This is a genomic window from Marinobacter maritimus, assembly GCF_007671675.1.
Classification (GTDB): Bacteria; Pseudomonadota; Gammaproteobacteria; order Pseudomonadales; family Oleiphilaceae; genus Marinobacter; species Marinobacter maritimus.
The window spans coordinates 746,264-803,934 of sequence record NZ_VCGW01000001.1 but is presented as its reverse complement, the minus strand read 5'-3'; the positions used below and the strand labels follow the sequence as shown (position 1 = coordinate 803,934).

51 protein-coding genes (2 of these 51 running past the window's edge) are annotated in these 57,671 nt (G+C 55.5%); 27 read left to right on the top strand and 24 right to left on the bottom strand.

Annotation, left to right across the window (positions count from 1 at the left end; translation table 11 throughout):
• Window positions 1-215 carry the final stretch of a cytochrome c gene (locus tag FFI90_RS03650; protein WP_144776556.1) on the top strand. 343 nt of this gene lie to the left of the window's left edge, so the window shows 215 of its 558 coding nt (coding positions 344-558); the start codon falls outside the window, past its left edge; it ends in the stop codon at window positions 213-215.
• Between the two features lie 28 nt (window positions 216-243).
• Here the strand turns inward: FFI90_RS03650 and FFI90_RS03645 are convergent, their stop codons facing one another.
• From FFI90_RS03645 to FFI90_RS03620, 6 genes are read right to left on the bottom strand one after another with little or no spacing between them, the layout of a single operon-like run.
• Window positions 244-1,368, bottom strand: coding sequence for an ABC transporter permease (locus FFI90_RS03645; protein ID WP_144776555.1), 1,125 nt, complete (start codon window positions 1,366-1,368; stop codon window positions 244-246).
• Window positions 1,369-1,370: 2 nt separating this feature from the next.
• Window positions 1,371-4,160 carry a ribosome-associated ATPase/putative transporter RbbA gene (rbbA, locus tag FFI90_RS03640; RefSeq protein WP_144776554.1) on the bottom strand — a complete coding sequence of 930 codons (2,790 nt, stop codon included), beginning with the start codon at window positions 4,158-4,160 and terminating at the stop codon, window positions 1,371-1,373.
• Window positions 4,157-5,218 (bottom strand): HlyD family secretion protein, encoded by a 1,062-nt coding sequence (locus tag FFI90_RS03635; protein WP_144776553.1) that lies wholly within the window; start codon window positions 5,216-5,218, stop codon window positions 4,157-4,159. The genes rbbA and FFI90_RS03635 overlap by 4 nt, the downstream gene beginning before the upstream one ends.
• Before the next feature lie 2 nt (window positions 5,219-5,220).
• Entirely contained in the window at window positions 5,221-5,850 is a 630-nt protein-coding gene (locus FFI90_RS03630) for a TetR/AcrR family transcriptional regulator (protein ID WP_144776552.1), read from the bottom strand.
• Between the two features lie 25 nt (window positions 5,851-5,875).
• Window positions 5,876-8,977 (bottom strand): efflux RND transporter permease subunit, encoded by a 3,102-nt coding sequence (locus FFI90_RS03625; RefSeq protein ID WP_144776551.1) that lies wholly within the window; start codon window positions 8,975-8,977, stop codon window positions 5,876-5,878.
• Complete coding sequence (locus FFI90_RS03620) at window positions 8,974-10,341, bottom strand: efflux RND transporter periplasmic adaptor subunit (RefSeq protein WP_144776550.1); 1,368 nt, start codon at window positions 10,339-10,341, stop codon at window positions 8,974-8,976. Before FFI90_RS03620 ends, FFI90_RS03625 begins: the two co-directional genes overlap by 4 nt.
• A 209-nt stretch (window positions 10,342-10,550) precedes the next feature.
• Between FFI90_RS03620 and FFI90_RS03615 the strand changes: the two genes are divergently transcribed.
• Window positions 10,551-11,582, top strand: coding sequence for a zinc-dependent alcohol dehydrogenase family protein (locus FFI90_RS03615; RefSeq protein WP_144776549.1), 1,032 nt, complete (start codon window positions 10,551-10,553; stop codon window positions 11,580-11,582).
• Between the two features lie 111 nt (window positions 11,583-11,693).
• Here FFI90_RS03615 and FFI90_RS03610 read toward each other — a convergent pair whose 3' ends face one another.
• The 3 genes from FFI90_RS03610 to guaB form a co-directional block, all read right to left on the bottom strand.
• Window positions 11,694-13,274 carry a phospholipase D family protein gene (locus tag FFI90_RS03610; protein ID WP_246123313.1) on the bottom strand — a complete coding sequence of 527 codons (1,581 nt, stop codon included), beginning with the start codon at window positions 13,272-13,274 and terminating at the stop codon, window positions 11,694-11,696.
• 44 nt (window positions 13,275-13,318) lie between these two features.
• Complete coding sequence (gene guaA, locus FFI90_RS03605) at window positions 13,319-14,896, bottom strand: glutamine-hydrolyzing GMP synthase (protein ID WP_144776548.1); 1,578 nt, start codon at window positions 14,894-14,896, stop codon at window positions 13,319-13,321.
• 61 nt (window positions 14,897-14,957) lie between these two features.
• The gene (gene guaB / locus FFI90_RS03600) at window positions 14,958-16,421 is read right to left on the bottom strand and encodes an IMP dehydrogenase (protein ID WP_144776547.1); all 1,464 of its coding nucleotides are present in this window, start codon (window positions 16,419-16,421) and stop codon (window positions 14,958-14,960) included.
• 221 nt (window positions 16,422-16,642) lie between these two features.
• Between guaB and xseA the strand changes: the two genes are divergently transcribed.
• The 3 genes from xseA to FFI90_RS03585 all read left to right on the top strand — a co-directional run bounded on the left by xseA (window position 16,643) and on the right by FFI90_RS03585 (window position 20,397).
• Window positions 16,643-18,022: an exodeoxyribonuclease VII large subunit gene (gene xseA / locus FFI90_RS03595; protein ID WP_425463076.1), complete on the top strand. Its 1,380-nt coding sequence runs from the start codon at window positions 16,643-16,645 to the stop codon at window positions 18,020-18,022.
• A 90-nt stretch (window positions 18,023-18,112) separates the two neighbouring features.
• A complete protein-coding gene (locus FFI90_RS03590; protein WP_144776545.1) occupies window positions 18,113-19,987 on the top strand; it encodes an acetate--CoA ligase in 1,875 nt (624 codons plus the stop codon).
• 200 nt (window positions 19,988-20,187) lie between these two features.
• Window positions 20,188-20,397, top strand: coding sequence for a cold-shock protein (locus FFI90_RS03585; RefSeq protein ID WP_144776544.1), 210 nt, complete (start codon window positions 20,188-20,190; stop codon window positions 20,395-20,397).
• Window positions 20,398-20,478: 81 nt separating this feature from the next.
• Here the strand turns inward: FFI90_RS03585 and FFI90_RS03580 are convergent, their stop codons facing one another.
• On the bottom strand, window positions 20,479-22,185 hold the full coding sequence (locus FFI90_RS03580) for a 2-isopropylmalate synthase (protein WP_144776543.1): 1,707 nt from the start codon (window positions 22,183-22,185) through the stop codon (window positions 20,479-20,481).
• Window positions 22,186-22,331: 146 nt separating this feature from the next.
• Between FFI90_RS03580 and FFI90_RS03575 the strand changes: the two genes are divergently transcribed.
• On the top strand, window positions 22,332-22,829 hold the full coding sequence (locus FFI90_RS03575; protein WP_144776542.1) for an Lrp/AsnC family transcriptional regulator: 498 nt from the start codon (window positions 22,332-22,334) through the stop codon (window positions 22,827-22,829).
• A 120-nt stretch (window positions 22,830-22,949) separates the two neighbouring features.
• Window positions 22,950-24,680 carry a proline--tRNA ligase gene (locus FFI90_RS03570; RefSeq protein ID WP_144776541.1) on the top strand — a complete coding sequence of 577 codons (1,731 nt, stop codon included), beginning with the start codon at window positions 22,950-22,952 and terminating at the stop codon, window positions 24,678-24,680.
• 114 nt (window positions 24,681-24,794) lie between these two features.
• Here the strand turns inward: FFI90_RS03570 and murB are convergent, their stop codons facing one another.
• The 9 genes from murB to FFI90_RS03525 all read right to left on the bottom strand — a co-directional run bounded on the left by murB (window position 24,795) and on the right by FFI90_RS03525 (window position 33,720).
• Window positions 24,795-25,823 (bottom strand): UDP-N-acetylmuramate dehydrogenase, encoded by a 1,029-nt coding sequence (murB, locus tag FFI90_RS03565; RefSeq protein ID WP_144776540.1) that lies wholly within the window; start codon window positions 25,821-25,823, stop codon window positions 24,795-24,797.
• The gene (locus FFI90_RS03560) at window positions 25,820-26,299 is read right to left on the bottom strand and encodes a low molecular weight protein-tyrosine-phosphatase (RefSeq protein WP_144776539.1); all 480 of its coding nucleotides are present in this window, start codon (window positions 26,297-26,299) and stop codon (window positions 25,820-25,822) included. Before FFI90_RS03560 ends, murB begins: the two co-directional genes overlap by 4 nt.
• Window positions 26,296-27,111 carry a 3-deoxy-manno-octulosonate cytidylyltransferase gene (kdsB, locus tag FFI90_RS03555; protein WP_144776538.1) on the bottom strand — a complete coding sequence of 272 codons (816 nt, stop codon included), beginning with the start codon at window positions 27,109-27,111 and terminating at the stop codon, window positions 26,296-26,298. Before kdsB ends, FFI90_RS03560 begins: the two co-directional genes overlap by 4 nt.
• Before the next feature lie 26 nt (window positions 27,112-27,137).
• The gene (locus tag FFI90_RS03550; protein ID WP_144776537.1) at window positions 27,138-27,326 is read right to left on the bottom strand and encodes a Trm112 family protein; all 189 of its coding nucleotides are present in this window, start codon (window positions 27,324-27,326) and stop codon (window positions 27,138-27,140) included.
• A gap of 19 nt (window positions 27,327-27,345) precedes the next feature.
• The gene (gene lpxK, locus FFI90_RS03545; protein WP_144776536.1) at window positions 27,346-28,383 is read right to left on the bottom strand and encodes a tetraacyldisaccharide 4'-kinase; all 1,038 of its coding nucleotides are present in this window, start codon (window positions 28,381-28,383) and stop codon (window positions 27,346-27,348) included.
• Window positions 28,380-30,158, bottom strand: coding sequence for a lipid A export permease/ATP-binding protein MsbA (msbA, locus tag FFI90_RS03540; protein ID WP_144776535.1), 1,779 nt, complete (start codon window positions 30,156-30,158; stop codon window positions 28,380-28,382). The genes lpxK and msbA overlap by 4 nt, the downstream gene beginning before the upstream one ends.
• Window positions 30,155-30,580, bottom strand: a complete 426-nt coding sequence (locus tag FFI90_RS03535; protein ID WP_144776534.1) for an ExbD/TolR family protein — start codon at window positions 30,578-30,580, stop codon at window positions 30,155-30,157. The genes msbA and FFI90_RS03535 overlap by 4 nt, the downstream gene beginning before the upstream one ends.
• A gap of 5 nt (window positions 30,581-30,585) precedes the next feature.
• Window positions 30,586-31,212 (bottom strand): MotA/TolQ/ExbB proton channel family protein, encoded by a 627-nt coding sequence (locus FFI90_RS03530; protein WP_144776533.1) that lies wholly within the window; start codon window positions 31,210-31,212, stop codon window positions 30,586-30,588.
• 72 nt (window positions 31,213-31,284) lie between these two features.
• A complete protein-coding gene (locus tag FFI90_RS03525) occupies window positions 31,285-33,720 on the bottom strand; it encodes a DNA internalization-related competence protein ComEC/Rec2 (RefSeq protein ID WP_246123311.1) in 2,436 nt (811 codons plus the stop codon).
• Between the two features lie 80 nt (window positions 33,721-33,800).
• On the opposite strand from FFI90_RS03525, the gene FFI90_RS03520 reads away from it, so the two are divergent.
• A complete protein-coding gene (locus FFI90_RS03520) occupies window positions 33,801-34,349 on the top strand; it encodes a DUF2062 domain-containing protein (RefSeq protein WP_144776531.1) in 549 nt (182 codons plus the stop codon).
• On the opposite strand, the gene FFI90_RS03515 is transcribed toward FFI90_RS03520, so the two are convergent.
• On the bottom strand, window positions 34,337-35,026 hold the full coding sequence (locus FFI90_RS03515) for an ABC transporter ATP-binding protein (RefSeq protein ID WP_144777206.1): 690 nt from the start codon (window positions 35,024-35,026) through the stop codon (window positions 34,337-34,339). The two genes, FFI90_RS03520 and FFI90_RS03515, sit on opposite strands and share 13 nt — an antisense overlap.
• Window positions 35,027-35,039: 13 nt before the next feature.
• Window positions 35,040-36,281 carry a lipoprotein-releasing ABC transporter permease subunit gene (locus tag FFI90_RS03510; RefSeq protein WP_144776530.1) on the bottom strand — a complete coding sequence of 414 codons (1,242 nt, stop codon included), beginning with the start codon at window positions 36,279-36,281 and terminating at the stop codon, window positions 35,040-35,042.
• 121 nt (window positions 36,282-36,402) lie between these two features.
• Here FFI90_RS03510 and FFI90_RS03505 point away from each other — a divergent pair, with 121 nt between their 5' ends.
• The 9 genes from FFI90_RS03505 to infA all read left to right on the top strand — a co-directional run bounded on the left by FFI90_RS03505 (window position 36,403) and on the right by infA (window position 43,481).
• Complete coding sequence (locus tag FFI90_RS03505; protein WP_144776529.1) at window positions 36,403-36,990, top strand: PilZ domain-containing protein; 588 nt, start codon at window positions 36,403-36,405, stop codon at window positions 36,988-36,990.
• A 104-nt stretch (window positions 36,991-37,094) separates the two neighbouring features.
• Window positions 37,095-37,397 (top strand): hypothetical protein, encoded by a 303-nt coding sequence (locus FFI90_RS03500; RefSeq protein ID WP_144776528.1) that lies wholly within the window; start codon window positions 37,095-37,097, stop codon window positions 37,395-37,397.
• A 110-nt stretch (window positions 37,398-37,507) separates the two neighbouring features.
• A complete protein-coding gene (locus FFI90_RS03495) occupies window positions 37,508-38,560 on the top strand; it encodes an agmatine deiminase family protein (RefSeq protein WP_144776527.1) in 1,053 nt (350 codons plus the stop codon).
• Window positions 38,557-39,492, top strand: coding sequence for a carbon-nitrogen hydrolase (locus tag FFI90_RS03490; RefSeq protein ID WP_144776526.1), 936 nt, complete (start codon window positions 38,557-38,559; stop codon window positions 39,490-39,492). Before FFI90_RS03495 ends, FFI90_RS03490 begins: the two co-directional genes overlap by 4 nt.
• A 7-nt stretch (window positions 39,493-39,499) precedes the next feature.
• On the top strand, window positions 39,500-40,411 hold the full coding sequence (locus FFI90_RS03485) for an AAA family ATPase (RefSeq protein WP_144776525.1): 912 nt from the start codon (window positions 39,500-39,502) through the stop codon (window positions 40,409-40,411).
• Between the two features lie 132 nt (window positions 40,412-40,543).
• Window positions 40,544-41,497, top strand: a complete 954-nt coding sequence (gene trxB / locus FFI90_RS03480; RefSeq protein ID WP_144776524.1) for a thioredoxin-disulfide reductase — start codon at window positions 40,544-40,546, stop codon at window positions 41,495-41,497.
• Between the two features lie 184 nt (window positions 41,498-41,681).
• A complete protein-coding gene (gene aat / locus FFI90_RS03475) occupies window positions 41,682-42,395 on the top strand; it encodes a leucyl/phenylalanyl-tRNA--protein transferase (protein WP_144776523.1) in 714 nt (237 codons plus the stop codon).
• Window positions 42,396-43,109 carry an arginyltransferase gene (locus FFI90_RS03470; protein ID WP_144776522.1) on the top strand — a complete coding sequence of 238 codons (714 nt, stop codon included), beginning with the start codon at window positions 42,396-42,398 and terminating at the stop codon, window positions 43,107-43,109.
• Between the two features lie 153 nt (window positions 43,110-43,262).
• Entirely contained in the window at window positions 43,263-43,481 is a 219-nt protein-coding gene (gene infA, locus FFI90_RS03465; protein ID WP_071263575.1) for a translation initiation factor IF-1, read from the top strand.
• Between the two features lie 91 nt (window positions 43,482-43,572).
• Here the strand turns inward: infA and clpA are convergent, their stop codons facing one another.
• Both clpA and clpS read right to left on the bottom strand, forming a co-directional pair.
• Window positions 43,573-45,843 carry an ATP-dependent Clp protease ATP-binding subunit ClpA gene (gene clpA / locus FFI90_RS03460; protein ID WP_144776521.1) on the bottom strand — a complete coding sequence of 757 codons (2,271 nt, stop codon included), beginning with the start codon at window positions 45,841-45,843 and terminating at the stop codon, window positions 43,573-43,575.
• 18 nt (window positions 45,844-45,861) lie between these two features.
• Entirely contained in the window at window positions 45,862-46,221 is a 360-nt protein-coding gene (clpS, locus tag FFI90_RS03455) for an ATP-dependent Clp protease adapter ClpS (protein WP_144777205.1), read from the bottom strand.
• 337 nt (window positions 46,222-46,558) lie between these two features.
• On the opposite strand from clpS, the gene FFI90_RS20390 reads away from it, so the two are divergent.
• The 8 genes from FFI90_RS20390 (at window position 46,559) to FFI90_RS03415 (ending at window position 53,608) form a co-directional block, all read left to right on the top strand.
• Complete coding sequence (locus tag FFI90_RS20390; RefSeq protein WP_281288085.1) at window positions 46,559-46,876, top strand: cold shock domain-containing protein; 318 nt, start codon at window positions 46,559-46,561, stop codon at window positions 46,874-46,876.
• A gap of 175 nt (window positions 46,877-47,051) precedes the next feature.
• Window positions 47,052-47,690 (top strand): pseudouridine synthase, encoded by a 639-nt coding sequence (locus FFI90_RS03445; protein ID WP_144776520.1) that lies wholly within the window; start codon window positions 47,052-47,054, stop codon window positions 47,688-47,690.
• Window positions 47,687-48,136 carry an NUDIX hydrolase gene (locus FFI90_RS03440; protein WP_144776519.1) on the top strand — a complete coding sequence of 150 codons (450 nt, stop codon included), beginning with the start codon at window positions 47,687-47,689 and terminating at the stop codon, window positions 48,134-48,136. The genes FFI90_RS03445 and FFI90_RS03440 overlap by 4 nt, the downstream gene beginning before the upstream one ends.
• 51 nt (window positions 48,137-48,187) lie before the next feature.
• The gene (mnmA, locus tag FFI90_RS03435; RefSeq protein WP_144776518.1) at window positions 48,188-49,369 is read left to right on the top strand and encodes a tRNA 2-thiouridine(34) synthase MnmA; all 1,182 of its coding nucleotides are present in this window, start codon (window positions 48,188-48,190) and stop codon (window positions 49,367-49,369) included.
• Window positions 49,366-50,010 carry a high frequency lysogenization protein HflD gene (gene hflD / locus FFI90_RS03430; RefSeq protein ID WP_144776517.1) on the top strand — a complete coding sequence of 215 codons (645 nt, stop codon included), beginning with the start codon at window positions 49,366-49,368 and terminating at the stop codon, window positions 50,008-50,010. Before mnmA ends, hflD begins: the two co-directional genes overlap by 4 nt.
• A 90-nt stretch (window positions 50,011-50,100) precedes the next feature.
• A complete protein-coding gene (purB, locus tag FFI90_RS03425; protein ID WP_144776516.1) occupies window positions 50,101-51,468 on the top strand; it encodes an adenylosuccinate lyase in 1,368 nt (455 codons plus the stop codon).
• Between the two features lie 15 nt (window positions 51,469-51,483).
• The gene (locus tag FFI90_RS03420) at window positions 51,484-52,635 is read left to right on the top strand and encodes a ribosomal protein uL16 3-hydroxylase (RefSeq protein ID WP_144776515.1); all 1,152 of its coding nucleotides are present in this window, start codon (window positions 51,484-51,486) and stop codon (window positions 52,633-52,635) included.
• Between the two features lie 4 nt (window positions 52,636-52,639).
• A complete protein-coding gene (locus FFI90_RS03415) occupies window positions 52,640-53,608 on the top strand; it encodes a GNAT family N-acetyltransferase (RefSeq protein WP_144776514.1) in 969 nt (322 codons plus the stop codon).
• Here FFI90_RS03415 and FFI90_RS03410 read toward each other — a convergent pair.
• Window positions 53,597-54,607: a LysR family transcriptional regulator gene (locus FFI90_RS03410; protein ID WP_144776513.1), complete on the bottom strand. Its 1,011-nt coding sequence runs from the start codon at window positions 54,605-54,607 to the stop codon at window positions 53,597-53,599. The two genes, FFI90_RS03415 and FFI90_RS03410, sit on opposite strands and share 12 nt — an antisense overlap.
• Window positions 54,608-54,852: 245 nt before the next feature.
• Here FFI90_RS03410 and FFI90_RS03405 point away from each other — a divergent pair, with 245 nt between their 5' ends.
• Together FFI90_RS03405 and FFI90_RS03400 are read left to right on the top strand one after the other, a co-directional pair.
• Window positions 54,853-55,626: a hypothetical protein gene (locus FFI90_RS03405; RefSeq protein ID WP_144776512.1), complete on the top strand. Its 774-nt coding sequence runs from the start codon at window positions 54,853-54,855 to the stop codon at window positions 55,624-55,626.
• Between the two features lie 50 nt (window positions 55,627-55,676).
• A protein-coding gene (locus FFI90_RS03400; protein ID WP_186317902.1) for an ATP-binding protein crosses the window boundary here: on the top strand, window positions 55,677-57,671 show its 5' portion. Its footprint extends 81 nt past the window's final position; only the first 1,995 of its 2,076 coding nucleotides appear in the window; its start codon is at window positions 55,677-55,679; the stop codon falls past the right edge of the window.

The window sequence follows — 57,671 nt, the reverse complement described above, 5'->3', positions numbered from 1 at the left end:
TGCCCGAGGAATTCCTGAAGATGGACAAGTACTTCCACCAGCTGGCAGCGGAGCTGGCTGAGGCGGGGAAGCAACAGGATACCCAGGCCCAGGCCGAAACCTTCAACCGTATGACCGAATCCTGCGTAGCTTGCCACAGCCGTTATGTGACGGATCGATTCAACGGACTGGAAGAGCAGTCGATTCCCCAGGGGTGGGGTCACACCACTGAATAGTTTTCCTGGACGCCGGGCGAGGCTCCAGCTAGCCAGAAAGACTCATGGACCTGCGGAACAGCGCCAGACTCGCTGCGAAAAATCCGATGCCCAACCCGGCCATCATCGACAGCTCGAACCATACGTTGTCGGGGCCAGCACCGCGGAACACCACGGCCTTGGCAAACGCGAGAAAGTGTCGCGAAGGCAGCGCCAGCGTTAAACGCTGGACAATATCAGGCTGGCTTTCGATCGCCCCCATACCACCGGAAAGCATGATGATGGGGATGATCACCATGATCACCAACAGTGCAAACTGAGCCATGCTGCGCGCCATGGTGCCAAGGAACATCCCGATGGCCGCGGCGGCAGCCAGATACACCATCGTACCTGCCAACAACAACGGCACAGATCCGGCCACAGGCACTTGCAGAATCTCTTGTACGACGAAAACAAGCGACAAGGTGAATGCTCCCAGCACCACAACAACGTTGGCCAGAACTTTGGAAAGTGCAATTTCGAGCGGCGTGAGTGGCATGACCATCAGATGCTCGATGGTGCCCTGCTCGCGCTCGCGTAGCATCGCCGCGCCTGTCAATGCGATGGTGAGGAGCGACAATTGATTGAGCAACGAAGACACTGCCTTGAACCAGACAGGGTTTCCATTGGGATTGAAAGCCCGGCGCAACTCAAGCTGCAGTGCAGGCTCAGGAGCCTCAGGAGTACCCGACAGAAATGCACGGCTTTCGGAAATCAGAATATTGGAAATGTAATCCGTGCCGAGCTGTGCCTGTGACACGGCCGTTGCGTCCACCTCAAGCTGCGCGGCGGGCGCCAGGCCAGCGATTAGGTCGGCTTCAAATTGCGGCGGAAAGCTGAGCACAAACATGATACGCCCGGCATCCATCTCCGCTGCCACCTGATCCGCTGAAATAGTAACGGGAGGCTGAAACCAGGGTGGCCCCAAAGCATCCGTTACTTGCCGGCTAAGCGACGATTGATCTTCATCGACAATGGCAATCGCCGCATTGTAGACCGTATCGCCCGCGCCGCTGGCCTCCAGAATAACTGCCGCGACAAAAGACCACAGAATCAGGATAACCATCACCGGGTCACCAAGAACGCTTTTCAGTTCCTTACCCGCAAGCCAGAAGGTATTGGCAAGACGCTTCATGCTTACTTCTCCTGCTTGCGCAAAGCGAGCACGGCCAGCCCGGTCAGAACCGGACCGAAAGCGGCGAGACGCCAGAGATGCGCGGACAGCTCCGGCAGGCCCAGCCCCTTGGTAAAGGTGCCCACACTGATCCCCATGTACCAGGTTGTTGGCCAGAAGGTGCCAACAACCTGCGCCGCCCCCTCCAGCGAGGAAACCGGGGTTATCATTCCGGAAAACTGCAGGGTCGGCATAACCGAAAGAATGGCTGCAGCAAAGACGGCCGTCACCTGGGTTTTGGCAATCATTGATACGATCAGGCCGTACCCTGTTGCGGCAACCGCGTAAAGCAAGGCTCCAAGCACCAATGCAAGCGGCGCGCCCTTGAGCGGAATACCCAGAACCGTGACCAGCAACGCCGTCAGGATCACAAAGTTCAAAATCGTGATGACGATATAAACCAGTTGTTTTCCGATCAGGAATTCGGCGCGACTGGTGGGTGTAACGTAAAAATTGGTGATCGTGCCGATTTCTTTTTCCCGTGCCACGCTGACCGCCATCAGGATTGCCGGGAAAAGTAACAACAAAAGCGGTGGGATTGACGGGCCGATTGAAGGCAGGCTTTCCATCGCCGGGTTGTAGTGAAATCGCGGAACCAGGGTCGCTGGCGAGGCCGCATCCGGTGACCGGGGTGTCATCAGGTCTTCCAACGCCAGTGCATATTGCGCGTCAATACCCATTATGTGGGCGTGAGCGCCCTTCACGTAGCTTTCCACGGTGCCCGCCCGGTTGGTATCTGCGCCGTCAATCAGCGCGGCTATTTCGTTTATTCCGGTTCCACGCACTGATCTTCCAAAATCTGGCGGTATCTGGATTGCCAACGCCAGCTCACCGCTTTTAAGACGTTGCTCAAGTTCTTCCACACTGCTGATAGCCGGTCGTTTCAGAAACCATTGAGAATCCTCAAACCCTGAAAGATAGGCCCGGCTTTCCGGGCTTTGGTCCAGATCCAACACGGCGAACGGAATATTGCGCACTTCCTGTGAAATACCAAAAGACATGATGAGCAAAAGCAGAGCGCTGCCGACGAACGAGAATACCAGCCGCACAGGGTCGCGCCTTACCTGCGTCGCCTCTCGTGTGGTGAAGGCCAACATGCGTTGCAAGCTGAAGCGTGGCGCGATTGGGTCCGGCTCATCCGCGTCATTCCCGCCAAGCAAGTGTTCGTCTTCCGCTACCGCCTGCAGCTGAGCTGGCGATGAGGCATCAAGCATATACGCGATGAACGCCTCTTCCAGTGTTTCGGCGCCCCGCCCCTTAATAAGCTCGGCAGGTACATCCGACACCAGCACTTTACCTGCGTGCATCAGCGAAATCCGGTCGCAGCGCATCCCTTCATCCATAAAGTGCGTCGAGATAAAAATCGTGACTCCATCCCGGTGCGCAAGCTCCAGCAACATGTCCCAGAACACATCCCGTGCCTGCGGATCAACGCCGGAGGTTGGTTCGTCCAGAATCAGAATGGCGGGTGCATGAATAACCGCCACCGCCAGAGAAAGGCGTTGCCTCACACCCAGAGGCAATGACCCGGCCCCCTGGTCAAGATAGGATTCGAGTCCGAAACGTGGAACCAGCTCCTCCATCCGCTCAGCGGTCAGAGCTCGGCCCAGATGAAACAGACGCGCGTGCAACAGCAAGTTCTCACGTACCGTAAGTTCGCCATAAAGGGAAAACGACTGGGACATAAAGCCGACCTGCCGACGTGCGTCGAGATTCTGCGCATCCACCGGCTCACCGAAAATCCAGGCTTCACCCTCGGTTGCCGGTGTAAGGCCGGTCAGCATTTTCATGGTGGTGGTTTTGCCGCAACCGTTCGACCCGAGGAAACCGAAAATCTCACCCCGCGCGATCTCGAAACTCACGGAGTCCACAGCCGTAAAATCGCCGAATCGTTTGGTCAGGTTATGGGCGCTGATGGCCGGCTGTTCTGACATTCCTTCCGTTGCAACTGGCGCATCGGGAGCCTTGTGACTCTCAGGAATCGACGCAGGCTTGCCGCCCAGCAGTGTCACGTAGGCCGCTTCGACCGTCTCTGTTCCCGTCCGGGTCAGCAGCTCTTCCGGGCTTCCAGCCGCCAGGATACGTCCGTCGTTCATCGCCACCAGATGCTCAAAACGTGCGGCCTCTTCCATATAGGCGGTTGAGACAAGAACACTCATCTGCGGACGATCGGCGCGGATGGTATCGATCAGATCCCAGAACTGACTTCGTGACAGCGGATCTACCCCGGTTGTCGGTTCGTCGAGCAGCAGGAAATCCGGATCGTGAATCAGCGCCGCGCAGAGTCCCAGCTTCTGCTTCATACCACCCGAGAGCTTACCTGCGGGACGGTTCATAAATGCGTCCAGGCCTGTTGCTCGGGTCAGCCTCGCAATCCGCGCCTTGCGCTCGGATTTGTTCAGTCCGAACAGCTTGCCGAAGAAATCGAGATTCTCCTGCAGGGTAAGATCGTGATACAGATTGCGCCCGAGCCCCTGGGGCATAAAAGCGATCCGGCTCCCGGCATCGGCCCGATGGCGTTTTTTCGCCATATCGCCGCCCATCGCTTCAATGTGCCCGGTCTGCAAACGTTTGGCGCCGGCGATCAACCCCATCAGGGTGGATTTACCCACGCCATCCGGCCCGATCAAACCGACCATACGCCCGGCGGGCAATTCCAGGGTTACCTCATTGAGCGCACACACCTTGCCATAGTGATGACTCACATCAACCACGCATGCAACCGGCGCATAAGAGCTGTCCGCGACAATCATTTTTCAGAGTCCTCAGGCACCTCGCCGGTTGTGCCCGCCCGACTGTTTGGTGCAGGCAGAACGTTAGCCACGGGTGGAGTCAACCCCTCGGGCCAGTCAGACAAGGTTCCATCTGCTCGCACTAACCGAACCCAGGCTTCGCCGCGCACGCCAGTTTTTACCTGTGCAAGTCTTGCTGCAACCATCTCCGGAGGAATGCGCACACGGACTCGGAACATCAGGCTCTCGCGCTCGTCCAGCGTCTCAACCTGTTTTGGTGTGAACTGCGCCTGTGGCGCGACGAAGCTCACAACCGCTGGTATCGCCATATCCGGCATGATATCAGCCACAATCCGCGCCTCATCACCCAACCGTACTTTTGGTGCTGCATTGGCCGGCAAGAAAAACTCCATGTACACGTTGCCAAGGCTGACCAGCGTCAGCACCTTGCCACCACTGCCCAGAACTTCACCAGGCTGGGCAAGACGGTAGAGCACCCGCCCCGCTTGCGTTGCATAGAGTGTGCTGTCGGCAATGCGAGCCTCAATTTCCTGCAAAGCAGCTTCTTCTGCATCAACTACCCGCTGTTTCGCAACCGCTTCCGCATGCCCTGCAACCAGTACAGAATCGGCAACTTTGGCTTCCATCCGCCGGATATCCAGTTCCTCGCGGGTTACGACGCCCCGTTTGCTCAAGGTTTCCGCACGGGCCAGATTGCTCTGCGACAAAGCAAGCCTGGCTTCGGCCTGAGTAATGCCGGCGTTCGCCACAGCCACAGCTGCCTCGGCGCTTGCGACCGCTGCCTGCGCACGCCGTTGTTGTGCCACCAGTTCGGTCGTATCCATCGTTGCCAGAACGTCGCCAGGCCGAACCAGATCACCTTCGCGTACTGCAATGTTCGAAACCCGGGCTGCCAGGCGGGTTGAGACGTCAACCAGGTCGGCTTCAATTCGTCCGTTCCCACGAGCAAAGCCATCGGGCGGCAGATTGTCCGGCGCCAGCAGCACCTTCCAGAGGGCGTAGCCCAGAAATGCAGCCAGAACAACCAGAACAAGAGCAGTGGAAATTTTACGCGACACGATTATTCTCCTCGCTTTTCCGGAACTGTGCCGGCAATTCCGCGCCGGTATATGGCAAACACACCCGGTGCGGCCTGGCGCATTTGCTCCATGTCGCCGGAAATCAATGACTGCATGATCAACCCTTGAATGGTGCCTATAAACAGTGTGGCAGCAGCCTGATTATCAAGCTCACGCGGAAGTTCACCGCGCGACTTGGCGGTCTCGATCAGCTCGTTCAGGCGTTCTGCGTACTGTTTGAGCAACGCATGGGCCAGGCGTTTCGCCGGTGTTGCCTTGGCACCCTGAAGCTCACCGAACAGCATACGTGGCGCCCCTGGGTGCTCGGAAACAAACGCGATGTGGGCCATGAACATGGCTTGCATTGCCTCAAGGGGCGACTCCATTCCGTCCGCAGCTTTCTTGATCCGCGACATCAGGCGTTCGGCAACCCATTTCATGACCGCCTGCCAGATGGCTTCTTTATTCGGGAAATGCCGGAACAGAGCTCCCTGAGTCAGCTTCATGTGTTTGGCGATTGCCGCCGTCGTTATGTCACCCGGGTTGGTCGTCGCGGCAAGATCTATTACCGCCTCAACGGTAACGTTGCGGCGCTCATTGGCTGGAAGATTCTTTTGTCTTGTCTTTTCCATCACACCCTCTCATAAACGTTACAGACTATTCGGCTTCTGCAGGCTCGCCGGCCGTCCAGCCCCAATCATCGAACAACACATAAACCGCCGGAATCATCACAAGTACCAACACAGTAGTGGCCAACAGGCCAAACACTACCGAAATCACCAGAGGTTTGATGGCCGCTGACTGCACGCTGGTTTCTGCCAGCAAGGGCAACAACCCGGCGATGGTAGTGGTGGAGGTAATGAGGATGGCGCGTAGCCTGTCGCGACTGGCCTGCCCTGCCGCGACAATTGCAGTCATGCCCTTTCTGCGATGTTCCTTGATGAACTGAACCAGCAGTATGGAATCGTTTACCACTATGCCGGCCAGAGACGCGGCACCGATCATCGATGGCATGGAGATGTACCAGCCCAGCAAAACATGTCCCCAAAGCGCGCCGACAAAAGCCAGCGGAATCGCCAGCATAACAATAAGCGGCTCGGCGTAGCTGCGAAACTGGAATGACAGAATCACAAATACACCCAGCAAACCAACCATCAGCCCACGGGCAATGGAACCGCCTGTTTCTGCGGAACGAGCCACCTGGCCTTCAAAGCTGACTGTCACATTTGGATGGCGCTGCTCAAACTCCATCAGCCATTGGCTGCGCATATCATTAACAACCGCCTGAGCGCTCGCCTTGCGCGCATCCACATTAGCCTGAACCGTAACGGTGCGCTGTCCGCCAACACGTGTGATCATGCCCCAATTGCGCTGATTGTGGATATCGGCAACAACTTCCAGCGGCATCTGACGCCCATCGGGCATCAGAATGGTCTGTTGCGCCAGATCATCAAGGCTGGACCTGTCAGACTCGGCTTGGCGTACCAGTATTTCCACATCACGCTGGTCTACGCGCTGCGTATCAGCAATCTTCCCAAGGAAGGCGGCACGCAACTGGGATGCGACCATTTCCGCGGTTAATCCGGATGCCAGTGCACCGTCCGTCAGGGTAAAGGTTCGCTGCGGTTTACCGGGGCGCAGATCATCAATAATGTTGTAGACGGCCTCATAACCGGTCAGATGATCGCTCACGTCCAGCGAGGCCGCCTTCAGTTCCTTTAGGTTCATCCCCTGCAACCGCACTTCGATGGGTATGCCGGCAGGGCCGAAACCCGGTTCCTGAATAATCAGGCTTGAAAGCCCGGGAATATCGCCAATCTGTTTGCGCCAGGCAACCGTCAGCTCATCCAGCGTCAGGGTTCGGAGTTCGGCACTCAACAGATCGACCATCACCGTCGCGACATGTGCACCCGCCTCTTGCGCGCTGGGGTTATAATTGAAGCGCACCTGAATGGCGTCCACCAATGGAGACTCATCGGGCTGCTCCGGCGTTAAAACATCATTGAGATGCCACATCGCGTCTGCAATCTTTGCGGCGGCCAGTTCTGTGCGCTCTAGTGGGGTGCCCTGAGGCAACAAAAGCCGTGCCTCCAGTGTATCGCCGTCAAGATCCGGCATGGCTTCTGTGCTTACATGGCCGCCAGCCATAAAACCTGCGGTGCCCAACAAAATGAACAACACCCCACCCAACACGGCATACCGCCAGCTCACTGCAGTGTCGGCGAGCCTGCCGACGCGTTCCTGAAAGGCACCAAAATAGCGGTCAAAAGCTATGCGAAAATGGGATTGAGTACTCATATGCAACAATGGAACGCTGCCTTTGAGATGATGAGGCAGGATCCAGAGTGCTTCGATAAGGCTCGCGAATAGTGCTGCAATCAACACCACCGGCAAAACTTCAAGCACCGCACCCAACTCCCCGGCAAGAAACGCCAGAGGCGCAAACACCCAGACGGTTGTCAGGAAAGACGATACAACTCCCGGCAACACCTGCCGTGTGCCCTCCACTACGGCTTCCAGAGGCGAAGCCCCCTTCCGGGCATGGACGGCGATATTATCAACTATCACCACGGCATCATCCATAACGATACCTATCGCCATCAACAAGGCTACGAGGGTGATCATGTTCAACGACAAGCCGCTCAGACTCATCACAAAAAAAGCGCCTGCAAACGCTACGGGCAAACCTAGTACCGCCCAAAATGCGAGGCGTGGACGGAAGAACAACCCCATTACCACGATCAGCAACGCCAATCCCGCTATACCGTTACTAACCAGCATTTCCAGGCGATCGCGCACGATGCTGGTCATATTCTGGGTCAGGGTCAGTTGCAGGGGCCCGTCGATACGCTGGCGCTCAATGTCTATTAATTTCCTCAGCTCTTCCAGTACATCCAACGAATCATCACGAAGCGTCTTGCTCACCTCCAGCACCACAGCTCGCTGGTTGTTGAAATAGATCTGTGCCTCGGGTTGCTCCCCAGTTTCCCGCAGAGTCGCTATCTGACCAAGAGTAAGCTCACCACTGCCACCGCCTGAAACCACCACGAGTTCTGAAAGCTCTTGCAGACTTCGCCGCTGATCGGTAAAACGCAATAAAATGTCACGATCCGGAGTCTCCAGCGTACCCAAAGGCACATCAATGCTCTGCTGTCTGAGCCGCAAAGCCAGGTCGCTGGCGGACAACCCATACTGGGCCAGCACAGCCCGCGATACCTCGACTTGCCACTGGCGCTGGGAGAGGCCCTCCAGGGTTACCTGAGCCACGCCGGGAAGCGACATGATGCGCTCTTCCAGTTGAAACGCGTAGTCTTCAAGCTGGTTTGGTGCCATATCGCCATAAACTGCTACCGCCGCTACCAGGTCACTGCGGTGCAGCTCCCGCACCACAGGTCTTTCGGCCCGAGCTGGCAAATCGGTAAGCGCATTGACTTCAGTATCGATATCGCTCAGAAAGCGTATAGAATCTCCGGCAGCCTCCATGGAGACGGTGGCGCGGGCGAGATTGTCCTGTGCAACGCACCTTATCTCATCGAGGTAATCAACGCCTTTGACGGCATCGTACAAACGGCGACAGACCGCGTCTTCAACGTCGGTAGCACTGGCGCCGCGATAAACGACGTCGATACTGACCTCAACAGGGCGATAATCAGGAAAAGTTTCACGTTTGAGATTTGGCGCCGCGAACAGTCCCGCAGCCAACAGCAGTATCAACAGCAGATTGGCCGCTGTGGGATGGCCTGCAAACCAGCGGATCATTGCGCCGCACCCAGGGCAAGTTGCCTCAGGTGTTGTTCAAGATCTATGTTGCGATGTGGCGTTACTTTCATGCCTGCGATGGCAGGCACAGGATCATCCGTGATCAGCAGCTCGCCGGCCACCAACCCACTCTCAATCACCGCCAGACCATTCTGCTCAAAGGCGACCCTCACTGGGCGCCGCTGCAGAAGGTTACCCTCTCCCAGCAGGTAGATCTCGCCCTGATGCACCGCCGAAGACGGCACCGCCAGCAAGGGTTTGGGACTGTCGACGGCGAAATTGACCTGAACATGCATATCACGCTGCAATGCGGGGCGTCCGGGCAATCGTGCGAGGCTGTATGGCTGGTCCACGGTAACGACTACCCGCCCGCTGCGTGTACCGGGATCCAGGCCACTGGCCACTCTGGTAACGCTTGCAGGCCAGCGCACGGCCGGAAAGCCGGTCAGCTCTAGTTCGCTGCGGATGACCGAAAAATCAAGCCGCTCGGTGATATCCAGCGCGGATCCCTGCGAATCAATGGGTCTCGCCACGGCTTTCATGAGTCTGCGCAACATGGTCAGAGGGACCTGCGCTTCAACTTCAGCCTGTTCAATGCCGTCCGCAAGAAACAGCGATTGCCCAATGCCCGCATACTGGTGCTCTTCCACTTCGACAGCGCGGATGCGCAGATCATAAGGAGCAATAAAACGGGTATCTGCAAGATCCTGACGCCCCTGCTCCAGACGCGTATTAGCGCGCTGTATCTGGGCATCAAGATATTGTTGTTTCGACGGCAACAGCGAGAGCTGGTTATCCAGCGACTGCACAAGCTGACGCTGTGCGAGCGTTGCGCGCCGCTGCTCATCAAGGTGTGACTGGGACACCGAGCCGGTTTTGAGGAGACGCTCTATACGCCTGAGCTCGCCTTCAGACAACTTCAGCCGTTCACGTTCCAGCTGTAACAGGTGGCGGGTATTTTGTGTTTCTACTTCAAGCTGGGCTTGCTCGGCCGCCAGAGAGGCCAGCTCGGCTTCGGTCTCGGCAATCGCCAATTGGTAGCGCCCCGGGTCCAGTGCCAGCAACAATGTGCCTGCCGGCAGCAAGGTTCCGCTGTTGAGTTCCGGATGACGTTGAACAACGCGCCCGGCGACGCTGGCCACAGCCTGCCAGGTTTGTACCGGGCGGGTAATACCAAAGCCGCGCGCAGTCAGAACAAATGGCATGGTCTGTACTTCAATGACCGTCAGGGGCATGGGTAGCGTATTCCACTCACTGTGTGCCGGCCTCTCGCGCAAGAAAATAAGAAGCACGACCAAGAGAACCCCGCCCACAAGGCCGACCAACGCCAACGATTTTCTGTTACTGAACTGCCACAGAGCCATGGAATTTTCTCTTATAAAGTAGCTAGATCTAGAGATAGTAATTAGTCACTATCTTTCCTGCAACCAATGAGTGATCGGTCTCTTTTAGCCTCAGGTGATCGACTGGACCTGATATTGACGTGAATCAAGGACGCCGAGTGCAGTCCGCGCATGCTTGAAATGGCAATACCTGATATTGGCAGTTCTGCAGCATCAAAGGAGAAAGTGTTATGAAAGCATTGGTATTTCATGGGCCCGGCAAACGCAGCTGGGAAGACAAGCCTAAGCCGGCGATCGAAAAACCCACGGACGCAGTGGTCCGCATCACCCATACAACCATTTGCGGCACCGACCTGCACATCCTGAAAGGCGATGTGCCTGCGGTAACAGCGGGCCGCATTCTGGGTCACGAAGGCCTGGGGGTGGTGGAAGAAGTTGGTGACGGCGTAAGCAACATCAAGGTTGGCGACGAGGTATTGATATCCTGTGTCACTTCCTGCGGGCGGTGCGACTATTGCAAACGCGGCGTTTATGCCCATTGCCGCGACGGCGGCTGGATTCTCGGCCACCTGATCGATGGCACCCAGGCCGAATATGTGCGCATCCCCCACGCAGATAACAGCCTGTATATTCTACCAAAAGACATGGATCGCGCTGCGGCCGTTATGCTCAGCGACATCCTGCCCACCGGACACGAAATTGGTGCCCTGAACGGCGAGGTAAAGCTCGGCGACACAGTGGCGATCATCGGTGCTGGCCCTATCGGACTGGCAGCTCTGATGACCTCTCGCTTTTACTCTCCAGCGCGGATCATCATGGTTGACCCGGATGAGAATCGCCTGGCCATGGCCAAAATGCTCGGCGCAACCGACACTGTAGCCCGGGACCCGATTGAGGCCATCAAAAAGCTGACCGATGGTGAAGGCGTAGACGTAGCCATGGAAGCGGTAGGTATTCCCGAAACCTTCGATATCTGCCAAAACATTGTCCGCGCAGGCGGCCATATCGCCAACATCGGGGTGCATGGCAAGAGCGTTGAGTTCAAACTGCAGGACTTGTGGATCAAGAACATCACCCTGCGTACCGGCCTGGTAAATACCGACACCATTCCTGTGCTGATGCGGACTGTGGAAAGCGGCGGCGTCAAGCCCGAGGATCTGGTCACCCATCGCTTTCAACTCAACGATATTGAAAAGGCCTACGATATTTTCAGCGACGCCGCGAAAACGCAAGCCATCAAGATGCTGTTAACGGCTGAGTGATCGGGTCACCAGCGACAGAGACAACGAACTGAAACGCACCGTGCAACACTTGAACGATGCGTTTCAGTAGTGAGTCGTGCCTCCGGTGTTTGCGTAAACCACTAGCCGAAGTTATAGATACTTCTCCATCGGCAACAAGCTGAAGAGGCCGGATTTGAAGCGCCGCCAGAACCCCGTGGCCGGTTCGTGCGTCCAGAGTTGATCCTCACCCGCCGACCAGAGCAGCTGCCCATCAGCATCCCGGGTCACCCGCCAACTGTTTTCCGGCGCCATTGCCGCTTCGATGTCCTGCGCAAGCCGCTCTGCCAATTGGGGGCCGTGGATCACCAGCACGGTTTCAGAGTTCAGGTAGATAGAGCGTAGATTGATATTGAATGAGCCAATGTACAAAGTTTTGCGATCGAAAACTGCCGATTTGGCGTGCAGGCCCACTGCACCGTTATTGCAGAAACCCGGCATCTCAATCCAACTCGAGCAGCCTGCTGCGTCGGGACGCAACTCATACAGCTCCGCCCCGTTGGCGAGCATCGCGCCGCGACGACGTGCGTAGCCGGCATGATTGGTGGTGAGGTCGTTGGAGGCCAGTGAATTGGTCAAGGCCGAGACACGGACGCCTCTTGCCCTGATCTGTCTCAGTATATCGAGCTGGTCGTCTCCGAGAATGAGATACGCGGACTCCACCAGAATGTTCTTGTCAGCCTGCTCAACAAGTTGGTGCAACATCTGAGCACTGCGCTGGGGGCTATCCGCATCCGCTTGAGCATCTACTGATGGCGAGTCAAACACCAACTTGCCTTCGGCCCAGATCAACCCCGACAGCGTCTGCAACATGTACTCAAGCGCCGACCTCGAGTTTTGCGGTGGCACCCGGGTGAGCCCGGTGATGTCGGAAGCGGTCGCACGGATCTGATCCAACTGTGCATTCAGGTCTTGCTCTTGCACAGCATCAGGCTCCAACTGGCTAATGGGATAGCTTGACGCGCTGTTCCAGAAAGCATCGAAATTAGCGGACAGATCAGCAACAATCGGACCTGCAATCAGAACATCGCGGTCGCGAAAGTTCATCTGTGGGTGTATGTCGAAGTACTCATCCCCAATATTGCGCCCCCCCATAATCCCTAGCGCGCCGTCGACCACGAAGGTCTTGTTGTGCATACGCTGATTAAGACGCTGAAAGTCGGTGACAAAGTTCAGCCATTTACCGATGCCTGAGCGGGTCACGAAGGGATTGTATATGGAAATCTTGATATTTGGATGCCGATCCAACGCGGCGAACATAGAGTCACGACCGTCGAGGTTCACATCATCGAGCAACAGCCGCACACGGACACCGCGGTCGGCGGCCACCAGCAGACGTCGCACCAGATAGGTCCCCGACACATCGCTGTTCCAGATGTAGTACTGCGCATCGATACTTTGCTCGGCAGCCTCAATCAGCGCGGCGCGCTGCAAAAAGGCCTCGCGACCAGTGTCCTGAATGTAAAATCCGGAATCACTCGGTTGATTCTGCAGGTGGGGCTGAACCTCGCGGCCCAGGCGCGTTTCCTCCGGACGGTCAAACGCGTACGACAGCGACGATGCATTTCGAGGGGGCAGCTGGGCGCAACCCTGTATAAACAGAATGACGAACAGAATACATATACTTCTGGCACGCACTGCGTGCCTTGAAACTGTCGCCATCCTGTCAGGCAATGCCTCTATTCCAGTTTATGCGTCTGCCCTTGCGGGACCCGGACTTACTCCCACTCAATTGTAGCAGGCGGCTTGGAAGACACATCGTAAGTCACCCGTGACACACCGCTGATCTCATTGATAATGCGGTTAGACACAGTTTCCAGCAGGTCGTACGGCAGGTGTGCCCAGCGTGCGGTCATGAAATCAATGGTTTCAACAGCGCGAAGTGCGATTACCCACTCGTAGCGACGGGCATCACCAACCACACCTACTGACTTAACCGGCAAGAAGACTGCGAAAGCCTGGCTGGTTTTGTGGTAAAAATCAGCTCGGTGCAGCTCTTCCAGGAAGATGGCATCGGCACGGCGCAGGATATCGGCGTAGTCTTTCTTAACTTCGCCCAGTATGCGCACCCCCAAGCCTGGCCCCGGGAATGGGTGGCGGTACACCATGTCGTATGGCAGGCCAAGTTCAAGACCAATTCGGCGCACTTCGTCTTTGAACAGCTCACGCAGCGGCTCTACCAACTTCAGCTTCATGGTTTCTGGCAGGCCACCCACGTTGTGGTGAGATTTGATCACATGGGCCTTGCCGGTTTTAGAGGCGGCAGACTCGATCACGTCCGGATAGATGGTGCCTTGGGCCAGCCAGTTCACATCTTTAATGCGCGTGGCTTCTTCATCGAACACGTCAATAAAGGTGTTGCCAATCACCTTGCGCTTTTGTTCCGGATCGCTGACGCCCTTGAGGTTAGTCAGAAAGCGCTCTTCCGCATCGGCGCGAATGACTTTTACGCCCATGCTGCTGCCGAACATATCCATTACCTGATCGCCTTCGTTCAGGCGCAGCAAGCCGTTGTCGACAAACACACAGGTAAGCTGGTCGCCAATGGCCTTGTGCAGAAGCGCTGCCGTTACAGACGAATCTACACCGCCAGACAGGCCAAGCAACACTTTGTCGGAGCCTACCTGCTCACGGATCTTTTGTACTGCGTCGTCAACAATCTTGGCGGGAGTCCATAGAGCTTCACAGCCACAGATGTTCATCACGAAGTGCTCAAGAATCCGCTTGCCCTGCAGAGTGTGAGTCACTTCCGGATGGAATTGCAGGCCGTAAAGATTACGTGACAGATCCTGCATCGCAGCAATCGGTGCGCTCTCGGTTGACGCCAGTAACTCAAAGCCCTCGGGCATAGCCACAACCTTGTCACCGTGGCTCATCCAGACATCCAGCAGTGATTCGCCCATGGCTGTCAGGTGGTCTGTGATGTCCTGCAGCAACGGGCCTTTGGCGCGCACTTTTACCTGAGCATAACCAAATTCACGCTTTTCGGAACTGGCTACCCGGCCACCCATTTGTTCGGCCATGGTTTGCATGCCGTAGCAGATTCCCAGCACCGGAATACCGCGGTCAAACAGTCCTTCAGGCGCACGTGGTCCACCCAGCTCTGTGACCGATTCCGGGCCGCCGGCCAACAAAATGCCTTTGGGATTAAACGCCTTCAGCTCTTCTTCGGTGATATCGAAAGCGCGGACTTCACAGTACACACCAATTTCACGCACGCGGCGGGCAATCAGCTGAGTGTACTGGGAACCAAAATCCAGAATCAGGATACGGTGGTCGTGAATGTTGTGGGCCATAGAATCCTCGAAAAAATAAACTGTGCGGCTCCGGTCAGAACCGCACCCTGGCTGTCTGCTCTCAGCTGACGCGGTAGTTTGGCGCTTCTTTGGTGATGGTTACGTCGTGCACGTGGCTTTCACGCATACCAGCACCGGTAATGCGTACAAATTGCGGCTTGGTGCGCATTTCAGTCATGTTCGCGCTACCGGTGTAACCCATGGATGCACGCAGACCACCGATCAACTGGTGGATGATATTGCGCATAGGCCCTTTGCAGGCAACACGGCCTTCAATGCCTTCCGGCACCAGCTTCTCAATGCCTTTGCTGGCGTCCTGGAAGTAACGGTCGCTTGAGCCCTGCCCCATGGCGCCCAGTGAACCCATACCACGATAAGCCTTGTAGCTGCGCCCCTGATACAGTTCGATTTCGCCGGGAGCTTCATCTGTGCCCGCCAACAGGCTGCCAATCATTACGCAGTGGGCGCCGGCAACGATAGCCTTGGAAATATCGCCGGAGAAGCGCACACCACCATCAGCAATCAGCGGAATATCACGGTCTTTCAGTGCTTCAGCGACGCTGGATACTGCCGAAATCTGTGGCACGCCCACGCCAGCCACAATGCGGGTGGTGCAGATAGAACCGGGGCCAATGCCCACTTTTACAGCATCTGCACCGGCATCCGCCAGTGCTACAGCAGCTTCAGCAGTGGCAATATTGCCACCGATTACCTGTACGTCTGGGTAGTTTTTCTTGATCCAGCGAACACGCTCAATCACGCCGCGAGAGTGGCCGTGAGCGGTATCGACGACGATCACATCAACACCGGCATCAGCCAGCGCAACAACGCGGGCTTCGGTATCCCCTCCGGTGCCAACCGCTGCACCTACACGCAAGCGCCCCTGGCTGTCTTTACATGCAAGCGGGTAATCCTTGGATTTCTGGATGTCTTTCGCGGTAATCAGGCCCCGGAGCTGAAAATCGTCATTCACCACCAGAACTTTTTCGATGCGGTGGCGATGCAGCAGTTCTTTGACCTCGTCCAGGCTGGCACCTTCATTTACCGTGACCAGCTTTTCCTTCGGCGTCATTATCTGATGCACCGGTGTATCCATACTGCTTTCAAAACGGATGTCCCGCCCGGTAACGATGCCAACCAGCTCGGTTCCGTCAACCACCGGCAAACCGGAAATGTTGTTGGCCATGGTGATTTCCACCAACTCGCGAACGGTGTTTTCCGGACTAACAGTAATCGGGTCTTTTACCACGCCACTTTCGAACTTTTTCACCTTACGCACTTCAGCAGCTTGCTGATCCGGGTTCATGTTCTTGTGCATGATGCCGATACCGCCTTCCTGGGCCATGGCAATCGCCAGCTCTGCGTCAGTTACCGTGTCCATGGCCGCAGACACCAGCGGTATGTTCAACGTAATGTTACGGGTCAGTCTGGTGCGCAGATCCGCCTGATGGGGCAAAACCTCGGAATAACCGGGCACCAACAGAACGTCATCAAATGTGAGAGCTTCTTCGGCAATTCGCAGCATTGGGATCGGCCTTTTGAACGTGCTAAATTTAAACCTTCCGCGCGGCACCCTTAGATAAAAAAGGGTGCAACCGCAAAGTAAAATGCTTAATCGGCCTATTATAAAGAGGTGTCGCAAATCAGTAAACTGCACAGTTTCCTGCCACTTACCGCATGTATTTGAATTTCCAGCAATTTACACTCATATTTTTCGGCTATTGCGTATAGGCCGGTCAGGAGTTTTTGGTGAATGACGTGTTTCAGGATACCCGGCCCAGAGCGCTAAGCGTCAGCGAACTGAACCATCAGGCCAGGCACCTGCTGGAAACCAGCTTCATGCAGGTGTGGGTTGAAGGCGAGCTGTCCGGTTTTTCACGGCCCTCTTCCGGGCACTGGTATTTTTCATTAAAAGATCAAAAATCCCAGGTTCGCTGCGCCATGTTCCGGGGGCTGAACCAGCGAATCCGCACCATACCCAAAGAAGGCGACCAGGTTCGGATTCGTGGCAAGGTAACTCTGTATGAGAACCGGGGCGACTTCCAGATTATCGCCGAGCATATTGAGCCCGCTGGCCTTGGCGCACTGCAGCAGGCCTTTGAGGAGTTAAAACGCAAGCTGCAGTCAGAAGGCCTGTTTGAGGTGGCCCGCAAAAAACCGTTTCCCACGCTGCCTGCACACATTGGCGTCGTCACATCCCCGACAGGTGCAGCCATACACGATATTCTCACAGTTCTTGCGCGGCGCTGTCCTGCCATACCGGTCACCGTCTATCCCACAACGGTTCAGGGCAAGCCCGCTACGGCGGAAATTGTCCGGGCCATTGAACTGGCCCAAGCTCACGGCGTGGCCGATGTCCTGATTATCGGACGTGGTGGCGGCTCTCTGGAAGACCTTTGGTGCTTTAACGAGGAAGCAGTCGCCCGGGCAATAGCGGCCTGCACTATGCCCACGGTCAGTGCGGTTGGCCATGAGACTGACGTCACCATCGCCGACTTTGTAGCGGACCTGCGAGCCCCCACGCCTTCCGCAGCGGCGGAAAAAGTGTCGCCCGACCAGAAGGATATGCTCCGACAAATCAATGACCGCGAGTTCCGACTCGCAAACGCCGCCAGAAGAGCACTGCAACGACTCAACACGAAACTGGAACACCTTTCGGCGCGTTTGCGCGATCCACGACGAGAATTACTGGAGAAGGCTCAACGTCTGGACGATCTGGAACTGCGGCTGGGCAAGGCCATGGGGCAGCGGCTTGATCGTTCGCAGGTGCGCAGCAACCATCTGGCGCAACGTCTGACCATGCAGTCGCCGGGCAAACAGCTTGCAAACAGCCGTGACGCACTTGATCGGTCTGCCTCGCAATTGGACCAAGCTATACAGAGAATCCTGACGAAGCTTCAGGACAGGTTGAAGCACACCGCAGGAACTCTCAACGTTGTAAGCCCGTTGGCGACTTTAGGGCGTGGGTACGCCATCGTTCGTGATGAGCACGGCAGCATCATTCGCAACGCACGGGATGTGGCCGCTGGCGATCGGATCTCCGCGCACGTCGCAAACGGCACAGTCATGGCGGAGGTAAAATTCGTCAACCCGGAAAACAGCTGGTTCAAAAACCCCGGTAACTAATCCTATGGTCTACTGGTTCACTGTCTCAAAGCGCCTAAAGTTGGAGTAACCGACAACAAAATAACAACAGGCTTAAATGAGGCAGAACGTATGGACTACCACTCAGAATTCCGGAGATCAATCGACAAGCCGGAAGAATTCTGGCGTGAAAAAGCAGGCAGCATTGACTGGATCAAGCCACCCGCAACCATCTGGCAAGCTACTGACAACGGCCATGGCCAGTGGTTTCCTGACGGCACACTCAATACCTCCGATATAGCCCTGGATGCCAATGTGCGAGCTGGCCGGGGTGACCAGAAAGCCCTCATATACGATTCGCCGGTTACGGGTGCCAAGCGCAGCTATACCTACAGCGAGCTGACCGATGAAGTTGCTCGTTTTGCCGGCGCGCTGAGAGCACAGGGAGTCAGCAAGGGCGACGTTATCATCATCTATATGCCGATGATTCCCGAGGCCGTTATTGCGATGTTGGGCTGCGCCCGCATTGGTGCTGTTCACTCGGTGGTCTTTGGTGGCTTTGCTGCCCACGAACTCGCTGTACGAATTGAAGACGCACACCCAAAAGCGGTGATTACGGCGTCCTGCGGTATAGAAGTCACGAAGGTAATCGAATACAAACCCCTGGTCGACAAGGCCATAGAACGCGCCTCCCATAAACCTGATTTTTGTGTCGTCTACCAGCGCCCGCAGGCTAAGGCAGAAATGCAAGCCGGCCGCGATCATGACTGGAGCGACCTGATGGCCAGCGCCGAGCCTGCCGATCCGGTACCGGTCAAGGCAACGGATCCGCTGTACGTGCTATACACCTCCGGCACCACCGGCAAACCCAAAGGCGTTGTGAGAGACAACGGCGGGCACGCCGTCGCGCTCAAATACAGCATGAAGCTTGTGTACGACGCCAATCCAGGCGACATATTCTGGGCTGCCTCCGATGTGGGCTGGGTGGTGGGCCACAGCTATATCGTGTATGCCCCTTTGTTTGCCGGCTGCACAACCATACTTTATGAAGGTAAACCGGTCAGAACCCCGGATGCTGGCGCTTTCTGGCGCGTGGTTCAGGATCATGGCGTTAATCTTCTGTTCACCGCGCCCACTGCTTTTCGCGCTGTGCGTAAGGAAGACCCTGAGGCCGATCAGCTTTCGCGTTACGACATCAGTTCACTAAGGCGTATCTTTCTGGCCGGGGAACGCTTGGACCCACCCACCTATGACTGGCTCCGGGAGCACACTCAGCTCCCGATACTGGATCACTGGTGGCAAACCGAAACCGGCTGGGCCATTTGCTGCAACCCGGTGGGTATCGAGACGATGGAAACGAAGCCGGGTTCTGCAACGGTTCCCTCGCCTGGATATAACGTGCAAGTAGTGACCCCTGGTGGCAGTCAAATGCCCGCAGGGGAACAAGGTCAGATTGCAGTAAAACTTCCACTTCCGCCCGGTTGCATGGTGACAGTATGGGGCGATGACCAAAGGTTTCAGGACAGCTACCTTAATCCCATCCCCGGCTTTTACAGCTCGGGAGATGGCGGTTTTATTGATGACGACGGCTATGTATTCGTTATGGGCCGCACGGATGACGTGATCAACGTGGCAGGTCACCGTCTTTCCACCGGCGAGATGGAAGAAGTGGTTGCTTCCCACCCGGCCATTGCAGAGTGCTGCGTGGTAGGTGCTCACGATGACATGAAAGGCCAGGTTCCACTTGGCCTTGTGTTGATCAAAGACGGTGCCACCATTGATCACGACGAGTTAGAGGAAGAACTTGTTGAGATGGTGCGAGATAAAATCGGCGCAATCGCCTGCTTCCGTAGAGCGCTCGTGGTAGACCGCCTGCCCAAAACCCGCTCAGGAAAAATTCTGCGGCGAGTTATCCGCCAGATTGCTGATGGTGAGGACTACGCTGTTCCAAGCACCATTGATGACCCCGCGATACTCGAGGAGATCAGCGAGCAGTTCCGCCGCTGAGTCCAGTGCGGCTGAAAACAAAATGCCCGTACCACCTCATGGTGCGGGCATTTTATTTATCTTGACATAACTCATTGTTTTTAAAGGCGACAAAAGCAACTAAAAAACGTTGACGACCCCCAAACTCGGTCTATACTGAAATTGCTGTTGATAATCTTCAGTTCCCCAAAGGGGAAATCTCAGAAATACAGGAAAGATCAATGTCCGATACAGTAACAGGCACCGTAAAGTGGTTTAACGAGTCCAAAGGCTTCGGCTTCATAGCTCAGGATGGCGGCAGTGACGTTTTCGTACACTACAGTGCCATTACCTCAAGCGGCTTCCGCACACTGACAGAAGGTCAGCAGGTGCAGTTCACCGTAACACAGGGCCCCAAAGGCCCACAGGCAGAAAACGTTACCCCGGTCTGAGGTTATGTTTTCACTCTCTGCTCCTTGCGAGCACGAGAGAACGCAGTAAGCCGGCACACGTGCCGGCTTACTGCGTTCTGATCAGGCACTTATCGCACGCTCTGTTACATTCTCCTGACCACTTCCCTTCTCTCCGGATCCATCTGCAGCCTGTGCAACGGCCGAAAACAACGCCTGCAAAGTCGCGGAGGTCGTGTCTTCAGCCAAAGCAGCAGCGCTACAATGCCTACCGCCTGCGTTGAGGCGTATGCAAGCCAACGCATTGGCCCGGGTCCCCTCACCCAACGCGAATTCGTCATAGGCTTCTACGGCTATTGCAAACCCAAAGCGTTCCTCCAGCGCAGCGGACACGGCCTCTACCGCGCCAAGTCCACGACCTTCAAGACGCGTTGGAGCTGACTCCCGACCAAAAGCAACTTCCGCAAATACGCCCTGTTCATCCCTGTGCAGATCATAGGCACGCAGCGCCCAGTCTTCATGAACCTTCAGATAGCGCTGCTCGAACAGAGTATGAATTGACAGTGAGTCGATCTCACCACCATTGGTCTCTGCGACCTTCTGAACCAACTTGCTGAACTCGATCTGCAGCCAGCGCGGCAGGCTGATGTTGTAGTCCCGCTCAAGGACATACGCCACGCCACCCTTGCCAGACTGGCTGTTGATGCGCACAACTTCTTCGTATCGGCGGCCCAGATCAAACGGATCAATAGGCAAGTACGCCACATTCCACGTATCCCCGTCTTGTCTGCGTGCAAGACACTTTCGAATAGCGTCCTGGTGGCTTCCGGAGAATGCCGTGAACACCAGTTCGCCGGCATAGGGATGACGCGGGTGGGTTGAGATTTCCGTGCAGGCCTCGACCACTTCTGTGATTTCCGCCATGCCGGACAAATCCAGTGTTGGATCAATGCCTTGGGAATACAGATTCATGGCCATGGTCACCAGATCCATATTACCCGTGCGTTCGCCATTCCCCATAAGCGTGCCTTCTACCCGATCTGCACCGGCCATGACGGCCAGCTCAGCTGCGGCCACGCCACAACCACGATCATTGTGGGTGTGAACACTGATGCTGATGTGTTCCCGGCGGCGGATGTTGTCGCAGACCCATTCAATCTGATCCGCAAATACGTTCGGGGTGGCCATCTCCACCGTAGCCGGCAGGTTGATGATAACTGGCTGTCCTTCATCAGGGCGCCATACTTCAGTTACCGCATCGATAACCTCAACCGAAAAGTCCAGTTCCGTGCCGGTAAAGCTCTCCGGGGAATACTGGAACGTCCATTCCGTGCCTGGATAACGGGCCGCAAAATCCTTGACCACTTGGGCGCCGTTAACCGCAATGTCTCGAATTCCGGCCCGATCTAGCCCGAACACCTGCTCCCGCTGTACCGTCGATGTGGAATTGTACACATGAACAATAGCGCTGCGGGCGCCTTCCAATGCTTCATAGGTGCGCTCAATCAACTCCGGCCTGGCTTGGGTCAATGCCTGAATTTTCACGTCATCAGGAATCCGGTTTTCGTCAATCAACTTGCGACAGAAATCAAAATCCGGTTGGCTGGCGGCGGGAAAACCGATTTCGATTTCCTTGAACCCCAACTTGACGAGCAAGTCGAACATGCGTTGTTTCTGAGCGACATTCATGGGCTTTACCAAAGCCTGGTTGCCGTCGCGTAGATCCACTGCACACCAGGTGGGTGCTTTTTCGATGACCTTGTCAGGCCAGCGGCGATCAGTTTTTGCGATCGGCCGGAAGGCCGGATATTTGCGATGATCAAAAGCCATGTCTGTCGTTCTCCGTTGCGCTTCCAAGGTTTGTCTCCATAGCACTTAGCTTAACGCGTTCTTTGAAGCATGTGATTGCTAACTGAAGGGAAAAAGCGTAATTTATTAGCCATATATTTCACCATATTCGATATATGGACATTTTTATGCCAATAAAATCAGAAACGCTCATACAAATTGATAAAACCGACCGACGCATCCTGGCCCAGATACAGAAAGATGCCTCCCTGACCAACCAACAGCTCGCGGAAAAAGTGGGGCTTTCTCCTTCTCCGTGCCTGAGGCGAGTTCGTGCGCTTGAAGATGCAGGCATTATTATCCGCACGGTTACTGTGCTTGATCACAAGAAGCTTGGCCTGTCGCTGACCGCCATCATTCTGATCGGGATGGACAGGCACACACCTGAGCGGTTTTCAGCGTTTGAGGAGCAGGTGCGTGAATACCCGGAGATTCTCGAGTGCTATCTGGTTACCGGCCACGATGCTGATTACATGCTGAAAGTAGTGGTGCCGGATATGGATCACTATCACCACTTCCTGCTCAACCGGATTACGCGGATCCAGGGGGTCAGCGGCGTTCATTCGAGCTTTGTACTGAAGCGCGTCATCGACAGCACGGCCCTGCCTCTGGGATATTTGTCCTGATACCACTCCCCCTTACCCGATAACCCACTTCGCTATCTGTACCTTGTGCAGCAGGCTCCGTACAATAAACACCATTTTACGAAACCCCTTTCTACGAAACACCAATGAACGGAAACCACGATGCGAGCAAGCCGTTACCTGATTGCAACCCAGAAAGAGACACCTTCCGATGCGGAGGTTATCAGCCACCAGTTGATGCTGCGTGCTGGCATGATCCGCAAACTGGCAGCCGGCCTATACACCTGGCTGCCCATGGGCCTGAGAACCTTGCGCAAAGTTGAGCGTATTGTTCGTGAAGAAATGGACAAAAGCGGCGCTCAGGAGGTTCTCATGCCAGCAGTTCAGCCTGCGGAACTGTGGCAGGAGTCCGGTCGCTGGGAACAATACGGCGGCGAACTGCTGCGAATGAACGACCGCCATGGCCGCGACTTCTGCTTTGGCCCTACCCACGAAGAGGTCATTACCGACCTGATCCGCAATGAATTGAAAAGCTACAAGGAATTGCCGGCCAACTTCTATCAGATTCAAACCAAGTTTCGCGACGAACGCCGCCCCCGCTTCGGGGTGATGCGCGCCCGGGAATTCATCATGAAGGATGCGTACTCCTTCCATGTAAATGCTGAATCCCTCGATGAAACCTATCAGGTTATGCATCGCACCTACTGCGCTATCTTTGACCGGCTGGGGCTGGATTACCGCCCTGTACAAGCAGACTCAGGCGCCATTGGTGGCAGTGCATCCCACGAATTCCACGTTCTCGCCTCGTCAGGTGAAGACGACATAGTGTTCAGCACAGACAGCGATTACGCCGCCAACATTGAAAAGGCCGAAGCCGTTGCGCCAGCGGGCGAGCGTGCTGCACCAGGCGAAGAACTGAAAGAAGTTGCAACTCCGGATCAGCGTACCATTGAGGCTATATCGCAATTTCTGAGCATTGACGCGACCCGTACAGTAAAAACCCTGCTGGTGAAGGCCGAAGCGGATGAAGAAGGCAGAGCCGGTCTGATCGCACTGATTCTGCGCGGTGACCACACTCTGAACGAGATCAAGGCTGAAAACCTGGAAGGCGTTGCAGAACCCCTCTCCATGGCGACCGATGAAGAAATCGAAGCAGCCATTGGCTGCAAAGCCGGCTCTATTGGCCCTGTGAATCTGAACGTACCGGTTATCGTGGATCGAAGCGCAGCTCACCTTGCCGATTTCGTGTGTGGCGCTAACAAGGAAGGCTACCATCTGACTGGCGTTAACTGGGAGCGGGACCTGCCGCTTGGCCGGGTTGAGGATCTTCGCAATGTTGTAGAAGGCGACGCCAGCCCGGATGGCAAGGGCACGCTGGAGATACGCAGAGGTATTGAAGTTGGCCACATTTTCAAACTGGGCAACAAATACAGCACCGCCATGAACGCTACCGTACTGGATGAAAATGGCAAAACTGTGATCATGGATATGGGCTGCTACGGCATTGGCGTGTCCCGAATCGTCGCTGCTTCAATCGAGCAGAACCACGATGACAAAGGCATTATCTGGCCCGACGCCATCGCACCTTTCCAAGTTGCTATCGTTACGCTCAACGCCCACAAAACGCCCGTCGTGGCGGAAGCCGGTGAGAAGCTTTATGAGCAGCTGCGCCAAGCTGGCTATGACGTGCTGTTGGACGATCGCAAAGAACGTCCGGGCGTAAAGTTTGCTGATATGGAGCTGATTGGCATCCCCCACCGCTTCGTGATTTCCGATCGCGGACTTGAAGCCGGCACTCTTGAGTACAAAGGGCGCAAAGACGCCGACAAGCAGGATATAGCCTTAGCCGACGCTCTGGCGTTTCTCGTAAACGCATCACCGCTTAAAGGCTGACAGAAACGTCTCTGTGACGGGGATTTGTAGAGAATACCAGTTGCGAGATTGGACCAGGGCCTGCTAGCAGGCCCTGGTTCACAAGAAAGGCTGCTGAATATTCAACTGTAAAACTCAACCGCCCACGATACCAGGCTCCATCTCCAGATTGACTCCGAAGCGTTCCTGTACCGACTGTCGTATTTCTGAAGCCAGCTTCAACACATCACTTCCTGCTCCACCTGAATGATTGATTAACACCAATGCCTGGCGATTGTGAACACCTACCAAGGCATTTCGGTAGCCCTTCCAACCGCTTTGATCAATCAGCCACGCGGCCGCCAGTTTTACTGTGCCATTCTGCGGATAGCCTACAACGTCTGGGTGCGCAGCCTGAAGCTGACTGTGCTTATCTGCAGAAACAACCGGGTTTTTGAAGAAGCTGCCTGCGTTTGGAATCATCTCAGGGTCCGGCAGCTTTCGGCGGCGGATCGCCATTACAGCCTCGGCCACGGTCAGCGCATCCAGCTCCGGAGAGACAGCATCGCCCAGGTAGTCTTCAAGATCTCTGTAGCCAAGTTGCAAAGGTTTCGTACGGGACAATCTAAGCTTTATTCCGGTAATGATGTAACGACCGGGCGAACGCTTGAACAAACTGTCCCTGTAGGCAAAGCCGCATTGCGTATTATCAAGACATACGAGCTCGTTTGAGTCGCGATCCAGCGCCGTAACGGAAATCAGGGTATCGCAAAGCTCAACGCCGTAGGCGCCTATATTCTGCACTGGCGCAGCACCCGCCGTGCCCGGGATGAGTGCAAGATTTTCAATACCCCGATACCCTGCCCCGGCGGCATAAAGCACGGCATCATGCCAGTTTTCACCTGCGCCCAGAACCAGTGTGGCACCCGTTTCATCAACCTGTTCCCAGGAACGAGCAGCTATTTGCATGCGAATCACAAGGCCGTCAAAGTCCCCGGCAAAAACCAGATTGCTGCCACTGCCAAGCACCAGGGTTTTGTAGCCGTTATCCTGCGCCCACGCCAGAGCTCTGCGCAAGTCATTCAGACTCGCGACATCCATGTAATACCTTGCGGTTGCGGACACGGACAGAGTATTGAGCTTTTTCAGCCCAACGTTTTCCTGCAGTTCCGCTTGCGGGCTCACGCCATACGCTCCTGAATCGTGCGGAGCAGGCCAGCGCCAGCGTCTTCAGTCAGGTCAAGCACATGCTCAAACCCGTCCTCGCCGCCGAAATAGGGATCAGGAACTTCGGCAAGCTCAGAGCTGCCATACTCAAGAAATAATGTCGGCGTTGTGCCGCCATTCTGGTGCCAGATGTCTTTCACATCGGCCAGGTTCTGACGGTCCATCACGATCACATAATCAAAGGTATCCAGGTCTTTTTCACTGAATTGGCGTGCCTTGAGCGCGCTGATATCGACGCCGCGCTTCCCCGCAGCCTCCTGCGAACGCAGATCAGGCCCTTTGCCTATGTGCCAGTTACTGGTGCCGCAGGAATCGATCAGAATCTGGTCCTGCCATCCGGCCTGCTCTACCAAATTGCGAAATACACCTTCCGCCGTCGGCGAGCGACAGATGTTGCCCAGACACACAAAAAGCACGCTGGCGGGTTTGCTCATGCCCCGTTATCTCCTTTTTCGATAGATTTGGCCATCCAGGCTCTGACCCGTTGCAAATCCGCTTCGGTATCAACGCCTGCAGGTGGTGTTCCGGCCGCTACTTCAACGTGTATCCGGGCTCCGTTATACAACGCTCGAAGCTGTTCCAGTGATTCCGCAAGTTCAGTCGGTGCCGGCGGCCAGCTGACAAAGCGGCTGAGCACGCTGGCCCGGTAGCCATAGATACCGATATGACGGAAATACCCGGCACCATCCTTCAGTGCAGCTCCTGCATTGAGCTTCGAGGCGTCATCCCTGAGCATGTCGCCCCAGTGATCCCGTGCCCAGGGAATGGGTGCTCGGCTGAAGTAGTGGGCCATGCCCTCCAGATCAAAAACGACTTTTACAACATTCGGATTAAAGACTTGCTCTACATCGTGGAGACGTTCGCAAAGCGTCGCGATGGCGACGTCTGGATACCTCTCCAGGTTATCTGCAACCTGGTCAATCAAACGTGGCGGAATCAAGGGCTCGTCGCCTTGAACATTAACAACACGATGGTCCGCATCCAGGCCCAGCTTGCGCACAACCTCTTCCAGACGATCCGTGCCGCTGACATGATTCGGGGAGGTCATGACAACTTCTGCACCAAATTCCTCACAGGCAGCCTGAATGCGTGAATCATCTGTCGCCACAACAACACGGCTCGCCCGGCTTTCGGAAGCTCGTTCGCAAACATGTTGAATCATTGGTTTGCCGGCGATTTCAAGCAGGGGTTTGCCGGGCAACCGGGTGGAGGCATAGCGAGCCGGAATCACAACCGTAAAAGACATGGGTTTCGATCCTGCAGAGAGCTGGTTCAGTTTTTGTGGAGGCGTTCGTCGGTTGAGAGTGTGCGGGCCTCAGTGGCCAGCATAACCGGGATGCCCTCCCGGATAGGAAATGCCATGGCGTCCTGGTAGCAGACCAGCTCAGTCCTGGCTTCATTGAGCTTCAGTTCACCTTTACAAACCGGGCAGGCCAGCAAGGCCAAGAGTTTTTTATCCATGATTCAGTCTCACTGACAGTTAAGAAGTTGACGGCCCAGAGCACGCGCGCAGTCTGGCAAGAACGGCCTCCGAAAATGCCTTTGGCAACTGTGCCTCGACATACAGAACCCAAGCATTATCAGGGGCGAAGCCACGGCATTTAACGCCATCTTTGGCCGTCATCACAAGCAGGTGCCCTGATTCGGTACCAAGATCTTCTGGGCGGAAACGATGATGATCGGGAAACGGTACGGCGATCTGTTTAGCACCCAACGCTTTAAGTGTATCGAAAAAGCGGGTCGGGTTACCTATACCCGCTATCGAGCGAATCTTCTGCCCATGGAGGCTTTCGGGCGATCGGGTTTCACCTGTTTTGAGGTTAACCAGACGCGTCGGCTGAAGGCTCATGGCATACATTTGTGGGTGCTTGATGCCAGACAGCGCTTCCGGTGGCACTCGACCCTCATCATCGGACGTAGTCGCGCCATTCACAATTACAAAATCCACTGTATCCAGCCTGTTAACGGGCTCACGCAGGGGCCCCACAGGTATCAACGCACCGTTGCCAATGCCGCGGGCGCCATCAAACACCGCCAATTCAATATCCCGCGGCAACCGGTAATGCTGAAGCCCGTCATCACTGATGAGGACATCACCCAGTGCGTTGTCGAGCGCAAAGGTCGCGCCCCGGGACCGGTCCGGATCAACCACAACGGGTATACCTGTTGCCTGAGCGAGCATCACCGGCTCATCCCCTGCAAGTGATGGCAAGGTGTCTTCTGTGACCAGAAGCGGGTATCCGGACGATTTCCCGCCATAGCCGCGGCTCAGGATAACCGGCCGCCAGCCCGCCGCACGGATTTCATCCACAAGCCAGGCCGTCAGCGGTGATTTTCCGGTGCCACCAGCTGTAATGTTACCCACGACAACAACGGGCACAGGTAGCTTCTTTGCATTGATATTGTTGGCTTTACGCCGTCGCGCTTCGGCAACGGCCCTGTAAAGCCAGGAAAGCGGAAATAATACAAAAAGCGGGCGGCCTTTATCGTACCAAAGACGCTCTATGAGGGAGGTCATGAGTGCTCACTGAACTGCATCTGATGTAACTGGGCATAGGCACCGTTGCTGGCAAGAAGCTCCTCGTGGGGCCCCGATTCGATAATACGCCCGTTTTCCATGACCAGAATCCGGTCAGCTTTCTCGATAGTCGACAATCTGTGGGCGATCACCAGGGTTGTCCGGCCTTGTATAACCGTCTCAAGTGCTTCCTGAATGTGGCGCTCTGATTCGGTATCCAGTGCCGAGGTTGCCTCATCCAGAATCAGAATGGGCGCATCCTTTAGCAACGCACGCGCAATGGCGAGGCGTTGCCGCTGCCCACCTGAGAGCATCACACCGTTATCTCCAATCGTGGTATCGAGACCTTCCGGCATACGATCGATAAACTCCAGAGCATGCGCTTTTGCGGCTGCCTCACGGATTTCCTCCCGACTGCAATCCCGGAGCGAACCGTAGGCGATATTGGCAGCAATCGAATCGTTAAATAGAACAACGTTCTGAGTAACCAGAGCGATCTGGGATCGCAGGGCCTTCAGCGAAAAATCCTTCAGTGAGTGGCCATCAATGCGGATATCACCGCCGGTATACTCGTAGAATCTTGGAAGCAGACTCACCATCGTTGATTTGCCACTGCCGGATCGCCCTACCAGCGCCACGCTTTGCCCAGCCGGTATGTTAATGGAGATACCTTTCAGCACGTCATCAAGTTGATCACGGTAACGGAAAGAGACATCGTCAAACTCAACGGTCCCTTCAACACGCTCGGGCGCAAAGGAGCCGGGATCCTGCTCAGGGACCTCATCAATGGTTTCAAACACATCGTAAGCGGCTGCTACGCCTTTCTGAATCTTCGCGTGAACAGACGTCACCTGGCGGATAGGCTTGGCCATGGTTGTGGCGGCCGTAATAAAGGCCACCAACTGGCCTGTTGTCATCTCGCCTCGTATCTCTGGCGAAAGCATGGTCCAAACCAGCGCAGCTATGGCAATAGCGACCAGGGTCTGAATAACCGGAACGCTGATTGCCTGGGTGGAAGCCATCTTGAGACTTTGCTTCAGGTTTGTATCGTTAACCTTCTGAAAACGTTGCTTTTCATAATCAACACCACCGAAGGTCCGCACAACCCGGTATCCGGTGATAGACTCCGAAGCCACATGGGTAATATCGCCCATAGAGCCCTGGATACGCTGGCTGATTTTGCGAAAGCGTTTGCTCGCATAGCTGACAACGGCCGCAATCAAGGGCCCGACCGCGAGAAAAACCAGCGTTAGCTTCCAGTTGGTATAAAGCATGAACCCAAGCAGGCCGACAATGGTCAGGCCTTCTCGCAGCGTTATGGTTATCGCATTGGTCGCAGCTTCCGCCACCTGCTCAACGTTGAAGGTCAGCTTCGACACCAGTCTGCCAGCCGCGTTTTCATCAAAATAGCGGGATGGCAGTGTCATCAGGCGGTTGAATACATCGTTTCGGAGCGCGTTGATAACCTGGCGCCCGACGTAACTGATGAAGTACTGGCTCATGAATGTGCCAACGCCGCGAAACGTAAACACGCCAACGATCAGGAACGTCAATAGGAAGCGATTCTGCTCGGTGGGGTTTTCGATAGCGGCGATTACATATTCCATAGCCGCTGCCATGCCGGTGGAAGCCGCCGCATAGATAACGTTTCCAACAACAGCCAGCGAAAATGCCAGCCAGAACGGTTTTACGTATGTCAGCAGGCGCTTGTATGTCGGCCAGCTCTCACCGGGCTTGACCTGTTTAGGATCAGGTAGAGGTGCGGCAGAGTTCACTGGCCGTCTGCCTCACGCTCAGTGGTAATACTCAGCCTTGAGAAACCCAGGCGACCGGCCACGTCCATGGCTCTGACCACATATTCGTGCGGGGTGCGGGCATCCGCAGTGATAACAAACGGCAACGCTATATCGCCTTCGGACAGCTCATTCACGCCGCGCTCCAGGGTCTCACGACGGTTGTTTACCAGCGCCTTGTCATTAAGGACATACTGACCTTCTGCGTTAATCACAACGTCAATTTGTTTTACTTCCGCTGGCGAAGCAGGCTCGCCACTGGCTTCAGGCAGATCAACCTGCAAATGACTTTCCCGAGTGAACGTCGTGGAGACCATAAAGAAAATCAGCAACAGGAAAACCACATCGATCAGCGGTGTCAGATCCACCCCGACTTCCTGACTTCTCTGGCGTGAGAACTTCACAGCGTTCAGGCTCCTTCCACGTCGATTTCGCGATCACCGTGCACTACTTCAACCAACTTGATGGCTTCCTGCTCCATGCCAACCACAAGCTCGTCTACCCGACGGATAAAATACCGGTGACAGATCAGTGCAGGAATCGCGACACTCAGGCCGGCAGCTGTGGTTATCAGAGCCTCGGAGATACCACCGGCAAGATTCCCCGCATTACCAACACCCGCGAGCTGAATCTCAGCAAAGACTTTGATCATGCCGATCACGGTACCCAAAAGACCAAGCAATGGCGTGATTGTCGCCACTGTGCCCAGCGGGTTCAAAAAACGCTCCAGGTCGTGAATGACCTGACTCGCCTCATGTTCAATGCTTTCCTTCATAATCTCACGGCCATGCTTGGCATTCATGAGACCGCCTGCGAGAATACGGCCCAACGGCGAGGAGCTTTGCAACGCCTTCAGCTTGCGACCGTTAAGCTCTTTTTTCTTGATCCAGCGCCAAAGCTCATTAATCGTCTGAGGCGGCGCAACCCGAGAGGCTCTCAAGGTCCAGAAACGCTCCAGAATGATCGCAAGCGCCAGAATGGAACAGGCAACAATTGGCACCATCAGAATGCCACCGGCTTTCAACAGCTCGAACACGCTTGATCTCCCTGATTGTTTACAAGCCGCGCTACTTTAGCATAGCTGTCGGCCGAGGCCACACCCGGAATGTCACGGTACTTTACACTGATCTCTGGCCAGGCTCGGACCACCGATCCAGAAGGGGCTTTCATGCCGGGCTTCACGGGTTTTGATGGTACCACCCGCCACCGTCATGGTGAGGGCGCCCGAACAGGCAGTGTTAAATGCCTCAGCGCCAGCCCTGCGATACCGTGCCGTTATGTCCCGGTGCGGGTGGCCATATCGGTGGCGATATCCGGCGGTGTAGACTACCCGATCAGGTTGGAGTGTACCGACCCAGGCATCGGAGGAGGAGGTTTTGCTGCCGTGGTGAGGTGCGATCACCACAAGCTCTCCGGGTGTATTCCATGGGAATTTTTCCGCCCTCATCTTCAGGTAACGTGATTCGATGGACGCGCTTATATCGCCCGGAAGAAGCCACTCGATGCCCGCTTCGTTATGCCTGACGGTAAGAACGCAGGATGCATCATTGCCTGCAAATTCACCGCTTGCCTGCCAGAAGAAAAGTGACAATACACTTGTCAGCCTACGCTCTCCAGAACAGCCCTGAACTTTGATTTCCCGGTGTTCTCTGCCGCCCCCGACCGTTCGGGCATAGCCCAGCTTTTCGCGAATTGACTCTGGTTCACCGGTCAGGATCCGACCGACTTGAAACTCATCCACCAGCAGAGCAAGACCCCCAGAGTGATCGCTGTCAGCGTGGCTTACGACCAGCGTGTCAATTCGCCTGATGCCCAGTGCTCTGAGGTTTGGCAGGATTACCGACTCCGCTGCCGAAAAGACACCCTTCACTTCGGGTCCAGTGTCGTACAGCAATACCTGGTCGCCCGCCCGCACCATTACAGAGAGGCCTTGGCCCACATCCCAGACCCACACGTCCGGAACTGCAACCCGGGGGTTATCCGACCCGGATTGCAAACTCGCAAGACCAATCCAGAACAAGATAAGAACGGTCCCTGCAACACGGAAGACTCTGACCGGAACCGTGATAATCAACATTACCAACACACCGAAGCCAGCAATTTCCGGAACGGTTCCCTCAAGGTCAGGCCAACTGATGCCGGCAACCCACTCAAGAAAGCTCCACATAGCACCAAGCACCGCATCAATGATCGGTACAATCAGGCTTGAGGAACTGGGAAAAACAGCAATCGTAAGCCCGCCAACGATGAGCGCTGGCATTACCACCAAAGATACCCAGGGAATCGCAAGAATATTGGCAAGCAAACCCGCAACCGGCTGCCCCTGCCCGGTCAACTCAAGAAGCGGCCAAAGCCCTGCAAACACAGCTCCTTGCGCAACAACAAGGCCGGAAAGCCAACCGGTGCCGCCCAAGCGGCCAGCAAAGACACAGGTGAGAAGGGAAACGGCGCCAAAGGACAACCAAAAGCCTTGGTCCAGCGGTGCAAAGGGGTCAAGTAAAAGTACCAACCCAAGAGCCACAATGATCGAATGCCACACTGCAACCTGTCTTGCCATCAACAGGAGCCAGCCACCAACGGCGACCATTACAAGAGCCCTTCTGGTCGGCACAGTGAAGCCCGCCGCCAGAGCGTAAAACAGGCAACACAACACGACCACAAGAAATACCGCCAAACGGACAGAGCGCTCGCTCATGCGATAGGCGGACATGGCCAGTAAGAGCCGGCGGGCGAAAAAGCCGGCACCCAAAGCGACCAGGCCAAGGTGAAGGCCCGAGATGGCAACCAGATGAATGGTTCCGGTTGCCTTGAAAACCTCCCAATGATGGGCAGAAAGATGCCCTCGATTGCCGATCAGCATCGAGGCAATAAGTGGATAATAGCTGGCGCCAGCGAACTGCTCGTCGACCCAATGCGTAAGGTCGATATGAATCCGGTGGTACTGGCATTGCAATGAACAGAATACCGCAGGATCCGGAACAGCGCTGCGCACGCTGCCAGTTGCCCTATAGCCTTTGCGGAACAGCCAGTCTTCGTAGCGAAAACCCGCTGGATTGAGCGCCCCATGAGGCCTTTTGAGGACAACTTCCAGGCGCAGCCGGTGATCGGGAAGCACACCATCGGGCCGACCATACCAAGCCAGGCGCAGCATTTTTGGTAAGGCAACGTCTGGTCCAGGTGTCAGTGATATCCCGTACCACTGGGTTACACAGAAGCTGAAACGAACGCTGTTGAAGCTACCCGCCTCCGGGACGTCACAAACATAACCTGAAACCTCTACCTTTACGCCCTCAAGGTCCGGGGAAAGCTTCTGCTCAAGGCGCACATGAGCCCAGATTCCCGCCCAGGCAACACCCAGAGCAAGACCTAGGGAAATAACTACGACGAGCAGGGGCATTCGCTGGCGTATCGGCAATAACCACAATAAAGTTGGTAGTGTGAACCCGAGCAGCCACACTGGAGGTGGCAACACCGCCAATCTATAAAGTAAGATGACGCCGCAGGAAAAAGCGAAGGCGCCCAGTACTGTAGAGCTTCCGGACAATCCTTGTCCTCCCGGTGATTTTATCCATCGGCGACATCCTTGCCGCCGGAGTTACATTCTACTTGAGGGTAGAGCTTCCAATGCCAAAGAAGTTCATCAAACGATATCTGCCATCTCCGGAGAAGGTGCAAGCGATGCAGTCGCTGGGCTTTCTTGGCGATATCCTGAATGAACCCAACCTTTGGCATATCAACCGTCACAGTGTCGCCCGGGCGTTTCTGATCGGTGTCTTTTTCTGCCTTATCCCCATGCCGTTCCAGATGCTTGCTGCAGCATTTTTTGCCATCTGGTTCAACGCCAACCTGCCGTTATCGGTGGTACTGGTGTGGATCAGCAACCCGATCACCATGCCCCCCATGTTTTATTTCAATTATAAGGTAGGCGCCTGGATACTCAATCGGCCGGTTTTGAGCTTCCACCCGCAGCTCTCATGGCACTGGATCAGTGAACGCTTGTTGGACATCGGCATTCCGCTATACCTCGGCTCACTCATCGTCGCCACCATTTCAGCGTGCCTGGCTTATCTGATCATACAGTTTATCTGGCGACGGAAAATTCGCACGGACTGGCAACTGCGCCGCCGCGCCCGAAAAGAGCTTCGGCGCGCATCCCGCGATCAGGCCTCCTGAACCAGCCTGCCCTGCTCCAGCCTCAGCACTCGCCCGAGACTCCTGGCCATCTTCATATCGTGTGTGACCATAACAAACGCTATCCCGAATTGATCACGCAAAGACTCAATCAGGTCTCGCACACCTTCACCCGTGTGTTCATCAAGGTTGCCCGTGGGCTCATCCATCAACACACAATCAGGCTCATTCACCAACGCGCGGGCAATCGCGACACGCTGGCGCTCTCCGCCGGAGAGCTCACCAGGCTTGTGCTCCAAACGTTCAGCGAGCCCTACCCTTTGCAAAATGGATTGCGCCCGCGAGCGCGCTTCGCTTATCGCCATTCCACCCAGAGCTCCGGGCATCATGACATTCTCAAGTGCAGTGAATTCGGGCAACAGATGGTGGAACTGGTAAACAAAGCCCAGGTAACGATTGCGGAAGTGCGCCCGCCCAGCCTCGGATAAACGGTGAATGTGCTTGCCACATATCGAGATCTCCCCGGACGACGGCTTATCCAGCCCGCCAAGGAGATTCAGCAGGGTGGTTTTACCCGCACCACTGCTGCCCACAATCGCCACAGTTTCACCCGCTGTAACCTCCAGCGAGATATCAGAAAAGATGGTCAGCTTCTCCGGGCCCTGAGTGTAGGTCCGGGTTACCTGACGGCAGTCGATCACTAGAGGGACATCCTTCATGGCATCATTTTCCTCATTCATAACGCAGTGCCTCCGCAGGGTCCACTCGCGACGCTCGCCACGCCGGGTATATGGTGGCCAGCAAGCTCATGGCAAGGCCCGCTCCGCTGATCACTGCCACATCCTGCCATTGCAACTGGGAGGGCAGATAACTGATAAAATACACGTCGGCACTCAGGAACTGGTGCCCGAGCGCACCCTCCAGCCACGAGATAAACGCACTGATATTGAGGGCTCCAAGAACACCGAGTGTTGTGCCAATAAGGGTACCGAACACCCCGATAACCGCTCCCTGAACAATAAATATCCTCATAATGCGCCCCGGTGTTGCTCCCATGGTGCGCAGAATTGCGATGTCCGCTGTTTTGTCAGTCACCACCATGACCAGCGTGGACACAATATTGAATGCCGCGACCGCCACAATGAACATCAGAAGCAGACCGATCATGGTTTTTTCCATGCGAATGGCCTGGAACAGGTTGCCGTGGGTGCGCGTCCAATCCGAAATATAATAACGGCCAGAAAGCCCTTTGGCCGCCTCTTCGGCCACCTTGGGCGCAGCGAACAGGTCATCCACCAGCAGTCGCACTCCCTGGGCTTTACCGCCGGTCCGCATCAACTTGGCGGCATCATCCATGTGAATGAGGGTGTAATTGCCGTCCAGTTCAGCACCCACACTGAAAACACCCTTCACCGTAAATCGCTTGAGGCGTGGCAAAACGCCGGCGGGTGTTACCGAGGCTTCGGGAAGCACGACAGTAACCTTGTCGCCCAACTGCAAACGCAGGCTGGCTGCCATGGTGCGACCTACGATAATTCCGAACTCACCCGATACCAGGTCGTCCAATTTGCCTTCAATCATATGGTTTTCAATGATTGAAACCGTGCGCTCCTCCTCCGGCAAAATACCGTTGAGCATAACTCCGCGCACATCACCACCTCCGGTGACCATGCCCTGGCCCTGAATAAACGGGGCGGCCGCAAGCACCCTCGGATGCTGCTGCACCTGGGCATCTACCGTCTCCCAGTCGTCCAGAGGGCCACTGCCCTGAATGATGGCGTGGGGCACCATGCCGAGGATTCGCTGCTTGAGTTCACGATCGAATCCATTCATCACGGATAATACGACAATCAGCACGGCAACACCGAGCATCAAACCGATCATGGATGTGAGCGAGATGAATGAGATAAAGTGATTACGCCGTTTGGCTGCGGTATAGCGCAAGCCGATATAAAACGATAAGGGTCTGAACATGAAGAGGTGCCTGTCGCTACCTTCGGGTCGGTCGTGGTCTGGAATTCCCAACGGCCTTTCAGCACGGCGGGAAACTGCTAAACTTTTGATACTGGCCAAATTCTGATTTCCGGAGCCCTGAATGCAAACCCGAGACACACTGCCCGAATCAACAGATTGTACGCCTGAGCGTCGGGAATTTTTCCGCATCGAGGACCGGGTTGGTCTGGAAGTCCATAAACTGACCCCCTCAACCGGGTTCGACGAGAATGCCTTTGGTGACGACCATCTCGAAAACCTGGAGGCCGAGTTCAGGCGCCTGGACCAGGACATCAAATCCCAGCTTGCCAGCCTTGCAGATCAGGATCGCTTGCTAACAGGGTTGGTAAAGTCCCTGAATGGCAAGCTGGACACGCTTGCGCGCATTATGGCCTTTCAGCAAAATCCCTTGCAACCTGAGGACTGGCAGGACGTAACCCTGAGCGAGGGAGGTCTGGCGTTTTGCGCGAGCCCGCAAGCGTGGCAGACTGGCGACAGGCTCGCCGTTCGCATGACGCTGCCGCCCGAACTTTCGCGGCCTCGTGCCATTGCCCAGGTTCTGGATGTTCAAGCTGATGAAACAGGCAGGGCAAGGGTTCATACCGGTTTTATACGGATTCAGGATAGCGACCGTCAGCAAATCGCCCGACATGTGATGCGGTGGCAGATTCGCCAACGGCAAAAAGAGTAGACTGGCAAAAACATGTGACTTTTGTCTGTAATTCTCGGATATTACGTTTTATCCATGTCCCCGGAGCGCCTGCCGGAGACCCCAGTATTAGTGGAGATCCATCAATGACAGTAAAGCGAGCCCTGACCGGCACCCTGGCAACAGCATTTTTACTCACCCTTACCCCGGTTTCCGGCGCGTTTGCCCAAGAGCTTAGTGTACCTGTGGGTAGCCAGGCTGACAGAAGCCAGCAAAGCATACCCCGGACCGGGACAACACAGGCCTCGGTGCGCGCCTCATGGGGCCAGCCAGCTTCCATTGATGGCCCTGTTGGACACCCCCCGATCAGCCAGTGGAACTACGGCAACTTTGTGGTCTATTTCGAAAGTGACCGCGTCATACATTCGGTATTGACGCCCCAGCGCTGACATTTTCAGACAGAGTGTTCTTCCCGTCCGCCAATTCCGGGCACACATCCTGACGACATGCCGCCTTTTGTTTAGAATGGCGGCTTTTGCAATTTCAAGGTGACTGTAAAGTGACATCCCTACGCGTGTTGCCCGCTGAGTGGGCACCCCAAAGCGCCGTTATGCTTACCTGGCCCCATTCGGGTACCGACTGGGCAGGGATTCTTGATGAGGTAGAACCGGTATTCCTTGAAATTGCCCGCTCAGTTCTCCGCTTCCAACATCTGATTATCAGTTGCGAGCACGTTGTTCGACTGCAAGATCTGGAGCGCGAGCTCAACACCTGGGCTGACCAGCAAGGCCTGCCAGGGCGAGTGCATGCCGTGCCGGCACCCGCAAACGATACCTGGGCCCGGGATCACGGCCCGATAACCGTGATAACAAGTGAAGGCCCCATCCTTCTGGATTTTCGCTTCAACGCCTGGGGCGGCAAGTTCCCCTGGGAGAAAGACGACGCGCTAAACCGCCATCTCGCCGATTCAGGGGTATTCGGCGCCACACCGATGCGGGCTGTGGAATTTGTTCTGGAGGGCGGCTCCATTGAATCAGACGGCGAAGGTACCCTGCTGGCCACCAGCGAATGTCTTCTGACGCCTTCACGCAATGCGTCCATGGATCGCGGCGCCATTGAGCAGTTGCTATCTGAAATGCTGGGGGCAGACCGGATTCTGTGGCTCAATCACGGTTATCTGGCGGGCGACGACACCGACAGCCACATAGACACGCTGGCTCGCTTCTGCGCCCCGGATCATATTTGCTATGTGACCTGCCCGGATGTGGCCGACGAGCATTACAGCGCCCTGGCCGCTATGGAGGAAGACCTTCAGGAGTTCCGCCAGCGCGACGGCACGCCATACCAACTGACCGCCTTGCCGTGGCCTGACCCGGTATTCGGCCATGAAGGCGAACGTTTGCCGGCGACCTATGCCAATTTTTTGATCATCAATGGCGCCATCCTGTTACCCGTGTATGGTGTGACGCAGGATGACGAAGCCATTCGTATTATTAGCCAGATTTTCTCAAGCCAGGAGGTCATTCCCATAAACTGTCGCGCGCTGGTGCAACAGCATGGCAGCCTGCACTGCGTCACCATGCAGATTCCAGAGGGAGTCGTCACTTTATGAGCCACACCCCAGGCGAACATACGCTTTCCGCCCAGCTTGCAGTCGCTGCAATTCAACAAGCTTGCAGCGAGGACAAGGCCGCCAGCTTGGCAACCACCGAAATGCTGGTTCGCGAGGCGGCCGCAGGCGGTGCCCAACTGATCGTGCTGCAGGAGCTTCACGCGACCCTGTATTTTTGCCAGACCGAAGACACCAGCGTTTTTGACCTCGCCGAGCCCATCCCGGGCCCAACCAGTGAGCGGCTTTCCAATCTGGCACGAGAGCTCGAAATCGTTATTGTTGGCTCCATTTTCGAGCGTCGCATGAATGGGGTTTATCACAACACCGCCGTGGTTATCGAAAACGACGGCTCCATCGCCGGCCTGTATCGCAAAATGCACATTCCGGACGACCCGGGATTCTATGAGAAGTTCTATTTCACACCCGGTGATGCTCAGTTCAACGATGGCCGCAACGGGTTCTCACCCATAGAAACCTCGGTAGGTAAACTCGGCGTACTCGTATGCTGGGATCAATGGTACCCGGAAGCGGCTCGCCTGATGGCACTTGCCGGCGCCGAGATCCTGATTTACCCCACCGCCATCGGCTGGGACATCACCGATGACCCGGAAGAACAGGCGCGACAGCTGGAAGCCTGGGTTACCGTTCAGCGCGGTCACGCTGTCGCCAATAACCTGCCGGTGGTCGCACCTAACCGGGTAGGCAAGGAACCAGATCCTTCCGGGCACTCCGAAGGCATCCGCTTCTGGGGTAACAGCTTTATCTGCGGCCCTCAGGGCGAGTTTCTGGCTCGGGCTGATGACAGCACCGAATGCATACTCAGTGTCACCCTTGATCGTCATCGTAGTGAATCGATTCGCCGCATCTGGCCGTATTTCAGAGACCGACGCATCGACGCCTATGGCGATATTCTCAAACGAGTGAGGGACTGAATCCGGCATGAAAAACCTGGTGGACACCGTTGTTACCGAACTGAATCAGATTCTGCTGGGCAAAGAGCGACAGGTTCGCCTGGCCCTGTGCGGCCTGCTTGCCAGTGGCCACTTACTGATTGAAGACATTCCCGGCATGGGCAAAACCACCCTGTCTCACGCACTGGCCAAAATCATGGGCCTCAGTTATCAACGCATCCAGTTCACCAATGACCTGCTGCCTGCCGATGTACTGGGCTACTCCATGTATGACAAGCAGGCCGGAAGCCTGGTATTCCACCAAGGCCCCATTTTTGCCCAGGTTGTATTGGCCGATGAAATAAACCGCGCCTCCCCGCGAACACAAAGTGCGCTGCTTGAAGCCATGGAAGAGCGCCAGGTATCCATTGAAGGCGAAACCCGCCCGCTGCCAAACCCGTTCTTTGTAATCGCAACCCAGAACCCGACTGAACAAGGCGGCACCTATCCCCTGCCGGAATCCCAGCTCGACCGTTTCCTGATGCGCATACGGCTCGGCTACCCCGACCCCAGAGCCGAGCGTGAACTCCTGGAAGGCGAAGACCGCCGGGTGATGACGGAACGGCTCGGCACTCTGCTCTCAGAAGCAGATCTGGAAAAACTTCAGGATGAAGTAACCCGCGTAACCGCAAGCCCGGCACTTCTCGATTATATCCAGCGCCTGCTGGAACAGAGTCGCCGCATGCCCGGGTTGCTCTATGGCTTGTCACCGAGAGCCGGGCTCGGATTACTCAGGGCCTCGAAAGCCTGGGCTCTGATGGAAGGTCGCCACCACGTCCTGCCAGACGATATCCAGGCCGTCTTCCCATCCGTAGCCGAACACCGCCTTGAACAAGGTGAATCAGGAAAAAGCGCTGAGCGCGTGCGACAACTGCTGACCACCGTTTCCGTGCTGGAATGAATAGCCAAGCTTTATCAGCGGAATTGGCCAAAACAAATGGCAGCCTGCTGCTTTCGTGATAGCCTTTTCATCTTCCTCGTTACACCTGCTCTGAAAGAGCCTGATACGTTCCAAATCTAGTGAGAGATATCCATGAGCGAAACCAAACATTCCCGGCTGATCATCCTCGGCTCCGGCCCCGCCGGATACACCGCCGCCGTTTACGCAGCCAGGGCCAACCTGAACCCGACCCTTATCACCGGCATTGAAGTCGGTGGCCAGCTCACCACCACAACCGACGTAGACAACTGGCCCGGCGACAACGACGGCGTGCAGGGCCCCGAACTCATGCAGCGCATGCTCAAACACGCCGAGCGTTTCGAAACCAGCATCGTGTACGACACCATTAACGAAGCCGACCTTAAAAGCCGCCCTTTCCGCCTTAAAGGCGACGGCGGCGAATACACCTGCGACGCCCTCATCATCGCCACCGGTGCATCTGCCATGTACCTGGGCCTTGAATCCGAAGAGAAATTTAAAGGCCAAGGCGTATCCGCCTGCGCAACCTGCGACGGCTTCTTCTACAAGAAACAGAAAGTCGCCGTCATCGGTGGCGGTAACACTGCCGTTGAAGAAGCCCTGTACCTCTCCAACATCGCCGCAGAAGTCACCCTGGTTCACCGCCGTGACAGCCTGCGCGCAGAAAAAATCCTGCAGGACAAACTCTTCGAAAAAGCCGAAAACGGCAACGTCAACATCGTCTGGGATCACACCCTCGACGAAGTCCTGGGCGACAGCACCGGCGTAACCGGCATGCGTATCAGAAGCATGAAAGACGACTCCAAACAGGATCTCGACCTGGCCGGTGTCTTCATCGCCATCGGCCACAAACCCAACACCGGCTTGTTCGAAAATCAATTAGACATGGAAAACGGCTACATCAAAATCCGCTCCGGCCTGGAAGGCATGGCCACCCAGAGCAGCATCCCGGGCGTATTCGCCGCCGGCGACGTGGCAGACCACGTTTACCGCCAGGCCGTGACCTCCGCAGGCTTCGGTTGCATGGCCGCTCTTGATGCGGAGAAGTTTCTGGATCAGCAGAATTAGGACTGTCTGAAAGCAGGCGACACAATAGCCTGACGAAGCCGGAGGGTGGGCCGTTCTGAAACTGTGCGAAGCCATGGATGGCGTAGCCAAGCGTACAGGGACGTATCCACAGCGTGTTTCAGAACGGCCCGCCCTCCGGCTGACACTCTCAAGCAAGCTAACTGAGTGATAGTCGAAAAACAGGATGCCCTCACTTCCCTGGCTAGACCCCGACCAACTGTGGTTTCCCCCAGCCGAAGAAGCCCTCGATGACCCCGATGGCCTACTCGCACTGGGCGGCGACCTCTCCACAGAGCGCCTGATCCTCGCCTACCGCAGCGGCATTTTCCCCTGGTACAGCGACGACCAGCCTATACTCTGGTGGTCTCCAGACCCTCGCTGCGTGCTTTTCCCAGAAGACATTCACGTATCCCGCAGCCTACGCAGAACACTGAATCAACGCCGCTTCCACGTCACCGCTGACCAGGCCTTCGGCCGCATCATTCGTCTGTGCGCCTCCACCCGCAGCGAAGGTACCTGGATAACCGACGACATGATCACCAGTTACTCGGAACTGCACCGACAAGGCGTAGCTCACTCCATCGAAGTCTGGAACAGAAACGGCGAGCTGGCGGGCGGCATGTACGGGATTGCCATAGGACAATGCTTCTTCGGCGAATCCATGTTCTCCCTTGAAACCAACGCATCGAAAGTACTGATGGTTCACCTGGCCAATCAACTACTGGATTGGGGCTATCGCATCATGGACTGTCAGGTGGAGAGCGACCATCTTCTTACCATGGGCGCGCGCACCCTACCCAGATGCGAGTTTTTATCTATAATCGGTACATACGCAGACCGTAAACCGGATCAGCCCGACTGGACAATCAACTGGCAATGGCACGGCCCGGAGGCATGAATGAGTAGTCTGAGAACCCTGGTGTTCTTTGCAACGCCTGCCCATGACTGCAGTTACCTCGACGATCGTGAAGCAACAACCATGTTTGTTGACCCCCGTGCCCATATCGACAAAAAGCTCTACAGTCAGCTCACATCGCTGGGTTTCCGGCGCAGCGGATCCCATTACTACCGGCCTCACTGTGAAGCATGCAACGCGTGCGTCCCGGTGCGCCTCAACGTAAACGACTTCCGTCCGGACCGCAGCCAGAGTCGGGTCCTGAAAAAGAACAGTGATCTCGAGTGCACGCTGGTACCTGCAGCGTTCAACGAAAGCTATTACAGACTTTACGCCAACTATGTAGAGTCCAGGCATAAAGACGGTGACATGTACCCTCCCTCGCGGGAACAGTTCACCTCTTTTCTCGTGGAAGGCGCTACGGACGCCTGTTTTCTGGAGATGCGCATCAACGGGATACTGGTGGCGCTGGCCGCTGTGGATGTTCTGGATGAGGGGCTCTCGGCCATATACACCGTATTCGATCCGGCGCTTGAGAATCGCAGCCTTGGAACCTTCGCCGTTCTCTGGCAAATAGATGAGGCCCGCCGACGCAATCTGCCTCACCTGTATCTGGGCTACTGGATAAAACAGTGCCGTAAGATGAACTATAAAACTCGCTTCAAGCCTATAGAAGCACTGAAGGCTGGCCAATGGCGGGTGATGGAAACCATATAACGCAAGCTTCCGGTTAAAAATAGCCTGAAAGAAAGGCGTTGAGTGCGTTTTTGCTGAACGACTGACGAACTCACTTTGCCAAACGCTTATAAATCAGGCAGAATTGCGCAATTTAAAATTACGGAAAGTATTTCCAACAGAGGTTTTTACTGAATGGCGAAGACAGATGCTATTGAAATGGAAGGCGTTATTCTTGATACTCTTCCAAACACCATGTTCCGGGTTGAGCTGAGCAACGGCCACGTTGTTACTGCTCACATCTCCGGCAAGATGCGTAAAAACTATATCCGCATCCTGACCGGCGACAAGGTCAAGGTTGAGTTGACGCCTTACGATTTGAGCAAAGGCCGGATTGTGTACCGCGCCCGCTAAGACAACAGTGACTTCCAGAAAGCAAAAAAAACCGCTGCATCCATGCAGCGGTTTTTTTGTAGACGGTTTTTACACCGTCGCGGCAGCCACCTTAAACGGCTTCCGCAGGTTCATCCTCATAATCGAATACCAACTCATCATCCTTGAGGTGAATGAACACATCCCCACCCTTCTCGGACAGCCGACCGAACAGAATCTGCTCCGCCAGCGGGCGCTTGATCTTGTCCTGAATCAGACGCGACATTGGGCGTGCACCCATAGTCACATCGTAGCCCTTATCCGCCAGCCAGGATTTGACCTCGTCATCCACATGCAGAACCACGTGTTTCTCATCCAGCTGCGCTTGCAACTCGGTAAGGAACTTGTCGACCACAAAGGTAATGGTCTTCTTCTGCAAGTCACCAAACTGAATAATACTATCCAGGCGGTTGCGAAACTCCGGCGTGAAGGTCTTGCTGATAATTTCCATACCATCACTGCTGTGATCCTGCTCGCTAAAGCCCATTGAACGGCGAGCCATGCTTTCAGCTCCGGCGTTGGTGGTCATCACGAGAATAACGTGGCGGAAGTCAGCCTTTCGCCCGTTATTGTCGGTCAGGGTACCGTGATCCATAACCTGCAGAAGCAGATTGAAGACTTCCGGGTGCGCCTTCTCGATTTCATCCAGCAGCAGAACACAATGCGGGTGCTTGTTAACCGATTCTGTTAACAGACCTCCCTGATCGTAACCGACATACCCCGGGGGCGCGCCGATAAGGCGAGAGACCGTATGGCGCTCCATGTATTCGGACATATCAAACCGAACCAGTTCGACCCCAAGCGCCTTGGCCAGTTGCTTGGTCACCTCTGTTTTACCAACACCCGTGGGCCCGGCAAACAGGAAAGACCCTTCCGGCTTCTCCGGCGCTTTCAGGCCCGCACGCGCCAGTTTGATTGCCATTGTCAGCGATTCAATCGCAGGATCCTGTCCGAATACCACCATTTTGAGATCACGCTCCAGATTACGTAGCAGATCCTTGTCGCTGGTGGACACGTTCTTCGGCGGAATACGGGCAATCTTGGCAACCACTTCCTCAATCTCGGGAACATCCACCGTTTTCAGGCGTTTGCCCTCGGGCATCAGACGCTGGCGCGCACCAGCTTCATCGATCACGTCGATAGCTTTGTCCGGCAGATGGCGGTCCGTGATGTACCGATCCGCCAGTTCCGCCGCCACGCGCAGCGCCTGGTCTGTGTATTTCAGGTCGTGGTGCTTTTCAAAGTTCGGTTTCAGCCCTTTGAGAATCTGATAGGTATCCTCAACGCTGGGCTCGTTCACATCAATTTTCTGGAAACGACGGGCCAGCGCACTGTCCTTCTCGAAGATGCCCCGGAATTCCTGATACGTGGTGGAACCGATGCAACGGATTTCCCCTGAACTCAGCATGGGCTTGAGCAGGTTCGAGGCATCCATTACCCCACCAGAAGCTGACCCAGCACCGATAATGGTATGGATTTCGTCGATGAACAGAATTGCGTGCTTCTCTTTTTTCAGCTCAGCAAGCAATCCTTTGAGGCGTTTCTCGAAGTCACCGCGATATTTGGTTCCGGCAAGCAAAGCGCCAAGATCAAGCGAGTACACCACGCCATCGGATATGATATCGGGCACCTGGCCATCTACAATCCGCTTGGCCAACCCTTCTGCAATAGCGGTTTTACCTACACCGGCCTCACCGACCAGCAAAGGGTTATTCTTGCGGCGGCGCACCAGGATTTGCACCACTCGCTCAACCTCGTGTTCCCGGCCAATCAACGGGTCAATGCGCCCTTGGCGAGCCTGTTCATTCAGGTTGGTTGCGTATGTTTCCAAAGGCTTGGACTGGCCGCCCTCTTCAGCGGTCTCGTCGTGAGAGATCTGCTCGTGGCCTTCCTGATCTTCCGCTCCCTGAACCCGGGAGATTCCATGGGAGACAAAGTTGACGACATCAATGCGTGCAACACTCTGCTTCTTGAGCACGTATACAGCCTGGCTTTCCTGCTCGCTGAAAATGGCAACCAGCACGTTGGCGCCAGTAACCTCTTTCTTTCCTGAGGACTGCACATGAAAAACAGCTCGCTGCAGCACCCTTTGAAAACCGAGCGTTGGCTGGGTCTCGCGCTCATCGTCGCTACTTGGAATCAGTGGCGTGGTTGAGTCCACAAACTCCATCAGCTCGTCATGGAGTTGCTTGAGGTCTGCACCACAGGCTTTGAGAACACCCACCGCCGACTCGTTATCCAACAGGGCCAGCAATAAATGCTCAACCGTCATAAATTCATGACGCTTGTCGCGAGCACTTTTGAAAGCCGTATTCAGCGTAATTTCAAGATCTTTGCTCAACATGGGCCACCCCAACATCTATCAGTCTGCACATTCAATCTCGCAAAGGAGCGGATGTTCGCATTCCGAAGAATACTGATTCACCTGTGCCGCCTTTGTTTCCGCGATGTCTCGGGTATATACCCCGCATACAGCCTTTCCCTGCGTATGGACGAGCAGCATCACCTGTGTCGCCTTTTCTTCATTCATTCCGAAGAATGTCATCAGCACATCCACAACAAAGTCCATGGGTGTGTAATCGTCGTTCAGAAGCATCACCTTGTATTGGGCTGGACGCTTCAGTGCAGGCTTTTCGGGAGCAACGCTGAGGTCATCGTGACGCCCCGGCTGTTCATCCTCCCCTTGGTTTAATACTAGTAGAGAATTTTCGATAGTCCGCATCATTCTTTACCGGTTATCGGTGCCTTTCATCAATGTGGTTGTCTGGCCCCGGGTTTTCAAGTCACAAACCGGCCCGGGCATGAGTTATTTATCAGTACGAACATAATACCGCTTCCGGACTGCGTTCAACCACACATTACCGCAATAGAAGCTATTGACTCGACCCTGGGTTTCGCCGACAGTTAAGCTACACTGTAAAATAATGTAAATACATGAGCGTTTCATGTAACAGGAACCGACAGATACGCGCCTTCAACAGCTGTCAGCGCGTTGCACAAGCGTAAAACGGTCAATTGAACAACAAACAAGAGACAGCAAAAGAACAGGGGAGTTCATCATGCCAAGAGGCAAAGTAAAGTGGTTCAACAATGCCAAAGGGTACGGTTTCATCATAGAAGATGGCTGCAGTGACGACCTGTTTGCCCACTTTTCATCTGTCCAGATGGACGGCTACAAAACACTGAAAGCAGGTCAGGCGGTCAATTTCGACAAGAAGCCCAGCGACAAGGGTGTGCATGCCGTAAACATCATACCCGATGAGCAGCCGGGCGACCGGGCGCAAAGCGGGGCGGAGACACCAGAATCTCCGGAACAGGCTGATACAACCACGGAGGCGGATGGCGGCGGCTCCCCTCCACGCGCTGCGAACGGCTGACGCGCACCCGCCACGCGGGCTGCCCATTTCCTGAACCTTCCTGCCGGATGAAACTGGCGGGTTCCTGTCCGTTGGCCCTGAGCGCGGGGCATACATGCTGCCTTGCGCTTTCAAACACCGCTTTTTCTGAGTACCCTTCCGTCTGATTCTAATTCTCCCCCCGGGGGCAGACTCCATGGCTGAACTCATCCTCTTTAACAAGCCCTTTCAGGTACTCAGCCAGTTTACCGATGAGCGTACCGCCTCAGGGGAGAAACCCCGCGCAACGCTGGCTGACTGGATCCGGGTTCGTGACGTTTACCCGGCCGGGAGGCTGGACTACGATTCCGAAGGCCTGCTTCTTCTGACCAGCGACGGCGCCTTGCAGCATCGCATAGCGTCACCTGCGCTGAAAATGCCAAAAACCTACTGGGTTCAGGTTGAAGGCACTATTACCGCAAACGCCATTGCCGATCTTTGCGCCGGTATAGCACTTAAAGATGGCCGCACACAGCCGGCGAAAGCCCGAAAAATGGAAGAGCCGGAAATCTGGCCCAGGGTTCCACCAGTGCGCCACCGCGATACAGTACCAACCAGTTGGCTGGAACTCATCATAACCGAAGGGCGTAACAGGCAAGTGCGGCGTATGACGGCTGCCGCTGGCTTTCCAACACTGCGATTGATCCGCTATCGTATCGGGGACTGGTCGCTGGATGGGCTTGAACCAGGAAGCTTCCGAAAGATCTCGATCCATTTACCTGCATCCACGAAACCCCGCAAACGCGCGGCTAAAGCCCGACCTGCCAAGACGTCAAGGAGGCACTCGAAATCATGACCTGGACACCGCATGCCACCGTAGCCGTGGTCGTTGAAGATGCACAAGGCCGATTCCTGATGGTTGAAGAACACAGCAGCGGCCGTGTTGTGTTCAACCAGCCAGCAGGACACGTAGAGGAGGATGAGGCAATTCTCGACGCGGTCCGACGGGAGGCACTTGAGGAAACCGGCTGGGAAATCGAACCAGAGCATTTTCTCGGGCTCTACACCTACAAGGCACCGGCAAATGGCGTCACTTATTATCGCTTCTGCTTTATCGGGAAAGCCCGCCAGCAGGTAACCGATGAACTCGACAGGGGCATCATCGCCGCGCATTGGCTATCACTTGAAGACATCCGACAGCTGGGTGACAAGCTCCGCAGCCCGCTGGTTATACAAAGCATAGAAGATTACCGAAACGGTCGCTGTTATCCGCTGGATGTGATCTCCGGTTCGCAGACGTAACCGGTACAAAATGATAAACTCCCGCGTTTTAAACCAGTGTCCGGAATTGCCATGACGAATCCATCCTCCGAAGTTCGCTCCCCCGAGAGCACTCACGTAATCGTCGGCATGTCTGGCGGTGTCGATTCCTCGGTCGCGGCCTGGTTGCTGAAAGATCAGGGATATCAGGTCGAAGGCCTGTTTATGAAGAACTGGGATGAAGACGACGGTACCGAATATTGTACCGCCATGACCGATCTGGCTGACGCACAGGCAGTTGCGGATGTTATCGGCATCAAACTCCATACCGCCAGTTTCGCTGCCGAATACTGGGATCGTGTATTCGAGCATTTCCTTTCCGAGTACCAGGCGGGGCGCACCCCGAATCCCGACATTCTCTGCAATAAGGAAGTTAAGTTCCGGGCTTTTCTCGATTATGCCACCACTTTGGGTGCTGATTATATTGCCACCGGGCATTACACCCGCCAGCGCCCGCTTGCAGACGGGTCAGGCAAAGCACTTTTACTGAAAGGCCTGGATGGCAACAAGGATCAAAGCTACTTCCTGCATGCGGTTTCGGGTGATCGCATCGCACGCACACTGTTCCCGGTCGGTGAGCTGGAGAAGCCCGAAGTTCGCCGGATTGCCGAACAACAGGGATTCATCACCCACGACAAAAAAGACTCTACCGGTATCTGCTTTATCGGTGAGCGCAAATTCAGCGATTTCCTGAAACAGTACCTGCCCGCGCAGCCGGGCGATATTGAAACCCCGGAAGGCCAAAAAATCGGCCGGCACCAAGGGCTGATGTACCACACCATAGGCCAGCGTCAGGGCTTGGGAATCGGTGGGCTCAGCGACTTTGGCGACGACCCTTGGTACGTTGCGGGCAAAGATCTGGAGCGTAACGTGCTGACGGTTGTTCAGGGCAAGCACCACCCATTACTCTTCTCCCGGGGCCTTGTCTCTGATCCGATCGACTGGGTCGCGGGGGGGCCACCAGCGCATTCGTTCCGTTGCAAGGCGAAAACCCGCTACCGCCAACCTGATCAGGATTGTGAGGTGACGGTCATCGAAGGCGGCGTAAAGGTTGTTTTTGATGACGCCCAGCGGGCTGTCACACCAGGGCAATCGGTGGTTTTTTATGATGGAGAGAATTGTCTTGGCGGCGGTGTAATCACAGAGACCTGGCGTGATGATGAAGCCCTCCCAGAGCGCCTCTCACCCACCGCTGTTCAGGAAGTACACCCATGAGCCGATCGATTCACGATCAAACACTCGCACTGGCGGGGGTATTCCAGGCCGCCAATCTGGTTCAGCAAATTGCTAACAATGGCAGTTGCAATCAGGCCAGCCTGGAAACTTGCCTGCGCTCGCTGTTCGCCACCGATCCTGCCAATACCCTCGACGTTTATGGTGGTGAGCTTGCAGATGTTCGTGAAGGGCTGGTTACGCTTTCTACTGTTATGAGCGATCAAAAGAAACAGCAGGATATCGAGGTGCTGCGTTACGTGTTGAACCTCATCCACTTGGAATCCAAGCTCAACCGACACAAAAACATGCTGGAAGTGATTGGCAGCCGTATCGAGCAGGCCCGGCACACTGCCAGCCACTTTGGCTATGTGCATTCGAATCTGATCAGCAACCTGGCCTCTATTTATACAGATACAATCAGCACCTTCAGCCTGCGCATTCAGGTAAGCGGTAACCCTTCACTGCTGCAACGGGACGAGAATGCTGCCAAAGTCCGGGCGCTCCTGCTCGCAGGCATTCGCTCAGCGGTGCTCTGGAGGCAATCCGGCGGGCGTCGCTGGCAACTGGTTTTGTCGCGGCGCAAGGTGATCCAGCATGCCCGGGAACTTGCGGAGCAGGCAAACCGATCACTTGATAACTGATCTGTTACCACTGATACACCGGCGGCGCTGGTGTATTATGGTACATCCCCGTTTTCTGAACCGATTCTTTGATCATTTGAGAGGTTTTCGATGGAACTTAACGCCCTGACCGCCATTTCTCCGGTCGATGGACGCTATGGCAGTAAAGTCAGCGTTTTCCGTGACATTTTCAGTGAGTACGGCCTGATCAGGAACCGCGTGACGGTTGAAATACGTTGGTTGCAGCAATTGGCGGCCCATCCGGAAATCATTGAAGTTCCGGCATTCACCTCTAAAGCCAACACCTTTCTGGATCAGATGATCAGTGGGTTCAGCCTGCAAGATGCTGAGCGCATCAAGGAAATCGAGCGCACCACAAACCACGACGTAAAAGCCGTTGAGTACTTCATCAAGGAAAAAATTGCCGGGGTTCCCGAGCTTCACGCAGTAACCGAATTTGTTCACTTTGCTTGCACCTCCGAGGACATCAACAACCTCTCCCACGCGCTTATGCTCCGCGAAGGCCTGGATAATGGCCTACTGCCAGCCATGAGCCAGGTTGCTGACAAACTGGGCGAACTTGCCCAGGAACATGCTGAACAGCCAATGCTGTCCCGCACCCACGGTCAGACAGCCTCTCCAACCACCGTTGGCAAGGAGTTCGCCAACGTGGTGTACCGCCTTCACCGGCAGATCAAGCAAGTCCGTGGCATTGAGATTATGGGCAAGATCAACGGTGCAGTGGGTAACTACAACGCCCACATTTCCGCCTATCCGGATGTTGACTGGGCCGCCAACGCCAAAGCCTTTATTGAAAACCTCGGACTCGACTTCAATCCATACACTACACAAATTGAACCCCACGACTATATCGCCGAGCTCTATGATGCCGTCGCCCGCTTCAACACCATCGTGATTGACCTTGACCGGGATGTCTGGGGTTATATTTCGCTGGGTTATTTCAAGCAGAAAACGATTGAAGGCGAAGTGGGTTCGTCCACCATGCCGCACAAGGTTAACCCGATCGATTTTGAAAACTCCGAAGGCAACCTCGGCATCGCCAACGCACTGCTTGGCCACCTTTCTGCAAAACTGCCAATTTCACGCTGGCAGCGCGATCTGACTGACTCAACCGTGCTACGCAATCTGGGCGTTGGTTTTGCCCACAGCCTGATCGCCTATGAGGCCACTCTCAAGGGCCTGAGCAAGCTGGAGATAAACCCGTCACGCCTTGATGAGGATCTCGATAAAGCCTGGGAAGTGCTTGCCGAGCCAATCCAGACCGTGATGCGCCGATACAATATCGAGAAGCCCTATGAAAAACTCAAGGCCCTTACGCGCGGCAAGGCGATGACGCCGGAGGTTATCAGGAACTTTGTAGAAAGCCTTGAGATGCCCGATAGCGCCAAGGCAGAGCTAATGGCTCTGACACCGGGTAATTACATCGGCAACGCCATTGATCAGGCTCGTAACATCTGAACGAGGAAGCACACCATGGATATGCTTGGCGGAATTTCGCCTTCTGAATTTCTGAGGGACTATTGGCAAAAAAAGCCGCTGGTCATCCGCCAGGCATTCCCCGGTTTCGAGTGCCCTGTGGGCGCCGACGAACTGGCTGGCCTCGCCTGTGAAGAAGGTGTGGAGTCACGCATCATTATAGAAAACGATGACGGCAAACCCTGGCAACTGCACAATGGCCCCTTCTCCGAGGAGCGCTTCAGCGAGCTCCCGGAGCAGGACTGGACGTTGCTTGTGCAGGGCCTTGATCACTGGGTTCCAGAAGTGGCGGATCTGCTGGAGCATTTCCGTTTCGTACCCAACTGGCGCCTGGACGACATCATGGCCAGCTATGCGCCCAGGGGTGGCAGCGTAGGGCCTCACTACGACCAATACGACGTATTCTTGCTGCAGGCGCAGGGACACAGGCGCTGGACTTTCGGCGGTCGGTGCGACCCTACGTCTCCGCGGGTGGAGGGCTCACCCCTGCGCATACTCAGCGGCTGGGAGGGTGAAGAAACCGTTACCCTTGAGCCCGGCGACATGCTGTACCTGCCCCCCGGCATAGGCCACCACGGCGTCGCCGAAGATGATTGCATTACCCTCTCGGTGGGCTTCCGGGCACCGACCATCGATGACTTGCTTACCGGCTTTACTGATTTCCTGTGTAACCAGCCTGGAGCCGACGAACACATGAACGATCCGGACCTGCAGGTTCAGGATAACCCGGGCACCATTGCACCAGGCGTTATCGACCGGCTGCAAGCGGTACTGACCGAAAAGCTCGATGATAAGCGTCAGCTGGCCCTCTGGTTTGGCCAGTACGCCACAGCGCCGAAAAATATGGATGTGGTCGTGCCTGCGGATGAACCCGCCTCGGATGAAGACATCGCCGAAGCCATCCGGGCTGGTGAGCAGCTACGCTGGAATGAAGGGTCGCGCTTTGCATACCATGAAGAAGGCGACGAAACCGCCCTGTTTGCAGACGGCGAGCAGTTTCTGCTTAAAGGCGATGCGCGCCCGCTGGCGCCCTTGCTCTGCGCGGGCGCCCGCATTGACATGAATGCCTTGGCTCAGTTCGCCGGAGACCCTGCCCTGCTCGGCCTGATGACCAATTTGTACAATCAGGGTTCAGTGTATTTCGAGTGATGCCATGACCGTCCGGATTCGAAAATACAGCTGGCAGCTTGCCCCCGGCGCGATCCGGGATATCCGCCAGAAGGTGTTCGTAGAAGAGCAGAAGGTGCCACCTGAACTGGAGTGGGATGCCACTGACGAGATCGCCGACCATTTTCTCGCGGTGCTTCCCGATAACACACCTGCGGGTGTGGCCCGCCTGTTCTCGACCTTGGGCGAGACAGCTCACATCGGGCGGATGGCCATCCTTCCTGAATTCCGGGGCCAAGGCATTGGCGAGACCCTGCTCCGGCACCTGATCACCGAGTCTGCCGGCCAATACCCGGAACTGAGGCTCTCCGCCCAGCAACACGCCATCGCCTTCTACCAGCGCGCGGGGTTTCACGTTTGTTCCGAGCCCTACGACGATGCAGACATACCGCATCTGGATATGCGCTGCCTTGCCCCTGCACTGCTTGAAAATCAGTCCGGATCGGGAAGAACTCACCCCATGCTGCTGGGCACGGATACAGAGTCCTGGCTCTTCGATAATGAAAGCAGCATGGTCGACCTGATGGACACTATGGTTGGTCAGGCCGCTCAGCGGTTATGGTTGTATGACCGGGTGCTGGATCACGATCGTTACGATCGTCACAGATTCAGGGAGCTGGTCTCAAGCCTTGCACGCCGTCACAGGCTCAGCGAGATTCGCCTGCTTATCCATGATGATCAGCCTCTTGTGAAGCGCCGCCATCAGCTGGTTGAATTGATGCGCAGGCTTCCCAGCCGGATTGAACTGAGGCTGGTCAACAGCGACCACCCGTACGAGGGCCAGCCATTTATTCTCGCAGATCGGGAAGGCGTGTTATACCGGCACGACTTCACCCGGCCTTCGGGGTTTGCCGGCTTTTCCGACAGTGGCCGCGTAAGATTGTTGTCAGAGAACTTCCAGCGCATGTGGGACGCTGGGCGCAGTTCCCTTGAACTGCGTGAACTACCTCTCTGACCGATGCGCCAACGGCACATCCACAGACTCGAAGCGCGCCCCGAAGGGCGCAAACTCCTCATCAACCTCCTGCGCGACTTCTGAAATCAGCCTGCGAAGCCACTGGTGATCGGAGTTGTGCTGCAACAGCGGGCTCCAGGCCATTTTGAGCTCAAAAGGTGGAATTTCGAAGGGTGGGATTTTCACCACCAGGTTGGCGTTGTCTTTTTGCAGCCAGGCCGCCCGCGACGGAAGCGTGGCAATAAGGTCGTGTTGTTCCGCCAAAAGCATCGCCGACTGATAATGCCGCGTAAAGACCGAGATTTGCCGCTTGCTCCCCATTCTTGACAAGGCCTCATCAACCCAGCCAAGGCGCTGAACGTCCTTCGGGTTTACTCCGACACCCACGCCAAATCCGGTCTTACTGACCCAGATATGGCTGGCGCCCAGATATGTATCCAGCGTGAACGGCTCTTTCAGTATGGGGTTACGGGCATTCATCAGGCAGGCAAAGTATTCAATCCATAGGGTTTTCTGATGAAACGACTGGGGGATCTTGTCGAACCGGTTGATCGCCATATCAAGACGGCCCTGCTCCACGTCCAGAAAGCTCACATCGCTTGGAGTCAGAACGTCCAGAGTAACGTGTGGCGCCTCCTGACGGATCCGTCGCAGAACCCGGGGCATAAGGCAGGATTCGGCATAATCACTGGCCATAATGCGAAATACCCGCTGGCTTTCCAGGGCGGCAAACGGGGTCTTTTCCTGCACTGCCTGCTCGATGTCGGAAAGAATACTTCTGACCAGTGGCTGCAGCTCCCCCGCACGCTCGGTTGCGGTCATGCCCTCGCTGGTCCGCACCAATAACGGGTCAGCAAAAAGATCGCGTAAACGGCGCAAGCTGTTGCTCATGGCCGGCTGCGTAATACCAAGATGGTTAGCCGCCTTGGTGACATTGCGCTCCCTGAGCAATACATCCAGGTAAACAAGAAGATTAAGGTCAATGCGGGAAATATCCATGCACAGCTCCGAAGAAAAATAACGACTACCCATCGGGCGCCAAGCAAACACCCATTCACAGCACCAATATACCGGAAACAATTGATTCATTAAATAAATACAAAAGATGAACTTTCACATTTGATTCCGGATTCAATGGCGTATTTCTGCTAATCTTTCTTGTAGTTGCCGAAGGTGGTCGGCATTTAAAGTCAGAATTCTGTACCAGGCATGACTTGCCCAAAAGCCGGAGTCATTACGCAAACATGAATACCATTACCATTGTCCTTGCCTTGGCAGCCATCGTTGTGATTTCGATCGTTGTTATCGTCATCAGCCAAATGCGAGAGAAGGCCAAGATTGAGCGTGTTCGCAAAATTACTGCGCTGGAGGACAGTTATAAACGATGCAATCGCCTGCTCTCCGAGCTGCCCGGACAATATCTGACACCGGATCTCAAGTTGCTGCTGCTCAGGCGTATGGACGATGTGTGCAATGACCTTTCGGGGCTTAAATCCGGGCTACCGGTTGAGCAGTGGCGCGAAGGGCTACTGCACAGGAAAAATCTGATTCGGGAAAACCGGGATGACGTAAAGCCAGTAAAGATCGACTCTGCCGAAAAATCTTCCTACGTTAAAGAGCTCCTGCAAAACCTGTTCAAGATGATTGAGGCCATGCACAAAAGTGGCCGCGTGGATGGCGCAACCGCCAAGAAAAACCTGAAATATGTGCTTTTTCTGGTTCACAAAACCCACGCAGATCTTCACGTTTTCCAGGCCCGCGACCATATACGCCAGAACCAGATACGGAAAGCGATTCACTCCTACCACCTGGCCAGCACGGAGATGGGAAAATCCCGGGACAACCCGCTCGCCATGAAAGCCGTCAAAAGTTTCCGCACCCGGATCAAAGAGCTTGAGACGTTGAACACAGGTGGCGACGTTAGCAGCTCTTCAGAACCTCAATCCAACGTGGATAAGCAGTGGGACACGTTTCTTCACGATGACGAGTGGAAGAAAAAAGCCGACTATGATGACTGAATGCGTGACCAAGGCAATATAACGGCCCGCAAACAGGGACAAAGACATCCGTGACCAAAGGCTTCAAACACCGGCTTTCCTACCGACTCACCCGCGATACGGTTTTAATCGCGATGGTGCTGGGCCTTATTCTCAATGCTGTACAGATTACCCTCGATTATTTCAGCGCCCGCAATGCCATGGAAGCCGATATTCAGGCATTGATTGAAATAAGCCATAGCCCTGCCTCACAGATAGCCTACAACATAGATGTTCGGCTGGCAGAGGAGCTGCTGGACGGCCTTCTGAGGCACCCCGCTACCATAGACGCCCGAATAGTTGATAACGACAAGAGCACGATGGCCGCAGCCAGCAAGAGCAGCCCTGACTCACCTTATCGTTGGATCAGTGACGAACTGTTTGGCGCAAGCCGGGTATTCAGCAGAGAACTGCAGGTCTCGCAGCTCAACAACCTTCCTCTTGGCCAGCTTGTCGTTACGATTGACACCTACCATTACGGCTTTCAGTTTTTGGGGCGCGCAAGCTATACGCTGATTAGCGGGCTACTGAAAAGTCTGATCCTCTCTGCGTCGCTACTTGTCATTTTTTATTTGCTCCTCACAAGGCCGATGCTCAGCGTTATTGGTGCCCTGAGCCAAGTCAAAGCCACCTCTCCGGAAAAGGTGCGGTTGCCGGTCCCGCCAGGCCATCAGCACGATGAAATAGGCACCATGGTGGGGATTATCAACCAGCACCTTGAAACCATTGATTCCAGCCTGGCCCAACTCCGCAACGCGGAAAGCGCCATGAAAAATTATTCCAGCGAGCTCGAGCAGGAAGTCGCAAGCCGAACCCGCGAAATATCGGATAAAAACCACGCGCTGCAAAGGGGCAACCGGGCGCTGGTAAAAGCCAAAGAAGACGCTATGCGCAGAGCCAAGGCCAGGGCCAATTTTTTAGCCAGCATGAGCCACGAAATACGCACGCCCCTGAACGGCGTACTGGGCATGGTCGGGCTGGTACTGGAAGGCGAACACGACTCCGCTAAGCGTTATCGTCTGCACATCGCCCTTTCAGCCGGTGAGAGCTTACTCGGGATACTTAACGATATTCTGGACATTTCCAAGGTAGAAGCCGGAAAGCTCAATCTGGAACACATTCCATTTGACCTGCGCGGGCTGATTGATGAATGCGCCACCCTGCACACCCAACAGGCTCGCAAAAAAGGCATTGATCTGATTGCAGAAACGGGCATCGGCTTCCCGCGCCGGTTTCTGGGAGATCCGACCCGTATTCGCCAGATCCTCAACAACCTGCTGAGCAATGCCATCAAGTTTACCGACTCTGGCAGCGTGCGTATCTCAGCTCGCTATTCCGCCAGTATTCTGACCATCGAGGTAAGCGATACCGGTATCGGCATGAGCAAAGAAGGGCTGCGCCGGATATTTTCACCCTTTGCTCAAGCTGATACTCAAACCACACGCCTATACGGCGGCACCGGGCTGGGGCTAACGCTGTGCCGCCAACTTGTTGAACGTATGCACGGCGAAATCAAGGTCGACTCCCAGGAGTGGCAGGGGACCTGTTTTACGGTCACCCTTCCACTGCCGGTGCATTCCGGCCCGGATATCGAAATACCTGAAAAGATTTCCGCACCTGCCGACTTACCCGACAGAGACGCTCCAACGCAAGTCAAGGATAGCGTCGCTGACTTGGCACCGCGCCCGGATTCGACCGATCAGATCGAGGACGTGCAACTACAGCACCCTCTTCGGATACTGTTGGTCGAAGACAATGAAGTAAACCAGATGGTCGCAAGCACACTGCTGAAAAAAATGGGACACCATATAGAAGTAGCGGAGAACGGTCAGCTGGCGATTGAGGCACTGCAACAGAGGCATTTTGATCTGGTGCTTATGGACTGCCAGATGCCGGTTATGGACGGTTTTGAAACAACACAAAGGATTCGAAAAAACCCGGCGTGGCGCGAGCTGCCTGTGATTGCTGTTACCGCTAACGTGATGCAGGGCGACAGGGACGACTGCTTCGCTTGCGGCATGAACGAT

Coding starts and splice junctions, on each gene's coding strand:
- FFI90_RS03615 (WP_144776549.1), top strand. CDS start 10,551: ATGAAAGCATTGGTATTTCATGGGCCCGGCAAACGCAGCTGGGAAGAC.
- kdsB (WP_144776538.1), bottom strand. CDS start 27,111: ATGTCTTTTACGGTTGTGATTCCGGCTCGCTATGCCTCCACCCGGTTG.
- rbbA (WP_144776554.1), bottom strand. CDS start 4,160: ATGATTGTCGCGGACAGCTCTTATGCGCCGGTTGCATGCGTGGTTGAT.
- FFI90_RS03630 (WP_144776552.1), bottom strand. CDS start 5,850: ATGGAAAAGACAAGACAAAAGAATCTTCCAGCCAATGAGCGCCGCAAC.
- FFI90_RS03550 (WP_144776537.1), bottom strand. CDS start 27,326: ATGGATAAAAAACTCTTGGCCTTGCTGGCCTGCCCGGTTTGTAAAGGT.
- FFI90_RS03645 (WP_144776555.1), bottom strand. CDS start 1,368: ATGAAGCGTCTTGCCAATACCTTCTGGCTTGCGGGTAAGGAACTGAAA.
- FFI90_RS03500 (WP_144776528.1), top strand. CDS start 37,095: ATGACAGTAAAGCGAGCCCTGACCGGCACCCTGGCAACAGCATTTTTA.
- hflD (WP_144776517.1), top strand. CDS start 49,366: ATGAGCCGATCGATTCACGATCAAACACTCGCACTGGCGGGGGTATTC.
- FFI90_RS03620 (WP_144776550.1), bottom strand. CDS start 10,341: ATGGCTCTGTGGCAGTTCAGTAACAGAAAATCGTTGGCGTTGGTCGGC.
- clpA (WP_144776521.1), bottom strand. CDS start 45,843: ATGTTGAGCAAAGATCTTGAAATTACGCTGAATACGGCTTTCAAAAGT.
- FFI90_RS03580 (WP_144776543.1), bottom strand. CDS start 22,185: ATGGCTTTTGATCATCGCAAATATCCGGCCTTCCGGCCGATCGCAAAA.
- guaA (WP_144776548.1), bottom strand. CDS start 14,896: ATGGCCCACAACATTCACGACCACCGTATCCTGATTCTGGATTTTGGT.
- FFI90_RS03405 (WP_144776512.1), top strand. CDS start 54,853: ATGAATACCATTACCATTGTCCTTGCCTTGGCAGCCATCGTTGTGATT.
- FFI90_RS03560 (WP_144776539.1), bottom strand. CDS start 26,299: ATGAGCAAACCCGCCAGCGTGCTTTTTGTGTGTCTGGGCAACATCTGT.
- trxB (WP_144776524.1), top strand. CDS start 40,544: ATGAGCGAAACCAAACATTCCCGGCTGATCATCCTCGGCTCCGGCCCC.
- FFI90_RS03570 (WP_144776541.1), top strand. CDS start 22,950: ATGCGAGCAAGCCGTTACCTGATTGCAACCCAGAAAGAGACACCTTCC.
- FFI90_RS03520 (WP_144776531.1), top strand. CDS start 33,801: ATGCCAAAGAAGTTCATCAAACGATATCTGCCATCTCCGGAGAAGGTG.
- FFI90_RS03415 (WP_144776514.1), top strand. CDS start 52,640: ATGACCGTCCGGATTCGAAAATACAGCTGGCAGCTTGCCCCCGGCGCG.
- FFI90_RS03585 (WP_144776544.1), top strand. CDS start 20,188: ATGTCCGATACAGTAACAGGCACCGTAAAGTGGTTTAACGAGTCCAAA.
- FFI90_RS20390 (WP_281288085.1), top strand. CDS start 46,559: ATGCCAAGAGGCAAAGTAAAGTGGTTCAACAATGCCAAAGGGTACGGT.
- FFI90_RS03590 (WP_144776545.1), top strand. CDS start 18,113: ATGGACTACCACTCAGAATTCCGGAGATCAATCGACAAGCCGGAAGAA.
- FFI90_RS03410 (WP_144776513.1), bottom strand. CDS start 54,607: ATGGATATTTCCCGCATTGACCTTAATCTTCTTGTTTACCTGGATGTA.
- FFI90_RS03440 (WP_144776519.1), top strand. CDS start 47,687: ATGACCTGGACACCGCATGCCACCGTAGCCGTGGTCGTTGAAGATGCA.
- guaB (WP_144776547.1), bottom strand. CDS start 16,421: ATGCTGCGAATTGCCGAAGAAGCTCTCACATTTGATGACGTTCTGTTG.
- lpxK (WP_144776536.1), bottom strand. CDS start 28,383: ATGACCTCCCTCATAGAGCGTCTTTGGTACGATAAAGGCCGCCCGCTT.
- FFI90_RS03625 (WP_144776551.1), bottom strand. CDS start 8,977: ATGATCCGCTGGTTTGCAGGCCATCCCACAGCGGCCAATCTGCTGTTG.
- purB (WP_144776516.1), top strand. CDS start 50,101: ATGGAACTTAACGCCCTGACCGCCATTTCTCCGGTCGATGGACGCTAT.
- FFI90_RS03575 (WP_144776542.1), top strand. CDS start 22,332: ATGCCAATAAAATCAGAAACGCTCATACAAATTGATAAAACCGACCGA.
- FFI90_RS03470 (WP_144776522.1), top strand. CDS start 42,396: ATGAGTAGTCTGAGAACCCTGGTGTTCTTTGCAACGCCTGCCCATGAC.
- FFI90_RS03510 (WP_144776530.1), bottom strand. CDS start 36,281: ATGTTCAGACCCTTATCGTTTTATATCGGCTTGCGCTATACCGCAGCC.
- FFI90_RS03485 (WP_144776525.1), top strand. CDS start 39,500: ATGAAAAACCTGGTGGACACCGTTGTTACCGAACTGAATCAGATTCTG.
- FFI90_RS03445 (WP_144776520.1), top strand. CDS start 47,052: ATGGCTGAACTCATCCTCTTTAACAAGCCCTTTCAGGTACTCAGCCAG.
- mnmA (WP_144776518.1), top strand. CDS start 48,188: ATGACGAATCCATCCTCCGAAGTTCGCTCCCCCGAGAGCACTCACGTA.
- clpS (WP_144777205.1), bottom strand. CDS start 46,221: ATGCGGACTATCGAAAATTCTCTACTAGTATTAAACCAAGGGGAGGAT.
- FFI90_RS03420 (WP_144776515.1), top strand. CDS start 51,484: ATGGATATGCTTGGCGGAATTTCGCCTTCTGAATTTCTGAGGGACTAT.
- infA (WP_071263575.1), top strand. CDS start 43,263: ATGGCGAAGACAGATGCTATTGAAATGGAAGGCGTTATTCTTGATACT.
- FFI90_RS03515 (WP_144777206.1), bottom strand. CDS start 35,026: ATGAAGGATGTCCCTCTAGTGATCGACTGCCGTCAGGTAACCCGGACC.
- FFI90_RS03490 (WP_144776526.1), top strand. CDS start 38,557: ATGAGCCACACCCCAGGCGAACATACGCTTTCCGCCCAGCTTGCAGTC.
- aat (WP_144776523.1), top strand. CDS start 41,682: ATGCCCTCACTTCCCTGGCTAGACCCCGACCAACTGTGGTTTCCCCCA.
- FFI90_RS03505 (WP_144776529.1), top strand. CDS start 36,403: ATGCAAACCCGAGACACACTGCCCGAATCAACAGATTGTACGCCTGAG.